Origin of the sequence: Nocardiopsis baichengensis YIM 90130 (assembly GCF_000341205.1) — a bacterium.
GTDB classification, from domain to species: domain Bacteria; phylum Actinomycetota; class Actinomycetes; order Streptosporangiales; family Streptosporangiaceae; genus Nocardiopsis_A; species Nocardiopsis_A halophila.
In genome coordinates this window covers 56,557-114,227 of record NZ_ANAS01000034.1, presented here as the reverse complement: position 1 = coordinate 114,227, position 57,671 = coordinate 56,557, and the positions used below count along the sequence as shown (strand labels likewise).

Here is a 57,671-nt window from a genome sequence, read left to right as displayed (position 1 = left end):
ACCCTTGGTGACAGACTGGGAGGCGGGCACCGGGGGCGATCGGTGCCCATCGGGGAAGAAGGGAGCACTGGTGGTACACCCGGGTCAGAACGCCCACGGGGCGCCGTCGCAGCTGGTCACCGGGGACGCCGTGGTGCTCGACCTGCGCCCGGCGGGGTTCGCCACGCGCGCCCTGGCGCTGGCCCTCGACATCGTGGTGCAGGGCGTGTCGCTGCTCCTGCTCATGCTGCTCATCACGGCCGTCGCCGACGGGGTGGACCCCGCCGCGACCATGGCCGCCTACCTGGGGCTCACGGTGCTGATCCTGGTCGGCTACCCGGTGGCCTTCGAGACCGCCACGCGGGGGCGCTCCCTGGGCAAGATGGCGCTGGGCCTGCGCGTGGTGGGCGCGGACGGCTCCCCCGAGCGGTTCCGCCAGGCGCTGGTGCGCGCCCTGGTGGCCGTGGTGGAGATCTGGACGCTGTCGGGGATGATCGCGCTGATCACCTCGCTGGTGGACCGCGACGGCCGGCGGGTCGGCGACTTCGCCGCAGGGACGCTGGTCGTCTCCGAGCGGACCCGGCGCACCGGGACCGGCGAGATCCCCATGCCGCCGCACCTGGCCGAGTGGGCGGCCGCCGCCGAGCTGAGCGGCCTGTCCCCGGACACCGCCGCCATGGCCCGCCAGTACGTGCTGCGCTTCGCCGAACTCACCCCCGAGGCCCGGCACGAGATGGGGGTGCGCATCGCCGACATGGTCGCCTCCCAGGTCGGGCCGCCCCCGCCGCCCGGCACCACCCCGCCCGACTACCTGGCCGCGGTGCTCGCCGAGCGCCGCCGCCGGGAGGCCGAGCGCCTCATGCACGCCAGGAACGCAGGTACTCCTCCTGCTCAGGGGTGAGCGCGTCGGTGCGCACGCCCAGCGCCTCCAGCTCCAGGCGGGCCACCTCGGTGTCGATGCCGTCGGGGACGTCGTGCACCCCGGGCGCCAGTGACGCCCCCTCGGCGGCGATCCAGGCCGCGGTGAGCGCCTGCCCGGAGAAGGACATGTCCATCACCGCCGCCGGGTGCCCCTCGGCCGCGCCCAGGTTGACCAGGCGGCCCTCGGCCAGCAGCACCACCCGGCGCCCGTCGGCCAGCACGTACTCGTCGGCCTCGGGCCGCACCCCGCGGCGCACCTCGACCGCCATGGCCTCCAGGGCGTCCAGGTCGATCTCGACGTCGAAGTGGCCGGAGTTGGCCAGCACCGCGCCGTCCTTGAGGGCCGCCAGGTGCTCCGGGCGCACCACGTCCCGGTTGCCGGTGACGGTGACGATGACGTCGCCGACGGGGGCGGCCTCGTCCATCGGCAGCACGGTGTAGCCCTGCATGGCCGCGTCCAGCGCCTTGACCGGGTCGACCTCGGTGACCACCACGCGCGCGCCCATGCCGCGGGCGCGTTCGGCCAGGCCCCGCCCGCAGTAGCCGAACCCGGCCACCACGAAGGTGCGCCCGGCGAGCATGGCGTTGGTGGCGCGCAGGATGCCGTCGATCGTGGACTGGCCGGTGCCGTAGCGGTTGTCGAACATCCGCTTGGTGGCGGTGTCGTTGACCGCGACCATGGGCAGCTTGAGCGCCCCCTCGGCGCTCATCCCGCGCAGCCGGATCACCCCGGTGGTGGTCTGCTCGCAGCCCCCGGCGGCCTCGGCGATCAGGTCGGGGCGCTCGGTGTGCGCGATGTTGACCAGGTCGCACCCGTCGTCGAAGAGCAGGTGCGGGCGGTGCTCAAGGACGGTGAGCAGGTTGCGGTCGTAGGCGTCCTCGTCCATGCCGGTGCGGGCGTGCACGGCGATGCCGTACTCGGCGACCAGCGCGGCCGCGGTGTCGTCCTGGGTGGACAGCGGGTTGGAGGCGGCCAGGGCGATGTCGGCGCCCCCGGCGCGCAGGGCCCGCAGCAGGTTGGCCGTCTCGGCCGTGACGTGCATGCAGGCCGAGACGCGGACGCCCGCCAACGGGCGCTCCGCGGCGAAGCGCTCGCGGATGCGCCCGAGGACGGGCATGGCGCGTTCGGCCCACTCCACGCGGCGGACCCCGGCCTGCGCCAGGCCGAGGTCCGCCACGTCGTGCTCAGGCAGTGCCATCGCGTGTGTGCCGTGCGGAGGAGTCGCTGCTCGAGGCGGCGCCTCAGTAGCGGTAGTGGTCCGGCTTGTACGGCCCGGCCACGTCCACGCCGATGTAGGCGGCCTGCTCCTTGGTCAGCTCGGTCAGCTTGACGCCCAGGGCGTCCAGGTGCAGCCGGGCGACCTTCTCGTCGAGGTGCTTGGGCAGCATGTGCACCCCGATCGGGTACTCCTCGGTCTTGGCGTAGAGCTCGATCTGCGCCAGCACCTGGTTGGTGAAGCTGTTGGACATCACGAAGCTCGGGTGCCCGGTGGCGTTGCCCAGGTTCATCAGGCGGCCCTCGCTCAGCACGATGATCGAGTGCCCGTCCTTGAAGACGAACTCGTGGACCTGGGGCTTGATCTCCTGCTTCTTGATGCCCGGGATCTTCTCCAGGCCGGCCATGTCGATCTCGTTGTCGAAGTGGCCGACGTTGCAGACGATCGCCTGGTGCTTCATCCGCTCCATGTGGTCGGCGCGGATGATGTCGAAGTTGCCGGTGGTGGTGACGAAGATGTCGGCCGTCTCCACCACGTCCTCGACGGTGGTGACCTGGTAGCCGTCCATCGCCGCCTGCAGGGCGTTGATCGGGTCGATCTCGGTGACGATGACCCGGGCGCCCTGGCCGCGCAGCGCCTCGGCCGAGCCCTTGCCGACGTCGCCGTAGCCGCAGACGACGGCGACCTTGCCGCCGATCATCACGTCGGTGGCGCGCATGATGCCGTCCGGCAGCGAGTGGCGGATGCCGTACTTGTTGTCGAACTTGCTCTTGGTGACCGAGTCGTTGACGTTGATCGCCGGGAAGAGCAGCTTGTCCTCGCGCGCCATCTCGTAGAGGCGGTGCACGCCGGTGGTGGTCTCCTCCGAGACGCCCTTGATCCGCTTGCCGATCTCGGTCCACTTCTTGGCGTCGGCCTTCAGGCTCTTCTGCAGGAGCGTGAGGACGACCCGGAACTCCTCGGTGTCGGCCGTGGAGGGGTCGGGGACCGCGCCGGCCGCCTCGTACTCGGTGCCCTTGTGCACGAGCATGGTGGCGTCGCCGCCGTCGTCGAGGATCATGTTGGGGCCGTCACCGCCCGGCCAGGTGAGCGCCTGCTCGGTGCACCACCAGTACTCCTCCAGGGTCTCGCCCTTCCAGGCGAAGACCGGGACGCCCTTGGGGTCCTCCGGAGTACCGTTCGGGCCGACGACGACCGCGGCGGCCGCCTCGTCCTGGGTGGAGAAGATGTTGCAGCTGACCCACCGCACCTCGGCGCCCAGGGCGACCAGGGTCTCGATCAGGACGGCGGTCTGCACGGTCATGTGCAGGGAGCCCATGATCTTGGCGCCCGCAAGGGGCTTGGAGTCACCGAACTCGGCGCGGGTCGCCATGAGCCCGGGCATCTCGTGCTCGGCGAGGCTGATCTCCTTGCGCCCGTAGCCGGCGAGGGACAGGTCCGCGACCTTGAAGTCGAATGACATGCGTGTCTTCACTCCTTGTGGTGGATGCGCACCGAGTCTAGACGCGGACCCCGCCGCAGGGCACGGGCTCGGCGGCGAATTTGACGCGGGTTTGTCAGATTCGCCCGGTCGGTCCCGGTGGGCGGGGCCGCGGTCGGTTAGGGTCGGGGCCATGTCCACTCCCCGCCCGGGCCGCGACCGTGCGGACGCGGTGCCCATCTCCGAGGCCGCCGAGGCGCTCGGCACCAGTCCGCGCAGCCTGCGCTACCGGGAGGCGCTGGGGCTGCTGCCGGCCACCAAGGAGCAGCCGACCGGGCGCGGTCACCGGCACCGCCGGTTCTCCCCCGAGGACCTGCGCACCATCGCCGCGGGGCTGGAGCTGGAGCGCGGCTACGACGTCTCCCCGGCGGCGCTGGCGTTCGCGCTGCGGATGCTGGCCGAGCCCGAGACGCTGGCCCGGGTGCGGGCCTACGGCGAGCGGCTGGGGCGGCTGGCGCCGCCGCGGGCGCGGGCGATGGACTTCGAGAAGCGCAAGGCGCTGCGGCTGCTGCAGTCCCGGGGCCGCACCGCCGACGGGCGCGGGAGCGAGCGGCGCTGACCGGCGGCCCCGCGCCTCACCGGCCGCGCCTCACCAGCCGGTCGCGGCGAGCATGCGCTCTTCGAGCACGGGCGCCATGGTGCGCATGTAGGTGGCGGCGATGTGGCTGCCGTCCCAGTAGACGAGCACGTTGCCGATGACGGAGGGGCATTCGCCGCCGCTGCACAGCAGGTCGTTGAGGTCGAGGACCTCCACGTTGCCGGGCAGGCCCGCCGCCCCGTCCAGGGGCGAGACCGGGGCCAGGGACTCCTCGGCGGGGGCGGTGCACTCCCCGGGCGCGCCCGAGGCCAGGCACTCCACCGCGTCGAACCCCAGCCGGGGGGTGTCGCGCACCGCCACGACCCGCACGCCCATGGCGTCGAGCTCGCGCCAGCGGTCGACGTAGCCGTCCACGACCTGCTCGCCGCCGAACCCGGCCGTGGCGTCCCGGCTGGTGGTGGTGCCGGTGGTGAACACCGCGTCCGGCCGCAGCTCCGCGAGCTCGTCCATGACGCCGCGGTTCCACTCGGCGCAGGAGGGGTAGGGCTCGCCCTTGTAGGTCTGCGGGGCGTCGGTGAACAGGCAGGCGCCCTTGACGATGTTGACGATGCGCCAGTCGTGCTCGGCGGCGATCGCCTCCAGGGCGGGGAACCAGTGCGTCGCGTGGGAGCCGCCGACGAGCGCGACCGTGCGCTCGGGGCGGTCCGAGCCGTAGACGCAGGTGATGACCTCGGAGGCCTTGGTGGTCTGGTTGCAGCCGTCGTCGTAGGTGACCGGGATGTCCTCGGCCGCCTCGGACGGGTCGGGGTAGACGGGGGCCTCGGGAACGGGGGCGCCGTCGGCCAGGGCGGCCGCGCCCGGGTACACCTCGGGGTCGGAGGCCAGGGCCTCGCGGGCGCGCTGCTCGGCGTCCATCCGCGCGGCCCAGCCGCCGGCCGCGAGCACCACCGGGAGCAGGCAGGCCAGCCCGACCGCCGCGGCCCGCGCGGGCGCGGGGAGCCGGCGCGGCCGACGGCGCCGGCCCTCCTGCGGCTCCCCCTCCTTCGGCCTGCGCTTGGCGAAGGCGGCGACCCGGTCGGCCAGCGGGGTGGTGGCCGCGGCCAGGAGCAGCGACAGGACGAGCACCGCCAGCCCGCCGTGCCAGCTGGCCAGGGTGCGCCCGGTGGCGTGCAGGTAGAACACCAGCACCGGCCAGTGCCACAGGTAGAGGGCGTAGGAGAGCGAGCCCAGGTAGCGCATCGGCCGCAGGGTGAGCAGCCGGTCGGCGCCCCAGGGCGAGCCGCTGGTCCCGGCCACGATGACCGCCGCCGCGGCGAGGGTGGGCCACAGCGCGATGTAGCCGGGGAACTCGGTCGAGACCTGGAGCAGCACACCGCAGCCGACCAGCGCGGCCAGGCCCAGCCACCCCAGGACGACGCGCACCGCCCGCGGCGGGTCCAGGCGCGGCAGGACGAGGAACAGCAGGCCGCCCAGGGCGAGCTCCCAGAGCCGGGCGCCGGTGTCGAAGTAGGCCCAGGGCTGGTCGGTGCGGGTCATGTACACCGAATAGGCCAGCGAGGCGGCGAACACCGCGAGCACGGCGACGGCCGCGCCGGTGCGCACCCCGCGCCCGGCACGGGCGGCGGCCCAGGCCGCCGCGGCCACCAGCAGCAGCCACAGCGGATAGAACTGGCCCTGGACCGACAGCGACCAGAAGTGCTGGAGCGGGCTGACCGCGCCGCTGCGGGACAGGTAGTCGACCGAGTCCAGGGCCAGGTGCCAGTTGAGGTGGTAGCCGGCGGCGGCGACCGTTTCGGCGAGGGTGTCGCGCCACCGGTCCTCGGGCAGGAGGAGCCGGGTGGCGGCCAGGACCGCGGCGAGCACGAGGGCGGCGGCGGGCATCAGCCGGGCGCAGAGCCGGCCGAGGAAGGCCGCGGCCCCCACCCCGCCGGTGCGCTCCACCGAGCGGACCAGCGAACCGGTGATGAGGAAGCCGCTGACCAGCAGGAACACGTCCACGCCGCCGGAGACCCGGCCGAACCAGACGTGGTAGGCGGCCACCAGCAGGACGGCGACGGCGCGCAGGCCGTCGATCTCGGGGCGGTGCCCACCGGAAGGGGGCGCGGACGCTGCTGCGGACCGCGGGGAGGAGGAGGGCCTCCCCCGAACGTCCGCGAGGAGGGACTGCACGGCGACGCTGCTCGCTTTCCGGTGCGCGGTCAGGGGGCTCAAGGGCGAGGCCACATCCTGCCCTCCCCCGGTTACCGGAGGGCGTACACGGCCTGAACCCCGCCGCTCCCGCCGGCGAACCCGCCCGCCCCAGAAGTCCGCGGCGCCCCGTGGGCACCCCGCCCGCGAACCCGGCGCTCTGCCCGGCCGACGGACACCGGCCCCTCCGGGCCCGGGCGGAATCGGCCTCAGCGCCCGTGTCCGTGTCCCGGCAGGCAGGCCGACCGGTGCCGCGCACCGCCCACCCCGGTCTCCCAGGAGTTCCACCGCTCCGGCGGACGTGACCGCCTCTCATCGGTCGGCGGCCCCGGCGGTCCGGGCAGTCCGGGCAGTCCGGGCAGTCCGGGCGGTACGGGCGAGAGGCGGTGAGAGGCGGCGACGACGAAGCAGGGGCGGTTCCCCGGCGCCTCCGGTCGGCCGCCAGGCTTCTCGCGGTCCCGGCGATGAGCAGCGGCGACGGCGCAGCAGTTACCCCGCTCACGCCCGCTTACCGGGCGGCAGGCCAACTGCGGTGCAGGGTGGGGGCGGCAACGATGAGGCAGGGGAGGTTCCCCGGGGCACCCGCCCGGCAGGCGCCCCGGTCGTGTCCGCTGGAGTGGTGGAACTTTCGGCCGCGTCCTTGTGAGCGGTGCGGCCGCTACGGCGCGATCGGGGCCCCGCCCCGGTTGCGCGCCCCTCCTCGCCGTTGATCTCGGGAAAGTCGGGGTAATACTCGCCGGTATTACCCCGACTCTCCCGAGATCAACAAGGGTGTCGGTGCGGGCGGCGGCCAGTGCCCCCGGGGGGGGGCGGCCGGGGCCCGCAGAGTTCCACCACGCCGGCGGACACGACCCGCCGCCGTCGCTGCTCACCGCAGGTACCGCAGAAGCCCGGCGGCCGACCGGCGACGCCGGAGAATCGCCGCGCTTCGTCGTCGCCGCCCTCCCCCTTTCGCCCCGGCGGCCCGCCGCCCGGCGAGCAGGCGTGAGCGAGGCACCAGCCGTCCCGTCGCCGCTGCTCCCTTGGCCATCCGCACGCCCGCCACCCGACAGCGCTGCCCGGCGTACCCGCGCGATCCGGCGCCACGCGTCCGTGCCGGCGCCACGCATCCGCAGCGGGGACCGCAGGGATCGCGGGGACCGTCTTCAGGGGCTCCATCCCCTTCCTCCGTGCGAATCCGCGGATTCCGGTTTCCGGCGCGGCCGTCACGGTTACGGTTGCAACCGTGGATTCCCTTGCCGACCGGACCCACTCGGGTGAGGACCTCCCTGCGCCGCTCCGCCGTTCCCTCGGGCGGCTCGACCGGTTGCACGAACTCTGCCAGCAGCGGTGCCGCAGCGGCCCGCGCGAGGGCCCCGACGGGCTGCGCGACACGGTGGAACGGCACGTCCGGGAGCTGCGCGCGCTGGCCGGGCAGCCCGGCTCCCCCGCCCGGTCCGGCCTGGACGCCGACGCGCTGTGCGCCGTCGCCGCCGAGCCGCCCTCGGGCGCCCCCCTGACCGCGGACCGGCTGGCCGCGCTCGCCCGGCGGATCCCCGACTTCGACCCGCCCGCCCCCGCGCCTCCGATCGGCGACGCGGCCGGGGTCGCACGGGCGGCCGCCGCCGAGACCCACCCCGTGGTGCGGGCGGCCCTGGTGTTCCGGCACACCACCGAGGCCCTCGGCCGGCGCCTGGAGGAGACCGGCACCGTCTCCACCGGGCCGCCGCCCCACCTGCGCCCGCTGCCGTGGGCACTCGCCTCGCTGTCGCTGCTGCGCTCGGACCACCTGCCGATCGCCGCCGACCGGCGGATCGGCACGCGGCTCGGCGCCGCGGTGGGCGCCCCCTCCCCCGAGGCGCGCACCGCCGCACTGGCCGCGCTCTTCGCCGACCTGCAGACCGCCGCCATCCGCGCCCGGCTGAGCTCCCCCCTGCACGGCCGCGCCGAGGCGCAGCCCTCGGCGCTGCTCGCCTCGGCGCTGCACCGGCGCGTCCTGGTGCACCTGCGCCGCCGCACCGGTCCGCTCTCCCAGGTGCTGCGCCAGGTCGACCCGGAGGCGGCCGCGCATGTGGAGGCCGCCGACGTCGCCGAGGGGGCCCGCCTGGAGCACTGCGCGGCGGCCGCCGAACGGGCGCTGTTCGTCACCGGCCCCGGGTGCCGCTGGGTCGCCCTGGACCTGCGGGCGGCGGGCGCCTCCCTGGAGCTGCTGGTGGCCGTGCACGACGTGGGCGGCCCGCCGACCGGGGCGCTGGCGGTGACGGCCTCGGCGGTGATGGACACCCCGGACGGCCCCGAGGAGGTCCTCGACCCGGCCTGCACCGACTGCGTCACCCTGGTCCCGGGCGACTCCGCCGGGGACCGGTGGCCCTGCGTGGAGGAGTTCGTCGACGACGCCGTGTCCCGGGCGGTCGACCGCCTGGCCCGGACCATGGCCTGAGAACGCGTCGGGGGAGCGGACATGCGCGGCGCGCCGAGCCCACGGGCACGTCATCGCCCGGGACCGGCCGGGCGTTCGGCGGGGCCGTCCCAGCGCTGAGCGGCGGATGCAGTAATCGCCCACCCCATGGCGGGGGTCGGTGCGGGGGCGTCGGCGTCACGGCCCTGGACCGGCCTCGCTCCCCTTGGCGGCCGACACGTCCGGGAAGAGCGCACCGCCCCCCCCGGGAGACCACCGCCGGGGCGGGGGCGCGTCAGCCGGAGAGGGCCACCAGCACCAGGATCAGGACCAGGATGACGATCGTGACCAGCACGGCCGGGATCACCCAGCCCTGGGACAGCACCGGGTCCTCCTGGGCCGGCGGCTGCTGGGGCATGCCCCCGGGGTAGGTACCCGGCCCCATCGTGGTGTTGGGGCCGCCCATCGTGGTGTTGGGCCCCATCGCCTGCGGCCCCATGGGTCCGCCGGGTCCGCCGGGGCCCGGGCCCATGTTCGGCGGGGGCGGCGGACCCATCCCCATCTGGCCGGGGTGCCCCATGTTCGGGGGCGGCGTCTGCGGCCCCATGGGTGTGGGCCCCTGCGGGTGCCCCATGGGCGGCGGGGTCGGCGGGCCGACCGGGGGCGGCGTCTGGGGGCCGCTGTTCGGCGGGTAGGGCGGCTGCGGTCCGGTGACCGGGCGGCCCGGCCCCGACGGCATCGGGGTCTGCGGCCCGCTGGGCGCCGCGGGCCCCTGCGGCGGGGCGATCACCCCGGTCTCGGCGGCGCGCTCCCCCTCCCGCACGACCTCCTCGGTCGAGGCGCCGTCGGCGGGGTCGTGCCCCAGCAGCCGCATCAGCAGCTCCTTGGCGGCGGGCCGCCGGGACGGGTCCTTGTCCAGGCAGGCCTGCACCACCGGGAGCAGCTCCTCGGGCACCCCGTCCAGCGACGGCGGCGCGCTCACCACCCGGTGCACCACGGCCGGCACGCTGTCGGCGCCGAACGGCGCGTTGCCGGTGGAGGCGAACGCCATCACGCACCCCCAGGCGAACACGTCCACCTTGTCGGTGATGCCGCGCCCCTCGATCTGCTCGGGGGCCATGTAGGAGGGGGTGCCGACGATGGAGTTGGTGAGCGTGGCGGTGCCGTCGTCGACCCGGGCGATGCCGAAGTCGATCACCCGCGGGCCGTCCGGGCCCAGCAGCACGTTGCCGGGCTTGAAGTCGCGGTGCACGATCCCGGCCTTGTGGATGGCCACCAGCGCGGTCGCGGTGTTCACCGCCAGGCGCTGCAGCGACGCGCCGCGGCGCGGCCCGCTCTTGGCCACCGCCGCCTGCAGCGACGGGCCGTCGACGTACTCGCTGACCACGAACGGCGGGTCCACGTCCAGGCAGGCCTCGTGGATGGCGGCGGTGCAGAACGAGGCCACCTTCTGGGCCGCGCGCACCTCCTTCTCGAAGCGCGCGCGCAGCTCGTCGTTCTCGGCCCACTGGTCGTTGAGGACCTTGATGGCGACCTCTTCGCCGTCCCGGTCGCGGCCCAGGTAGACCACGCCCTGGCCGCCCTTGCCGAGGCGCCCCTCGACGCTGTAGTCGCCAATCGACGTGGGGTCGCTCGACGACAGCGATTCGGGACCGGGCATGGAGCTCCTCCAGAGGGGGTTCGGTGTCGGCGTCAGCCCTGGATCGGTTCGTCGGCCGCAGTTTCCACCTGATACGCCGCAGCCAAGTACACAGTGGCGTAATCGGTTAGAGCGATCAAACCGGCCAGGCGTTCCATCCGATCCCCCGGCTCCGTGGAGACCCTGCTCACCCGGGTCCCCGCGGCGTGCGCCGCGTCCTGCACCGCGGCCAGGTCGCCGTCGGCGTCCGGGCCGCCCTCGGGGTCCTCCAGCACCACCGGGTGCACCCGCACCCCGGCGTCCTCCACGGGGTCGTCGAAGATCGACCGCGGGCCCTGCCCGCCCAACGGCCCCGACAGCGCGGCGAGCGAGGTGCCCAGCCCCTCGGGCAGGGCCGCGGCCAGCACGGGGTACCCGGCCACGGCGCCGGCGCGGGCGGCGAAGCAGCGTGCCGCGGCCACCGCCTCGGGGGTGGACCCGCAGGCCAGCGGCAGGGTCCCGGCCAGGTCGGCGGCGAGCGTCTTGGCCTCGTTCTCCCAGCTCTCCACGGAGGGTGCGCACCGTCCGGCGACCTGCTCCATCCGCACGGCCGCCGCCTCCACGGCCTCCGCGGACGGCGCGGGCACACCGGCGGCGGCGACCAGCGCCAGCGCCGCCCCCACCGGCCCCCACAGGGTGGCGGGGCCGCGCAGCACCGCGTAGGGCGCGTGGGCCTGCTCGGCCAGGGGCCGCAGCGGGCCGTCCGGCGGGCCGGCGGCCGCGAGCGCACAGCCCCGGCGCACCGCCTCGGCCGCGCACGCCGCCACCGGGTCGGCGGCGGGCCCGGCGGGGCCGGAGACCGCCACCACCAGGTCGGCGGCGCCCACCCATCCGGGCAGCCCGCGGCCCCGCACCACCTGGACGGGGACCGGGCACCCGGGGCCCAGCGCGGCGGCGGCGACGTCGGCGGCCACCGCGGCGGCGCCCGACCCGGCCAGCACCAGGGCACGGGCGCGGCCCAGCGCCTGGAGCAGGTCCGGGTCCACCTCCAGGGCCGCCGAGCGGCCGGCGCGCAGGTGCGCCCCGGCCGACGCGGCGGCGCGCGCCGCCGCTCCCCCGGCGTCGGGGGAGTCCAGCAGGGACTCGTCGAACTCCCGGGCCACCACGGCGTCAGCCGACCTCTCGCGCCTCGTCGACGAGCAGCACCGGGATGCCGTCGCGGATGGGATAGGCCAGCCCGCTCTCATCGCAGACCAGCTCGCCGGCCTCGGCGTCCAGCCGCAGCGGCTTCTTGCTCTTGGGGCAGGCCAGGATCTCCAGCAGCCACTCGTCGATCTTCGCGCTCATCGCTTCTCTCGCGCTTCTCTCGGTCGGTCGTTCGTCGTCGCGGCCGGCTCAGGCCCGCACGATGGCCAGTACCTCGTCGCGCAGCCGCTCCATGCCCGCGGTGTCCGGCGCCTCCACATTGAGCCGGAGGAGCGGCTCGGTGTTGGAGGCGCGCAGGTTGAACCAGCTTCCGTCGACGAAGGAGACGGTGAGCCCGTCGAGCCGGTCCACGCTCGCCCCGTCGCGCCCGGCGAAGGCCCGCTCCACCGCGGCGGTGCGCCCCTCCTGGTCCTCGACCTGGGAGTTGAGCTCCCCGGAGGCCGCGTAGCGAGTGTATTGGGCGGTCAGGTCCGACAGCGCCTCGTCTCCGCCGCCGAGCGCCGCCAGCACGTGCATCGCCGCCAGCATCCCGGTGTCGGCCCGCCAGAAGTCGCGGAAGTAGTAGTGGGCGGAGTGCTCGCCGCCGAACACCGCGCCCGTTTGGGCCATGGTCTCCTTGATGAAGGAGTGGCCGACCCGGGTGCGCACCGGCTCCCCGCCGTGCTCGCGCACGATGTCGGGCACGGCCGCCGAGGTGATCAGGTTGTGGATGATCGGCGCCCCCGGCTCCTTGGCCAGCTCGCGCACGGCCACCATGGCGGTGATCGCCGAGGGCGGCACCGGCTCGCCGCGCTCGTCGATCACGAAGCACCGGTCGGCGTCGCCGTCGAAGGCCAGGCCCGCGTCGGCGCCGGTGCGCCGCACGGCGGCCTGCAGGTCCACCAGGTTGTCCGGGTCGAGCGGGTTGGCCGGGTGGTTGGGGAAGGTCCCGTCCAGCTCGAAGTAGAGCGGCACGATCTCCAGCGGCAGCGCGTCGAGCAGCTGGTCGCCCAGGACGGCGGGGACGGTGTGGCCGCCCATCCCGTTCCCGGCGTCCACCACCACCTTCAGCGGCCGCATCCCGCTCAGGTCGACCAGCGACCGCAGGTAGGCGGCGTAGTCGGCGAGCAGGTCGCGCTCGGTGACCGTGCCGGGGGCGCCGGTGTCGGCCAGGCCCTCCTCGGCCAGGCGGCGGATCTCGGCGAGCCCGGTCTCGGAGCTGATCGGGGCGGCGCCGGCGCGGCACATCTTGATGCCGTTGTACTGGGCGGGGTTGTGGCTGGCGGTGAACATCGCCCCGGGCATCTCCAGCCGCCCGGAGGCGAAGTAGAGCATGTCGGTGGAGCCCAGCCCGGCCATGACCACGTCGGTCCCCTGGCCGGTGGCGCCCTCGGCGAAGGCCGTGGCCAGCGCCGGGGACGAGGGGCGCATGTCGTGCGCCACCACGATGGAGGGGGCCGCGTTCACCCGGGCGAAGGCGGCCCCGACGGCGCGGGCCACCCCCTCGTCGAGCGTGTCGGGGACGATGCCGCGGACGTCGTACGCCTTGAAGATCTGACCGAGATCACCCACTGCTGCTCCGCATCCGAGTCGTCGTTGCCGCACGGTCACCGCAGGGCGGTCGCCGGGCCCGCCGGGGGCGGGGTTCCAACGTACCGGAACGCGGGGGCGGGGCCCCGGGCCGCGTGGGAGGGGGTCAGCCCTCCCCGGACGGGCGGGCGGGCGGGGTCCGGTCCGGGTTGTCGGACTTGACCACGCGCAGGTGGCCCTTGCGCTGGCCCTCGGGTCCCGAGGGCGCGGGGGGCTCGGCGCGGCCCCCGGGCGCGCGGGGGCGGGCGGCCTCGCGCACCGCGTTGGCCAGGGCCTCCAGGTCGTCGCTTCCGGGTCCGCCGGAGCTGTCCGCGGGCAGCCGCACGACCTCCCAGCCGCGCGGGGCGGTCAGGCGCTCGGCGTGCATGGCGCACAGGTCGTAGCAGTGGGGCTCGACGTAGGCCGCGAGCGGGCCGAGCACGGCGGTGGAGTCGGCGTAGACATAGGTGAGCGTGAAGACTGCTGGCTGTCTGCACGCGGTTCGCGAGCAGCGTCGGACAACGCTCACGAGAGCCGACCCTAATCCCTTCCTCCTTTGGGCGCCAGTACGGGGACCCAGGTGTGTCCGGGCCCGGCCCCGGGGGACCGGGGCTGCGCTCCGGCCCCCGATGGCATACTCTCGAATCGTGCGACGAGTGCGCCTACAGAGGGCTCAGGCCGACCGCTTCCGACGCCGGGACCGCCGGGGCCGCGGGATCCGCGGTCCGCTGGCGCCGCCGGAGGTCCCCATCTCCCGCAGCCGGGCTCAGGTCTTCGACGACCTCGTGCTCGACGCGGTGGAGCGCTTGGAGCGCGTCTGGTCCCGTGAGCTCGCGAACGTGGAGTTCCTGGTCGAGGACGTCCCCCGGGTCCCCCGCGGGATCACCGCCGAGGACGGCATCCCCTACTCCCGCCTGGAGGCCGGCCGCGACGGACGCGCCCGCATCACCATCTACCGCCGCCCCGTGGAGATCCGCACCCGGGAGCAGGAGGAGATGGCCCTGATGGTGCACGAGACCGTGGTCGAAGAGGTCGCCAACCTGCTCGGCCTGGAACCCGAGACCGTCGACCCGGAGGCCTGACCCGCCGGGCGGCCGCACGCCTGCCGCCCGCCCCCGGGTCTACGCCGCCCGGGACTCTGCCCTGCGCCGCACGCCCCGGGATCCCGGTGATCCAACGGCCACGCTCAGACTCGCGCCGCTTCCCCGATCGTGTCGTGTCCACGAGGCCCCCGGTGGCAGAGGAAATGGGCGGCGACGGCACAGCAGGTACCCCGCTCACGGGCCCCGGCCGGGCGACAGGCCATCGGGGCGCAAGGGGCGAGGCGGCGACGACAGGGCCAGGCGGTTCCCCTGGCCTGCCGGTCGGCCGCCGGGCCGCTCGCGGTCCGGGAACAGCAGCAACGACGGGACGGCTGGTTCCCCGCTCGGGGCTGCCTGCCGGGCGGCGGGCCCCTGCGGTACCAGCGGTAAGCAGCGACGACGGCGCAGGCTGGTACCCCGCTCATGGGCCCCGGCCGGGCACCGGGCCGCCGGAATGCGAGGAGATGGGCGGCGACGACGGAGCGGGGCAGTTCCCCGGGGCCTCCGGACGGCTGCCGGTTGGTCGGTGGTGCGGGATGGAGGCGGCGACGGCCCAGCGGATACCCCGCTCACGCCTGTCGGCCGGGCGGCGGGCCGCCGGGGTGCAGGGAGATGGGCAGCGACGAATGGGCGCGGCGGTTCCCCGGCCTTACCTGTCGGCCGCCAGGCCTCTCGCAGTCCGGGGACAGCCGCAGCGACGGGACGGCAGGTACCCCGCTCCGGGCCCCGGCCGGGCGGCGGGCCGTGGGGGTGCAGAGGGGAAGCGGCGACGAGAAGGGGCCCGTTCCTCAGGGGCGGCGGTCGGCCGCCGGGCCTCTGGCGGTCCGGGCCGGGCTCGCGGTCGGGGCCGGTCGCTTCCCGCCCGTGCTCGCGGCGCCCCGCCCGGCCCGCGCCGGGCGCCCCCTGACCAGTGGCCCCCTTGTGACCTGGGGGAATACGAACCGTCACGGCTCGGGGTGAGCGGAGGCGCGCTGATCGACGCCCTATGGCGGCCCCTGGGTGCGATCCCGGCCAGACCAGAACGGGGTTCGGTACTACGGTGCCCGTATTGCCCCTGTTCGTCCGCCCGCCGGTGGGGCGGGGGTGGCGGAGGAGGAGCGGGGCGCCCGGTCGTGCCAGGCCTGGTGCCGGTGTCGCCCCCTTCCCGGCTACCCGGAGTGACCGAGGGTGCTGTAATCGGGTCCGGTGTGCCGGTAGAGGGGGTGTCGGGTACCGAATCCCGTTCTGGTCTGGCCGCCACCGCACGCCTGCCCGGTCCTGGGCGGCGCTCCGGGGGCGCGCAAGGCCCGCACCCCCTTTGGATCCGGGCAAACGGGGCGCCCGGCGGGCCGTGTCCGCCGGAGAGCGGCCCGGAAGGGCGTGTTGTCCATCGTGAGTGGTGGTATCGCCACGCGATTGCACATTTCGTGGCGATACCACCACTCACGATGGCCTGCTGCCGCCTGGTGCGCCCGGTATGCCCGGAACGCGAAAAGGAAGGGGCCCGCCAGGGCCGAAGACGGCAGACCCCCGGCGGCCGACCGGCAGCGCCGGGGACCCGCCTCACCGTCGCCGCCTTGCCCCTTTCGCCCCGGCGGCCCGGCACCCGGCCGACAGGCGTGAGCGGGGTACCTGCCGTTCCGCCGCCGCTGTTCATCGCCGGTACCGCCGGGGCCCCGCCGCCCGGCAGGCAGGCCGGAGCGGTGGAACCTGCCGTCCCGTCGCCGCCCATCTCCCCGCACTCCGGCGGCCCGATGCCCGGCCGGGGCCCATGAGCGGGGTACCAGCCTGCGCCGTCGCCGCCGTACCTCCCGGACCGCCAGGGACCCGGCGGTCGAGCGGAACGGCCGGGGAACCACCCCGCTTCCTCGTCGCTGCTCATCTCCGGTACCGGAGGAGGACCGCCGCCCGGCCGGGGCCCGCGAGCGGGGCACCAGCCGAGCCGTCGCCGTGCTCCGTCTGAGCCGCCGGGCCCCTGAACCGCTGAACCGCCGGGCCGCCAGCCTCGGGAAGGCCTCGGGCTCGGGTCAGCGGTCCTCGGATTCTTCTTCTGTACCCGAGATCGCGGTCAGACCCCCGGTCACGGCCGGGAGGCGGACCTCGGACGGCGCCGGGTGCACCGGAAGGACCGCGGTGTGCCGGTCCTTGCCCGACCCCTCGGTCAGCACCGCCCCGACGTACGCCGACCCCGAGCCGTCGCCCAGCTCCAGCGCGAGCGCGTAGTCCCCGTCCGGCCCCTCGACCTCCTGCTCGGCGGTGGTCCCGGCGCCCGCCTCCACCTGGACCGGGTCGCCGGTCGTTCCGTCCGGGGACACCGGGGTCGCGACCACCACGGCGTCCTCCTCCGTCGCCCCTACCAGCAGATCCAGCGACACCCCCTCCGGGACGGCGGGGACCGATGCGGTGCCGTTCGGCCCCGGCGCCAGGGCCGGCACCGCCGCCGTGTAAGCGGCGTCGTCCCCGCCCTCGCGCTCCGCAGCGACCCCGGCCACCACCGGCTCGTCGGACTCGACCACCACCGTGGCCGGCTGCTCCCCCAGCGGCATGTCCAGGCTCGCGGTCGTCGTCGACGCCGGCGGAACGTCCACCGTCTCCAGCGCCTCGACCTCCACCTCCCCTTCGGCGGTCACCAGCCGCACCTGCACCTCGGCCGGCTCGTCGCCGGGCGCGGCCACCATCAGGGTGCGCGCCCCGCCCCCGCCGGGCACGCCCGGGACCGCCTGGGCGTGCGCCGGGCGCGCGGTCGCCGGCGCCCACTCCGTGCCCGGCCCGGAGCGCTCCACCAGCAACGACGGGGAGACCCGCCCGGCGGACGTGCGCACGTGCACCGTTGCGGCGTCGCCGGAGGAGGCCTCGGTGAGCTCGCCCAGCTCCAACACCTCCTCGGTGTGCGGCTCCACCCGGACCCCGCGTACCGAGGAGTCGGAGACCGGGCCGTCCGAGGCGTACACGTCCACGGTGGCGACCGCCGCGGAGTCGTCCGGGTTGGCCAGGCGCAGGCGCAGCTCCCGCACGTCCTCCCCGGAGGGCGCGGTGAACCAGGTGCTCCACCCCGGCTCGGCGCAGCCGACCGCCGCCAGCCCGGGGGCGCCGTCGTCCTCGGCGTCGCCGTCGTCGGCGCGCGCGGTCACCGCAGCGTCCAGCCCGGCGGCGAACGCCCCGGACGCGCGCAGCACCGAGGCGCCCTCGGCATCGTCGACGTCCTCGGCCAGCAGCTGCCCGGGCAGGTCGCCCTCGGCGAGCGGGGCGCGGGGGTCCTCCTCGTTGGGCTCCAGCACCAGCTCGCCCTCCTCGTCCCCTTCGAACGGGGAGAACACGGCCGCCTCGGTCCCGGTGTCCTCCGGCGGGGACGGGCAGACCCGCACCGCCGACTCCACCCGGACCCGCTCACCGCCGCCGGAGGCCTCCGGCGGGCCCGCCGGGCGGGTGCCCGCGGCCACGGCGAACAGCGCCGCCAGCGCCACCGCGACAAGGCCCAGCAGCGCGAACCGGTTCTGCACGATCAGCTTCACGCCTGGTCCTCCCCCGTGCCGTCCTGCTCGCCGGCCTCCGGCTTCCGGTCGGTGCCCTTGCGCCTCCAGCCGGCCCTCCGGCGGCCGCGGGAACGGCGGCCCGGGTCCGTGTCCGTCGCCGACGGGCCCTGGTCGTCGGCGTCGGACCCGACGACGCCCATCGAACCGGTGTCCGCACGGCCATCGGCCCTACGGCGACCACGACGGCGACCGCCCCCGCTCCCGGACGCTTCTCCCGGCGACACCACGGGGACCGACCCGGTATCCCTGCCATCGGGGCCCGAGCCGTCGCCCTGCTCCACCACCGGCTGCGCACCGGTGTCGGCACGCCCACCGGACCTGCGACGGCCGCGGCGGTGGCCGCCGCCCTTCCCGGACGCTTCGCCCGACGGCACGACCGGGACCGACCCGGTGTCCCCACCGTCAGCCCCCGAGCCGTCGCCCTGCTCCACCACCGGCTGCGCACCGGTGTCCGCACGGCCACCGGACCTGCGACGGCCGCCTGCGCGGCGGCCCGATGTGCGGCCGCTCGGCGGCGTGGCCTCCTGGTCGTCGGCGTCGGACCCGACGACGCCCATCGAACCGGTGTCCGCACGGCGATCGGCCCTACGGCGACCACGACGGCGACCGCCCCCGCTCCCGGACGCTTCGCCCGACGGCACGACCGGGACCGACCCGGTGTCCCCACCGTCAGCGCCCGGGCCATCGCCGTGATCCACCACCGGCTGCCCGCCGGTGTCCGTCGTGGCGGTGTCCGTCGCTGCGCTCTCCGTCCCGGTGGTGCGGCGGTGGCCGCGGGCCCGGCGTCCGCGCGGGCGCCGGGGGCGGGCCTCGGCACGGGTCCGCTCCTCGGCGGCGTCCTCCGCGGTGCGCGCCCCGGGCGAGGCCAGGACCAGGGCCAGCGCCAGCAGCACCCCCTGCACCACCAGCCAGGCGTCGCGCACCGCCGCGCCCCGTTCGACCACCACGTCCCCGCCGGAGGCGGGCACCGTGAAGGCGGCCGTTCCCGCCTCCGTGGTCTCGGCGGCCAGTTCGCGCCCGTCCACCGACGCGGTCCATCCGGCCCCCGCCGGCTCGGCCAGCAGCAGGGCGCGCCCCTCCGACCCGGCGGGCACGCTCACCCGCCCGTCGGCCTCGGGGGTCAGGACCTGCGCGTCCCCGGCGGCGCCCGCCCCGCCGTCACCGTCTCCGCCCGCGGCGCCGGTACCGGCACCGGCCCCGTCCTCGGCCGGGGGCGCCAGGCGCATCCGCCCGGTGGGCGCGTCCAGCCGCCAGAGCGCGAACTCCTCGCCGTGCATCTGCCGGATCAGCCCGGGGGTGCCGTCCAGGGTGTCGACGACGGTCGGGGCCTCCTCCCCGCCGTCCGGCGGGTCGGGCACCAGCACGTGCCCCACCCCGAAGTCGGCCAGCGCCGCGACCTCGTCCCCGGCCCGGCCCGCCGCCAGCGCCGCCACCTCGGTCTCCAGGGCCTGCCGGGCGTCGTCGTCGGGCTGCACCTGCTCGGTGCCCAGCCGGGGCTCCCCCGGCCGCAGCACCGCGTACCGCAGCGGCCCCTCCCCGGCCGGGGAGAGCACGAGGGTGCGCACCCCCTCGGCGCCGCCGGTGGTGGCGGTGAGGAAGGCGGGCACCGGGTCCGGGGCGTCCCCGCTGAGCGGCCCGTCGACGCCCTGCCACATCCAGGCCGCCGCGGCGCCGACGGGGGTGGTCAGTGCCAGGGCCGCCGCGCCCGCGGCGAGGAGCCGGCGCAGCCCGCCGTCGCGCCACATCCGGCCGAGCGACTGGGCCGCCAGCCCCGCGCTGAGCAGCATCGCGGTGGCGGCGAAGGCGAGCGCCACCCCGGGCCAGGCGTGTGCGGGCGGCCCGCCGTAGTACGGCGCCACCGCGGCCCGGCTGATGAGGATGGCCGCCAGGATCCCGAAGAGGGCCATGCACCAGCCCACCGCCACCAGCATCCGGCGGCGCAGCAGGAGCAGGGCGCTCAGCGACGCGGCGACGAACCCGGCCGTCACCCACCACGGGGGCGCCCCCGCGCCGCCCGGGGAGAGCATGAGCAGCTCGTGGGCGGCGGCCGGCGGGGAGGACAGGGCCGGGTCGTGCAGGCCCGCCTCCAGCAGCCACTGGGAGGGGTGCAGCACGAGCTGCGCCGACCAGGGCAACAGCAGGAGCAGCGGCACCCCCAGTGCGATCGCAAGGCTGACGTACAGCCGGCGCCCCAGGTGGCCGAAGGCCACCGCCACCACGCCGCCGCCGACCAGCGCCAGCAGCCACAGCAGCGGCACGAACGCGGTGCCCGCGGCCAGCAGCAGCGCGATCCCCCAGGCGGCGCGCCGGGAGCGCTTGGGGGGCAGGGTGAGCATGCGCGAGGCGAGCAGCCCCAGCACCGGCAGCAGCGCGTGCACCAGCGCGGTGCCGATCCGCCCCTGGGCCACGGCGCCGGTGGCCACCGGGAGCAGGGCGTAGGACCCGGCCATCCACAGCCGCGCCGGGCGGTAGGCGAGCACTTCGCGGGCGAGCAGGTAGGCGGTGGCCCCCGCCAGCGGCACGCACCCCAGGAGCAGCACGGTGACGGCCAGCCACGGCTTGCCCAGGGCAAGGGTGGACAGCAGCGCCAGGACGCCCACGTAGGGCGGCACGGCCGCGTCCGACCCGATCCCGGTCTCGTGCGCGCCGGACAGGTAGAGCGCCCACAGGTCCGCGGCGCCTCCGGCGGCCGGCGGGAGCGCGCCCCCGGCCAGGGTGCCGCCGCTGAACAGCGACCGCTCGGCGACCAGCGCCACCGCCGTCAGGGCCAGCACCAGCAGCACGCCCGGGTGGGTGAGCACGCGCCGCAGGACGCCGTGCTCGTCGGCCAGCAGGCTCTCCTCGTCCTCGGCCGGCCCGGCGGCCACCGCCTGGTGGCGCCCGGAGGACGGGGCCCCGCCGCCGCCCGTGAGCAGTCCCACCACGGTCTCGGTGAACTGGCGCAGGGCCACCCCGTGCGCCAGGTAGGGGCGGATGGCGCTGTAGGTGCGGCGCCGGTTGCGGCGCCTGCGGAAGCGGGCCCGGACCAGCCGCCCCGGCATCAGGTACACCGAGGTGATCGCCACCGCCTCGTCGTAGGCGTCGGCGGGCCGCTTGGCGATGACGTACATCAGCACCCGCAGCAGCGATCCCAGCGAGTTGCGCAGCAGGGCGCCGACCATCCCCCCGAAGGGCAGGTTGGCCAGCAGCACGAACATCGCGTTGCGCCGGTCCAGGCGGCGGGGGTGGTCCCCGGCGGCGCCGATGCGCCTGCGGCGGCGGGCGGCGGCCTCGGCGTGGTAGGCCACGGCGCCGGTGACCAGCAGGACCCGGTGCCCGGCGGCCCCGGCGCGCCAGCAGAAGTCGATGTCGTCGCGGAACAGCGGCAGCGACGCGTCGAACCCGCCCAGGGCCTCCCACACGTCCCGGCGCACCAGCATCCCGGCGCTGGAGACGGCCAGCACCTGGCGGTCGCCGTCGTGCTGGCCGTGGTCGAACTCGCGCGGCTCCAGCCCGGTCTCCCGTCGGCCGGCGCCGTCGATGGTCACCCCGGCCTCCACCAGGAGCCGCCGGTCGTACCAGTCGCGCAGCTTGGGGCCCAGGACGGCGGCGCGCGGGTCGTCGGCGGCGGCCGCCAGCAGGCGCTCCAGCGCGTCGGGGGCGGGGGCGCAGTCGTCGTGGACCAGCCAGATCCACTCGGTGGCGCCGGGGCCCGCACCCGGGAAGGGGGCGCTGAGCCGGGGCAGCTCCAGGCCGGCCCGGACCGCGCCGCCGAACCCGGAGCCGCGCGGGGCGGCGGCGATGGCGTCCGGGGCCAGGAACTCGGCGAGCACGTCGCCGCTGCGGTCGCGGCTGCCCGCGTCCACGCCGACGACGCGCTGCACCGGGCGGTTCTGGTCGCGCACGGCCTGCAGTGACTCCGCGAGCCAGCGTTCGCCGTCGTGGGCGACGATCACGGCCGTGACGATGTGGAGGGCGGGGTCGGGATCCTGGGCAAGCACGCTGCGGGTCTCTCGAGGGTCGCGGGTCGGGATGTAACGCGGGATACGGTCCGACTCATTCGGCAGCTCACCTTACGGCACACGGCGGGCGGCCGTGGGCGGAACGGTCGGACCGGGGCGGAGGCGGCCGGAAGGGGGCGGACCGGGACGCCCTACCGGTAGGGGCGTAAATAGGGGATAAAAAAACGTGCGCTCCGGGGCAAAGATCCCGGAGCGCACGCATCGGCGCAGACGGCCGGTCCTAGAGCATGTCGGCCAGGAAATCGAAATCCTGCCCGGCGGCTTTCTTCAGCCGGCGGCGCTCGCGCTCGGAGAGTCCCCCCCAGATGCCGAAACGCTCGTCGTGCTCCAGCGCGTATTCCAGGCACTCGGCCCGGACCTCGCAGGACTGGCAGACCTTCTTGGCCTCCCGCGTCGAGCCGCCCTTCTCGGGGAAGAACGCCTCCGGATCGGTCTGCGCGCACAGTGCGCGCTCCTGCCAGCCCAGATCTTCGTCTGCGCCGTGCGCCAGCGGGATCACCTCGCTCATGCGCACCTCCTATTGCCCCCCTAGATGTCCCCTCCCCTTCGACCCCCGGGAGGGGTGAAACACACCCTGAAATTACACGCGTGATGCTTGTGATACGTCAAGCGCGTTGCGTGGCAATCCCTTGAATACCACGTTGCGCACCGCTCTCGGCGGGCGCTGGGCCGGTATCCGTGGGATTGCCACGCAATTCCCTGGGGCCGGGCGGGCCGGACGGGGGCCGGAGGCGGCGTCAGCGGCGGTCGTCGTCCCGGTACCAGGCCTGGTCCTGACGGGCCTGGCCCTCGCCCTGGTCGGCCGGCTGGTCGCCGGTCTCCGCGGCGCCGGGGACGGCCCCCTGGGCGTCGCCGGCCGCGCCCGCCTCGGGCTGGGGCGCGTACTGGGACGGGTCGTAGGCCTGCTGGGCCTGCTGCGGGTCCTGGGCGTAAGCCTGCTGCTGGGCGTACGGGTCGTAGCCCTGCTGCTGGTACGCGTCGCCGTAGGCGGGCTGGCCTCCGGTGCCGTAGGCCTGCGCCGGGTCCTGCGCATAGGCCTGCTGGTACGGGTCCTGCTGCTGGTACGCGTCCCCGTAAGCCGGCTGACCACCCGTGCCGTAGGCCTGCGCCGGGTCCTGCGCATAGGCCTGCTGGTACGGGTCCTGCTGCTGGTACGCGTCACCGTAAGCCGGCTGACCACCCGTGCCGTAGGCCTGCGCCGGGTCCTGCGCATAGGCCTGCTGGTACGGGTCCTGCTGCTGGTACGCGTCCCCGTAAGCCGGCTGACCACCCGTGCCGTACGCCTGGGCCGGGTCCTGGCCGTACGCCTGCTGGTAGGCGTCACCGTAAGCGGGCTGGCCTCCGGTGCCGTAGGCCTGCGCCGGGTCCTGGCCGTACGCCTGCTGGTAGGCGTCACCGTAAGCGGGCTGGCCTCCGGTGCCGTAGGCCTGCGCCGGGTCCTGCGCGTACGCCTGCTGCTGGGCGTACGGGTCGTAGCCCTGCTGCTGGTAGGCGTCCCCGTACGCCGGCTGACCACCCGTGCCGTACGCCTGGGCCGGGTCCTGGCCGTACATCTGCTGCGCCTGCTGCGGGTCCTGCGCCTGCGGGGCGTAGGGGTCGTAGCCCGCCTGCGGCTGAGCGGAGAAGGTCTCCGTCGGGTTCGGCGCGCCGAAGGCGGGCTGCCCGCCGGTCGGCGGCGCGTACCCCTGCGGCTGGCCCGGCTGGCCCATCGGCCCCATCTGCGGGGCCGGCTGCGAGCGCACCACCAGGGTCGGGTCGCCGAAGACCTTGATCAGGTAGATGAAGGCGAAGGCGAGGATCGCGGCGCTCCCCGCGATCTCGAACAGGGAGGCGAACCCGTTCGCCATCATGCCGAGCTCGGAGGCGCTCACGAAGGACATGATCAGCGTGAGCAGGGCCATCAGCGCCCCGAGCCCGAGCATGATCATGCCGGTGAGCACGATCGGGAAGTTCGCGGCCGTCCTGTTCGGCGCCGTGACGACCAGCACGGCCGCCAGGGCGACCAGCCCGACCGTGATCGGGTCGAAGAAGACCGTGCCGGCACCGGCGAAGCTGTGGACGACGTCCTCTCCGCCGAAGAGCCTGATGAAGCCCCCGAGCATCCGCGCTGCCACGGCGCCGAGCAGCGCCCAGGCGGCGGGTACCCGCAAGCCGTTGATTGCGTCGTTGTTCAAGAGAGGTTCCCCTCCGCTGCTTCGCTGTCGCGACGGTGGAAGCTTTGCATATGGACAGTCTGTCAAGCCCACCGGCCGTCTCCCCGGCGAGAGGAGCCCCAAGGGGTGATCCGGACCGCGGCCCCGGAAAGGTGCGGGGACGGGGCGGCGGCGTCCGGTGCGCCCCCGCCGTCGCAGGCGTCACAGGGGTCCGCCGCGCACATGCGGGCCACAGCCTGCCAGACTTGGCCCCATGCGGATAGTCGTGCCGGCCGGCGGCATCGGAGGCGCGCGGTTCCTCCGCGGCCTCAAGGCGACGCTGGGGATCGTATCGGGCCGAGAGAGCGAATCGGCAATCACCGTCATCGGGAACACCGGTGACGACATCACCCTGTTCGGACTCCGGGTCTGTCCGGATCTGGACACCGTGATGTACACCCTCGGGGGCGGGATCGACGAGGAGCGCGGCTGGGGCCGCGCCGAGGAGTCGTTCACCGTCAAGGAGGAGCTCGCCGCCTACGGGATGAAGCCCACCTGGTTCGGGCTGGGCGACCGGGACACCGCCACGCACATCGTGCGCTCGCAGATGCTCGCCGCGGGGTTCCCCCTCTCGGCGGTCACCGAGGCGCTGTGCGAGCGGTGGCGGCCGGGCGTGCGCCTGCTGCCGATGACCGACGACCAGGTGGAGACGCACGTGGTCGTCGAGGACGGCGAGGGGCGCCGGGCGATCCACTTCCAGGAGTGGTGGATCCGGCACCGGGCGCAGCTCCCGGCGCAGAAGATCGTGTCGGTGGGCGCCGAGGAGTCCCGGCCCGCCCCCGGGGTGCTGGAGGCGGTGCGCGAGGCCGACCTGGTGGTGCTGCCCCCGTCCAACCCCGTGGTCAGCGTGGGCTCGGTCCTCGGTGTGCCGGGGATCCGCGAGGCCCTGGAGGAGGCCGTCGTCGTCGGCGTCTCCCCCATCATCGGCGGCGCGCCCGTGCGGGGCATGGCCGACGCCTGCCTGGACGCGATCGGGGTGGAGACCTCGGCGCGCGCCGTGGCCGAGCACTACGGCCCCGGCCTGCTGGACGGCTGGCTCGTGGACGAGGCCGACGCCGGGGTGGAGGCCGCCGGCATCGAGGTGGAGTCCCGCCCCCTGTACATGACAGACGCGGACGCGACCGCCGGGATCGCCCGCGCCGCCCTCGACCTGGGTCTGCGGATCAAGGAGCGGCGCGGATGAGCGCCCCCGGGCCGGTCGGGGTCCGCCCCGTGGCCGGGCTGCCCGAGGTGGCGCCCGGCGACGACGTGGCCGCGCTCATCGCGGGCGCGGCCGAGCTGCGCGACGGCGACGTGCTGGTGGTGACCTCCAAGATCCTCAGCAAGGCCGAGGGGCGGATCCGGCGCCAGGAGCGCGACGCGGCCGTCGCCGAGGAGACCGAGCGGGTGGTGGCGCGCCGCGGGGACACCCGCATCGTGCAGACCCGCACCGGGCTGGTGATGGCGGCGGCCGGGGTGGACTCCTCCAACGTCGCCCCCGGCCACGTGCTGCTGCTGCCCGAGGACCCCGACGCATCGGCGCGGCGGCTGCGGGCCGGCCTGCGCGCGCGCACCGGCGCGCGGGTGGGCGTGGTCGTCAGCGACACTTTCGGCCGCCCCTGGCGCAACGGCCAGACCGACGTGGCGATCGGCGCCGCCGGACTGGTGCCGCTGCTGGACCTGCGCGGCGGCCGGGACGGCCACGGCAACCTGCTGGAGGCCACGGTGAACGCGGTGGCCGACGAGGTCGCCGCCGCCGGCGAGCTGGTCAAGGGCAAGGCCTCCGGGGTGCCGGTGGCGCTGGTGCGCGGCCTGGAGGGGCTGGTCACCGAGGAGGACGGCCCCGGCGCGGCGGCGCTGGTGCGCCCCGCCGACGAGGACCTGTTCCGCTACGGCTCGCGCGACGTGGTCCCCGCGCGGCGCACGGTCCGCGCCTTCACCGGGGAGCCGGTGGACCCGGCCGCGGTGCGCCGGGCGGTGGCGGCCGCGATCACCGCGCCGGCGCCGCACCACACCGCCCCGTGGCGGTTCGTGCTGGTGGAGGACGCCGGGACGCGCAAGCGCCTGCTGGAGGCGATGCACGCCGACTGGACGGCCGACCTGCGGGCCGACGGATTCTCCGAGGAGGCGATCGCCCGCCGGACCCGGCGCGGGGACGTGCTGCGCAACGCCCCCTACCTGGTGGTGCCCTGCCTGGTCGCGGACGGCGCCCACCCCTACCCGGACGAGCGGCGGGCCTCGGCCGAGCGGTCGATGTTCCTGGTGGCGATGGGCGCGGGCGTGCAGAACCTGCTGGTGGGGCTGGCGATGGAGGGCCTGGGGTCGGCCTGGGTCTCCTCCACGATGTTCTGCCCGGACACCGTGCGCGCCGTGCTCGACCTGCCCGGGGACTGGCAGCCGATGGGCTCGGTCGCGGTCGGCCGCGCCGCCGAGCCTCCCAAGGACCGCCCGCCGAGGGACCCGGAGGCGTTCATCGCGGTGCGCTAGGCGTGTTCATCGGGTCGGGGCCGTAGCGGGCGGAGTTCCCGGAGGCGGAGGGGGAGCCGCGGCCCGGTGTGATCCGCGCCCGTTCCGCCCGGTCGCCGCCGTGGCGCCGGGCGCCGGGCGCGCCCCGGTGCCACCCTGGGCCTGCGGGGCGAGCACAGGGGGGACGCGCGGGTGAGTGACGATCTGCTGATCCTCGCCGCGGTGCTGATCGGGGTGACCGTCTTCGCCGGGCGGCTGCTGGCCGGGCGGCTGGGCATCCCCGAGGCGATCGTGCTGGTCGCGCTGGGCGCCGCGGCCGGGTTCGTGCCCGGCCTGTCCGACGTGCGGCTGTCCCCCGACGTCATCCTGCTGGTGTTCCTGCCGCCGCTGATCTACAGCGCCGCCTTCTTCTCCTCTCCCCGCGACATCCGCGCCGAGGCGCGCCCCATCATCGCACTGGCGGTGGTGATGACGCTGGTCACGGCGTTCGCCATCGCCGGGGTGGTGTGGCTGGTGCTGCCCGAGACCGGCTGGCCCGCCGCGATCGCGCTGGGCGCGGCGGTGGCCCCGACCGACGCGGTCGCCTCGGCGGCGGTGCTCAAGCGGGTCGGCGCCCCCAAGCGGGTGGTCACCCTGCTGGAGGGGGAGAGCCTGATCAACGACGGGGTGGCGCTGACCCTGTTCTCCCTGGCGGTGGCGGCCATGTCCACCCCGCTCACGGTGGCCGCGGGGACGGTGGAGCTGGCCAAGGTGGTGGTCGGCGGGGTGGTGTGGGGCGCGGGGGTCGCGGTGGGCACCGCCTGGTTCCGGCGCCGCCTGCGGGACCCCAACAGCCAGCTGGTGCTCTCCCTCATGGTCCCGTTCGTGGCCTACATCCCGGCCGACATCGCCGGGTTCTCCGGAGTGCTGGCGGCCGTGGTCGCCGGGTTCTACCTGGGCACCCGGGTGGAGGGGATGCTGCCGGCCAAGGTGCGGGTCACCGGCCAGACGGTGTGGCGGGGCCTGGTGATGGTGCTGGAGTCGGTGCTGTTCGTGCTGCTGGGCCTGCAGCTGCACGCGGTGTTCGAGGCGGTGGCCGGGCTGTCGTGGGTGCGGCTGGCGCTGGGCGGCGCGGCGGTGCTGGGCACGGCGGTGGCGGTCCGGCTGGCCTGGGAGATGCTGGTGCCGCCGCTGGTGCGGCGGGTGCGGCCGGGCGGCGCGGACGCCGCCGGCGCGCTCGCGCCGCGCGAGCGGTTCGTCATCGGGTGGTGCGGGATGCGCGGGGCGATCTCGCTGGCGATCGCGCTGTCGCTGCCGCAGACCCTGGACGGCGACTACTTCGTCGACCGCAACGTGCTGCTGTACTTCGCGGCGGTAGTCGTGCTGGGCACGCTGGTGGGCCAGGGGGCGACGCTGCCGCTGGTGCTGCGCTGGACCGGGCTGGCGGGCGGGGAGGACACCCGGCGCGAGTACGCGGTGGCCGAGGAGGCGATGGGGCGGGCGGCGCTGTCCCGGCTGGACGAGCTGACCGCACAGGGCCGGGTGGACGAGCGCGCGGCCGAGCGGCACCGCCAGGTGCACAAGGTCCAGGTGCGCCAGGCCCGCGCGGTCCTGGGCGAGGACGAGCAGGCCCGCTCACGGGTGAGCAGGCACGTGCGGGGCGACCTGTTCCTGCGGCACGAGCTGGCGCGGGCCCAGCGGGAGGCGTTGAACCGGCTCTACCGGGACGGGGCCATCGGGCACGAGACGCTGCAGGCGGTGCGCCGGCAGATCGACCTGCGCGAGCCCCCCGGGCACACCGGCGGGGCGTGAAAGGGAAGGGCCCGCCCCCTTTTAATGGAAAACTTTCTTTTCTGTTCCATTGACGGCCACCCCGCGCGCCGCTTACGTTTCTTGCGGTTCACCGGCGTCCCACATCCCCCCGGCGCCGGGGGGGAGTGCCGGTGAAGGCACCGCTGCGCAGCACAGAACCGCTTGTCACGGCCGTATCCCGCTCACGGAAAACGGACAAGGGAGTATCCCCCATGCGTCCCCTCCGCACGCGCGGCGCCGCAGCCGCCACCGCCCTGGCGGCCGCCGCCGCAGGCATCGCAGCCGCCGTCTCGCTCCTACCGGCCCCGGCCCCGGCCACCGACGCCGCGCTGGCCTCCGAGACCTCCACCGAGGCCGCCGCCGGCCCCTGGCTCACCGGCTACTGGCACAACTTCGACAACGGGTCGACGACCCTGCCGCTGTCGGAGGTGCCGTCCGAATACACCATGGTGGCCGTCGCCTTCGCCGACAACCTCGCCGGGACTCCCGGCGGGATCACCTTCGACCTCGCCTCCGACGAGCTCGGCGGCTACACCGAGCAGCAGTTCAAGGACGACATCGCCGGCATCCAGGCCGAGGGCCGCAAGGTGATCATCTCGGTGGGCGGCCAGAAGGGCCACGTCGACGTCACCAACGCCGAGCAGGCCGCCGGGTTCGCCCGGAGCGCCCACGACCTGATGCAGGAGTACGGGTTCGACGGGATCGACATCGACCTGGAGCACGGCATCAACGCCCGGTACATGGAGGACGCCCTGCGCGACCTGCACTCCCGGGCCGGCGGCGACACGATCATCACGATGGCGCCGCAGACCATCGACTTCCAGGCGCCCAGCTACGACTACTACAAGCTGGCCCAGGCCATCCCGGACATCCTGACCATCGTCAACATGCAGTACTACAACTCCGGGTCGATGATGGGCTGCGACGACCAGGTCCACAGCCAGGGCACGGTCGACTTCCTGACCGCCCAGGCCTGCATCCAGCTGGAGCTGGGACTGCGCCCGGACCAGGTCGGGCTCGGCCTGCCGGCCACGCCGCAGGCGGCCGGCGGCGGGCACCAGCCCACCTCCAACGTCATCGCCGCCCTGGACTGCCTGGAGACCGGGAGCGACTGCGGCTCCTTCACGCCCGCCGAGCCCTACGGCCCCATCGGCGGGGTGATGACCTGGTCCATCAACTGGGACGCGACCAACGACTACCGGTTCGCCCGGGACATCTCCGCCCGGCTGGGCGGCGGCCCGTCCCCCTCGCCCACCCCCACGACGAGTCCGTCGCCGTCGCCGACCCCCACGACCGACCCGCCCGGTGACTGCGAGGAGCCCGCCTGGGACTCCGGCACCGTCTACACCGGCGGCGACCGCGTCTCCTACGAGGGCACCGTGTACGAAGCGCGCCACTGGACCCGGGGCGACACGCCCCAGGACTCCGAGTGGGGCCCCTGGAAGGCCGTCGGAGCGTGCTAGCCCTCCTCCCGGCGCGTTGACGGCCGGGCGCCCCTGCCCCGGGTGTGCGGGGGCAGGGGCGCCCCCGTGCTCAGGCCGTCCTGCTCAGGCCATCGACTCTCAGGCCATCGGCAGCCGCGGCCGGCGCACGCTGGCGGCCACCCCGTCGGCGGCCTCGGCGGCCCGGCGCCGCTCCTCGGGGACGTCCCCGTAGAGCGTGGTGCGCATCCGCAGCGGGCGCCCCGTCGGCTCCACCAGCGCGCGGATGTCGCCGATCGTCTTGTAGGAGCCCTGGTCCGACCCGGCCATCCTGGAGATGGTCTCCTCCATCAGGGTGCCGCCCACGTCGTTGACACCGCCGCGGAGCAGGTCCCGGCAGGTGTCCTCGGCCAGCTTCACCCACGAGCACTGGATGTTGTCGACCGCGCCGTGCAGCAGGATCCGCGCCAGCGCGTGCACCGCCCGGTTCTCCCGCGCGGTCGGCCCGGTGCGGGCCAGCCCGGCCAGGTACACCGGCGCGTTGGTGTGCACGAACGGCAGCGCCACGAACTCGGTGAACCCCGGGCGCCCGTTGCGCTCCAGCGAGCGCTCCTGGAGCCGGCGCAGCAGCCGCAGGTGCGCCACCCAGTGGTCGGGCCGGTCCACGTGCCCGTACATCATCGTGGAGGTGGTGGGCATCCCCAGGTCGTGCGCGGTGGTCACCACCTCGATCCACTGCGCCGCCGGGAGCTTTCCCTTGGTCAGCACCCAGCGCACGTCGTCGTCGAGGATCTCCGCGGCGGTGCCGGGCAGCGAGTCCACGCCGGCCTCGCGCGCCCGCTCCAGCCACGCCCGCACCGGCAGGTCGCAGCGGGCCGCCCCGTTGGCCACCTCCATCGGGCTGAAGGCGTGCAGGTGCAGGCCGGGGACCCGCTCCTTGACCGCCCGCGCCAGGTCGAAGTAGGCGGTGCCGGGCAGGTCCGGGTGGATGCCGCCCTGCATGCACACCTCGCCGGCGCCGGCCTCCCAGGCCTCGGCGGCCCGGTCGGCGACCTGCTCCAGCGACAGGGTGAAGGCGTCGGCGTCGGTGCGGCGCTGGGCGAAGGCGCAGAAGCGGCAGCCGGTGTAGCAGACGTTGGTGAAGTTGATGTTGCGGGTGACCACGAAGCTGACGGCGTCGCCGACCGCCTCGCGGCGCAGGTGGTCGGCGAGCCGCGCGAGCTCCTCCAGCTCCGGGCCGTCCGCGCGCAGCAGCGCCAGCGCCTCGTCGTCGGTGATGCCCGCCGGGTCCCGCTCGGCCGAGCGCAGCGCCCGGCGCACCTGCGCGTCGCCGGCGGCGGCGGGCGCCGCGGCGCCCGAGGCCCGGCCGCGCAGCGCCTCCCAGTCCCCGTAGACCGCGTCGAAGTCGCCGCGCCGGTCGGCGGTGCGGCCCTCGGCGTCGATGCCGGTGTGCAGGTCGGTGCGGCCGGCCGCGGCCAGCGCGGGGTCGGGGGCCTGCCAGGGCAGGCCGTGCGGGACGGCACCGGGCCGGGCCAGCCCGGTGTCCGGGTCGGCCAGCGCCGCCACGTGCGCCGAGAGCCGCGGGTCCAGCCAGGGCTCGCCGGCCCGCACGTACTCGGGGTAGGCGGTGAGCCGCTCGGCCAGGGCGAACCCGTGCTCGGCGGTGCGCCGCTCCAGCTCCTCCACCTGGGGCCAGGGGCGCTCGGGGCTGACGTGGTCGGGGGTGACCGGGGAGACGCCGCCCCAGTCGTCGATCCCGGCCCGCAGCATCAGCCCGTAGTCGTCGCCGATGAGGTTGGGCGGGGCCTGCACCCGCGCCCGGGCCCCCAGCACCAGCCGGGTGACGGCCACCGTGGCCGCCAGGTCCTGCAGGTCGGCGTCGGGGCGGTGCATCATCGCGGTGCCGGGCTTGGCGCGGAAGTTCTGCACGATCACCTCCTGCACCGCCCCGTGCTCGCGGTGCGCCCGGCGCAGCGCGAACACCGAGTCGGCCCGCTCGGCCGGGGTCTCCCCGATGCCGATGAGGATGCCGGAGGTGAAGGGGACCGAGCAGCGCCCGGCGTCCTGCAGGACCCGCAGGCGCACCGCCGGGTCCTTGTCCGGGCTGCCGTAGTGCGGCTGCCCGCGCTCGGTGAAGAGCCGCTCGGAGGTGGTCTCCAGCATCATGCCCATGGACCCGGCGACCGGCTTGAGCCGCTGGAAGTCGGCCCAGGACAGCACGCCCGGGTTGAGGTGGGGCAGCAGGCCGGTCTCCTCCAGCACCGCGATCGCCATGGCGCGGACGTAGGAGAGGGTGTCGTCGTAGCCGCGCTCGTCCAGCCAGTCCCGGGCGGCCTCCCACCGGTCCTCGGGGCGGTCGCCGAGGGTGAACAGCGCCTCCTTGCAGCCGGCGGCGGCGCCGCGGCGGGCGATCTCCAGGACCTCGTCGGGCTCCAGGAAGGGCGCCTCCAGCCGCCCGGGGACGGTGGCGAAGGTGCAGTAGTGGCAGCGGTCCCGGCACAGGCGGCTGAGCGGGACGAACACGTTGCGGCTGTAGGTGACGGTCCCGGGCCGGCCGACGGCCTCCAGGCCGGCGTCGCGGACCCGGCCGGCGGCCTCCAGGAGCCGGTCCAGGTCCGCGCCGCGGGCGTGCAGCAGCACTTCGGCCTCGGAGGGGTCGAGGGCCTTGCCGTCGCGGGCGCGGGCCAGGGCGCGTCGCATCGCGGATGGGGTCGGCGGCGTGCTCGTGGGTGTACCCGTCGTCATGGGGGCACGATACGCCGCGGCCCCGGCGGGCTCAGGCCCGGCCCGCCGCGGCCAGGCGCCGCCGCAGGAAGTCCTCCCACCGCTCCACGACGCCCTCCAGCGCGTAGTGCTCGGCGGAGAGCAGGGCCCGGCCGCCCATCCGCACCCGGGCCTCGCGGTCCTCCACCAGGCGCAGCAGCGCCCCGCCGAGGGCGTCGGTGTCCTGGGCGGGCACCAGCAGCCCGTTCCGCTCGTGGTCGATGATCTCGCGGGGGCCGTAGGGGCAGTCGAAGCTCACCGCGGGCACCCCCACCGAGAACCCCTCGATGATGGTCATCCCGAACCCCTCGACCCGGGAGCTGACCGCCAGCAGGGAGGCCTTGGCCAGCTCGCCGGTGATGTCCTTGGTGCGTCCCATCAGGTGCACCTGGTTGCTCAGCCCCCGGCGCACGATCTCCGAGCGCAGCCGGTTCTCGGCCTTGCCGCCCCCGTAGATGCGCAGCCGCCACTCGGGGTGCTTCCCGGCCACGAAGGAGAAGGCCTCGAGCAGCTTGGGGTACTGCTTGATCGGGGAGAGCCGGCCAGCGGCCGCGATGATCGGGTTGTCCAGGGTGGAGCGGGGCAGGCGGCGGGGAGGCAGCGGGTTGGGCATGACCTCCAGCCAGTCGCCGCCGGCCCCGAGCAGCTCCCGGTAGGCGGTGCGGTCGGCCGAGGTCAGCACGGTCATCCCGCCCAGGCGCGGGTACCGGCGGGTGATCGCCGCCCGGACCTCGGGGGCGTGCTCGTCGAGGTTGATGTGCTCCTGGCCGACGGCCAGCACCCGGGCGGGCGCCCAGGCCGAGAGCAGCAGGTTCACCCCGGGCCGGGTACCCACCACCACGTCGGCGCGGGTGGAGGCCAGGTAGCGGCGCAGCCCGGCCACGGCCTCGGGCGAGTAGCTCTTGTTCCGCTCGCGCTCGGCCTCGGGCACCACGGCCCGGGCCCGCCGGTGCCACCAGGCCGCCATCGGGCCGGGCCGGTCCGCCCCCTCCTCCTCTGCGGCGGCGCCGGTGGCCGACAGCGCGCGCAGCCGCACCCCCTCGGGGACGGCGAAGAACGGCGCGGCCTTGTGCCGGGTGAGGCTGACGATCTCCACCTCGTGGTGCCGGGCCAGCCCTTCGGCCAGGTTGAAGACCGTGCGGACGGTGCCCCCCATGCCGTAGGCGTTGGCGATGACGAAGGCGATTCTCACCGGGCGCCCCCACCGGCCGGCCCGGCGGCGGTGGCCAGCAGCGACAGCTCGTCGGCGGCGGTGAAGTAGGGGCGCACCCGGACCGGGCCGGCGCCCCGCGCCAGCACCGTGCCGGGGAAGACGACCTTGCGCTTCTTGCCGACGACGTCGTCGGCGTGGGCGGCCAGGCGCAGCTCGGCCCCGCCGGGCAGGCGCAGCCACAGGTCCCACTCGTTGTGCGGGCGCTCAGGGCGGAAGAGCAGCGCCGCCGGCTCCAGGGGGACCGCGCAGGAGAACGCGCGCCCGTTCAGCTCGGCCGGGGCCTCCAGCACGCCGTCCAGGCCCCGCTGGCGGGCGGTGACCATCGGCGCCCCTGCGCCGTCGGGGTCGGGGGCGTAGGCCAGCACGCCGCGGACCGTCACCGTGTCGCCGCCGGGGGCGGGGACCTCCACCCAGTCCACCTCGGCGTAGGGCTCGACGGTGGTCGCCCGCAGCAGCAGGCGCCCCTCGGCGTCGCGGATCGCGCGCAGCTCGCGGCTGCGCGGCCGGCGCAGGTAGTCGGCGCGGTCGGACAGGTGCACCCCGGGGTCGGTGGTGTCCACCGGGTCGGCGCGCCCGTCGCGGCCCACCCACAGCACGTCCCACTCCCCGTCCTCGAGGGGCAGCCCGCCCAGCGGCGCCCGCAGGCTGCGTCCGGACCGCACCACCCGCTCGACCGGCAGCAGCCCGCCGCAGCCCCCGTGCCGGCGCAGCGCGAGTCCCCCTTCGCCCACCTCGGAGGTCCGCAGCTCCAGCACGTCGGCAGCGTCGATTCTGGTCAGATCGGCCTGCACGTCCACCCCCCATGTCCACGCGCGCCCGGCGCCGCGGTGCCCCCACACCGCAGGCCGCACGCTACCCGTCGACGGTTAAAGAACTTTTAATCTGACAACCACGACGAAACCGACATTCGTCACGATCGACACCGGTCTCGCCTGGTGGGGAACGCGCCGCGGGCGGGCGAAGGTTCGCCGCGGGCGCCGCCCCGGCCGGATGCGGACGATCGCGTGACGCATGTGAACCCGGAGCGGGGTCTGCGCGACGCCCGCCGGAGGCGGGCGGTCTCAGGCCTCCTTGACCGCACGCAGCAGCACGATGCTGCCGCGGGTGTTGGGGGCGGCCCGGTCGGCCAGGGCCACCAGCGGGACCAGCGGCGCGGCCGCGTTGAACCCGTAGCGGCCGCCGTGGGCCGACAGCGACAGGTAGGCGCGCTCGGCGGCGCGGGTGCGGAACTGGTAGGAGTGCCCGCGCACGCGCAGCCCGCGCTCGGCGAGCAGCCCGCCCAGCTCCCGGTGGGTGTAGGTGCGCCGCACGTGGAACCGGCGCCGGTGGGCCGCGAACAGCCGCGGCCAGGCCTCGCGCCGGGACAGGCAGTCGGCCGACATCACCAGGCGCCCGCCCGGTTTGAGCACCCGCGCCATCTCGTCCAGGGCGGCGGGGCCGTCCGCGAAGTGCTCGATGGCGCACACCGACATCACCGCGTCCACCGAGCCGTCGCGCAGGGGCAGCCGCAGGGCGTCGCCCTCGACCAGCCCGGGGGCGTGCCGGAGCCGCGCGCCGCGCAGCATCTTGCCGCGCGCCAGGTCCACCGAGACCGCCCGGGCGCCCCGCCTGCGCGCCTGGCCGGCCCAGTAGCCGTCCCCGCCGGCGACGTCGAGCACCACCCGGCCGTCCAGGTCGCGGCCGAGCCAGTCGAGCAGCGTGCCGGCCTCGCGGAGCCGGCACACGTGCACGCGGTGTCCGGCGAAGGCGACGAGGTCATCGAGAGCGGGAAGGGCCACGGGCGCCGACCTTACCTCAGTCCGGCGTCAGCGATCCGTCAGCGCGGCGGCCGGGCGCGGCCGTAGCGTGTCCGGGCACAGGAGGGACGGTCCATGGCGGAGACGACACCGGCGGAGGCGGCACCGGCGGACGCGGCGGCGCGCACGCGCGAGCTGCGGACCCCGGGGGCGCCGGCGCTGGCCGTGCGCGAGTACGGTCGGCACCGGCGCCCCCGGCCCCGGGCCGGCGGGGAGGCGCCGCCCACGCCGGTGGTGCTGCTGCACGGGATCGGCGGCACGCTGGAGGAGTGGGACCCGGTGGCCCGGCTGCTGGCCGAGCACCGCCCGGTCCACTCCGTCGACCTGCGCGGACACGGCCTGTCGGGAGACGCGCCGTGGTCGCTGGACGGGTTCGTGGACGACCTGATCCGCCTGATCGGCCACCTGGACGCCGACCGGCCGCTGGTGGCCGGGTACGGCCTGGGCGGCGCTGCGGCCGCCTGCGCCGCGGCCCGCCGCTCGGACCTGGCCGGGGCGGTGAACGTGGACGGCCTCGCCTGGCCGACGGCCGAGCACGCCGCCGGCGCCCTGGGGCTGGGGCCGCAGGAGGCGGGCGTCCAGGTCGACCTGGCGCGGGCCTACTCCGCCGAGCAGGCGGCCGCGTTCCGGACCCCGCTGGGCGCCGAGGAGTTCACGGCCGTGCTGGAGGGCCTGCGCGCCATGGGGACGGCGGGGTCGGCCCTGGCGGCCTCGGCGGCGCGGTCCGCGGTGGCGGCGGACGGGCTGCGCGCGCCCCGGCCCGGGCCGCGCGCCGTGCGGGCGGCCCTGGAGGCCTTCGAGGAGTTCGCACCGGACCGCGTCTACGCCCGGCTCCTGGTACCGGTGCTGGCGCTGGTGAGCACCGGTCCGGCGCCCCGCCCCCCAGGGGCGCCCGCCCGGTATCCGGAGGTGGTGCGCGCGGCCGCGGCCGCCGAGCTGTCCCGGACCGCGCCGCTGCTGCGGGCCCGCCCCCTCGAACGGGCGGCGCACGGCCCCCACGTCGCCCGTCCGGAGGACGTCGCCGGGGCGATCACGTCCTTCCTGGAGGAGGTCGGCGCCTGAGCCCCCGGCCGGGCTCAGTCCGGGCTCAGTCCGGGCTCAGTCCTCCTCGGCGCGCTCCACGCGGACGCGCTCGCCCGCCCGGACCGACTCCAGGACCCGCGGGTCGCCGTCGAGGGCGCCCATGACGTTGGCGGCGCTCGCCAGGCGGCACTCGCCGTCCGCGGAGACCGGCGTGGGGCCGAACGGCAGGGCCAGGGCGGAGCCGGCGAGCCAGTAGCAGACCGCCCCCGGCTCGACCACCTCGGCGGCGCCCGGCTCCGGGTCGGCCTCCACCGGGATCGGGAAGTACACCTCGTCACCCCAGGTCGCGGCCGTTCCCGAGAACGGCAGGGCGTCCCAGAGGAGCTCGGCGGTCGGGGTCGGCTTCAGGGCGGCACTCACGTCGCCGCCGTTCCAGGAGATTCGGATGCGCATGGGGCGTGTGTACCGCACCACGCCGCACAATGTCCATAATGCGATTTTCTGTTTTCGCATCTCGAAATATACCGGCCGCTGGGGGAACCGCGACCCGGACCGGGGAACGCCCCCGGCATGAGCGAGGGCCCCGACTCCGGCGGCGGCTCCGGCGCCCTCTGGTCCACCGGGACCACGGCGGCCGGGGCCGCGTTCATGTTCATCCTGCTGCGCCTGATGGCGGTCGCCCACTACGACTGGGGCACCGCCTTCGGCCTGGCCGACGCGGTCGACTTCGGCGACGCGGTGACCATCGCGGTCGGCACCTTCCTGGGGGCCGGCCCGGTGACCGCCTGGCTGCTGGCGGCCCTGGTGCCGCTGACCGCCGCCGGGCACCTGCGCCACCTGCGCGAAGGCCGCCCCTCCCCCTCCTCGCTGCTGGTGGTGGCGGCGCTGGCCGCGGTCTTCGCGGCGGCGGTCGCGGCCTTCGCCGCCTGGGCCGCGCTGGCCGCCGCCCTGGTCTGGCTCGCCGTGCTGGTCGCCGTCGACCTGCGGGACGGCCCCTCCCGCGACCTGTTCCGCCCGCTCGTGGCCCGCGTGGGGCTGCTGTCCCTGGCCGCGGTGCTGGCCGCCTCGGCGATCAGCGACGAGGTGTGGGTGCCCCGGGAGCGGATCGCGCTGGGCGACCGGGAGGTCGAGGGGTACGTGATCAAGAACGGCAGCCAGTTCCTCACCGTGCTCACCGCCGCCGAGCGGGAGAAGGTCATCCTGCTCTCGCGCGAGGTGACGTCGCGGACCGAGCTGGAGTGAGCCGCCCACTACGCTGGCCCCGTGCCCAGCCTCCTCGCCCGCGTGCGCTCCGACCGCAGGGTGCGCCTGGCCGTCCTCGCCGCCGCGCTGGTGTTCGCCGCCCTCGCACTGGCCGACCGGTGGGACGAGGCGCGCGGCGCACTCGCCGCGCTGCCCCCGTGGACGCTGCCGGCCTCCCTGGCCGGCGCCCTGGCCGCGCTCGGCGGCCAGATGATGGCCTGGCGGTCGCTGCTGGCCGGGCTCGGGTCGCCGCTGCCGGCGGCCACGGCGGCACGGGCGATGTTCGTCGGCCAGCTCGGCAAGTACCTTCCGGGGTCGGTGTGGGCGTTCGCCGCCCAGGTGGAGCTGGCCCGCGACCACGATGTGCCCCGCCACCGCGGGGCGGCGGCCACCGGTCAGGCGGTGGCGGTGACCCTGGCCGCCAACCTGGCGGTGGCGGCGGCCACCCTGCCGTTCGCCTCCGAGGAGGCGACCCGGCGCTGGTGGTGGGCGGTCCTGCTGGCCCCGGTGCTGCTGGCGGCGCTGCACCCGCGCGTGGTGGAGGCGGTGCTGGGCACGGCGATGCGGCTGCTGAAGCGCCCCTTGGAGGTGCACGTCGACGGCCGCGCCACCGCCGCCGCGCTCGGCTGGACCCTGGCCGCGTGGATCCCGCTGTCCCTGCACATCGGCGCCCTGGCGGCGGGGGCGGACGGGGCCGGATGGCGCGCCCTGCCGGTCGCGGCCGGGGCCTACGCGCTCGCCTGGACGCTCGGCGTGCTGTTCGTCATCGCCCCGGCGGGCGTCGGCGTGCGCGAGCTGGTGCTGGTGGTGGCGCTGTCCCCGGTCCTCACCCCGGGCGCGGCCCTGGTGGTCGCGGCCCTGTCCCGATTGGTGATGACGGCGGCGGACCTGATGGCGGCAGGCCTTGCGGGGTGGGCGGGACGAGCGGCCACCACAATTTGACTGCACTTTGCAGGCACTGAATGGACAATGCAGGCATGACTGCGCTCACCATCCGCGATATGCCCGAAGAGACCGTGAGGGAGCTCAAGACCCGAGCGGCTCGGGACGGCAAGTCCCTGCAGGCCTACGTCCGCAGCATCCTCACACGCGAAGCCGCGAAGCCGACGCTCGCCGAGGCCGTCGAGAGGGCGCGCTGGACCGCCGATGCCGATCTCAGTGTCAAGGACGTCCTCGACGTCATCGATGAAGCACGAGGCCGGCGGTGATCGTTCTCGACAATTCGCCCCTCGTGGAGATGCTGGCGATCAAGGGCCCCGTGGGCGAGGGGGTGAAGTCCCGAGCGGCACAGGAAGAGGAGGTGGCCGCGCCCTACCTGGTGGACACCGAAGTCATGTCGGCACTTCTCGGCCTGGTCCGGGGACGGAAGCTCTCCGAACCACAGGCGGAGGCCGCGATGGCGCATTACCGGGCACTCCCCATCGACCGGTACGAGACCGCTCCATTGTGGCCGCGGATCAAGGTGCTCCACGCGAACCTGTCCGCTTACGACGCCACTTACGTCGCGCTGGCTGAGGTCCTCGGCGCAACTTTAATCACCAGCGACGCTCGGATCGCTCGAAGCGGCGCGGCGCGATGCGCGATCGAGGTGTTCGAATAGTCCTGCCTCAAGGACCTCGTCCATCTCGCTCCTGAGGCAGTCGAGATCGATGCTCGGCACTCGGGCGGAAGAACGCCTCAGCTCCCCCTTGGGAACGAACTCCCTCCGCCGGGCATGCGCATCTTCCATGCGGCGATACTAGTAGTACTTCGTTAGGTTCCTGGTTTCTCTTTTCCCTGCCCGGTTCCGCCGTCCACGCGGCGTGCCCCACAGCGCTGCCGTCCGCCAAGCCCCTCGCGGTCCGCCGGCAGCGGCAACGACCACGCGGCCGGTACCCCGCCCACCGGCCCCGGCCGGCCCGCAGGCCGCCGGGCGCTCCGCGTTGATCTCGGGAAAAACGACCCTAAAAACGGGCGGGAAGGGTCGTTTTTCCCGAGATCAACGAGAGAACCAGGCAAACTGGGCGGACGGCGGAACCGGGCAGGGAAAAGAGAAACCAGGAACTTAACGAAGTACTACTAGCCGTCCCCGCTCACGTTCTCCCGGGAACCGGTCAGCTGCTCTGTGTAGACCTTCCATAGCGCGTCCGTGTCGGCCGGGCGGACGCCCTTGCGGAGCTGCTCGGCCCTGCCCGGAGACGCGAAGGCCGCCAGCGCCCGCGCCAGGTCGTCCGGATCGTCCGGCGCGCACAGGAGGCCGTCGACGCCGTCGCGGACCTGCCCGGCCATCGCCCCGGCGCGGGTCGCCACCACCGGCAGGCCGCGCTCGTGGGCCAGCCGCACGTTCTGCGTGGAGGTCGCCGACCGGTACGGCAGCACCAGCACGTCGGCCGCGTCCAGCAGCACCGGGACCTCCCCCGCCGGGACGTACCCCTCGCGCAGCTCCACCCGGTCGGCCACCCCCAGCTCGGCCGCCAGGGCGCGGTAGGCGTCCGCGCCGGTCCAGAACTCGCCGGCCACCGTCAGGCGCGCGGACGGCGGCGCCCCCTTCGCGAACGCCCGGAGCAGCACGTCCACCCCCTTGTAGGGACGCACCAGGCCGAAGAAGAGGTAGTGGGGGAAGCCCTCCGGGCGGGAGGGGGCCGGGACCCGACCGGCCGGGGCGCGGGCATCGGGGAAGTGCGGCGGCAGGTCGGCCACGCGCACGTCCGCCCCCGGCGCCAGGCGCCGCGCCAGCGCCGCCTGCTCCGCGGAGTGCACCAGCACCGTGTCCGCCCGGCGCAGCAGCGCCCGCATCAGCAACCGGTCCCCCGGACGCGGCTCGTGCGGGAGCACGTTGTGCGCGACCACCGCGGTGCGCACCCGGCGCCCCGCCGCCGCCAGCAGCACCAGGTAGGCCGGGACCTGCACCGGGGAGAGCACCGCCACCGCGAGCAGCCCGCCGCGCGCCGCGGCCCGCCGCCCCGCCGCCCACCAGGTGTCCGGCCGGTACCAGGCCATCGCGCGCACCGTGGGCGCGAACGGCTCCCCCTCGGCCTGCTCCACCGTCTGCCGCCCCGGGTAGAGCAGCGCCGGGTACTGGGCCCGCCACGACTCCAGCACCACCCGGCGCCCGGCGGCCGCGAGCCGGCGGGCCAGCTCGGTGGTATGCCGGGCACCGCCGCCCTTGTAGGGGTGGGCCGGGCCCACCAGCGTCACCTGCACGCGCCCCTCCCCCTACACGCCGTTGCGCGAGCGCACGATCAGGTCGGCCAGCAGCGCCATGGCCCCCACGATCAGCCCCGTCATCAGCAGCATCACCGTGTTGTTGGGGATGTAGAGGGGGCTGCGCACCTGGTCGAAGACGAACTTGGCGGTGCCGATCCCCAGCAGCCACAGCGCCGGGGGCATCAGTACCTTGAGCGGGTTGAAGTACATGACCATCCGCAGCACCTGCAGGATGTACCGGTAGGCGTCGCGCACGAAGTGGAACTTGGAGTCCCCCGACCGCTTGGCGTAGTCGATCGGCACGTAGACGATCCGGTGCTGGTTGGACAGGAACGCCAGGGTGATGGTGGTGACGCAGGAGAACCCCGGCGGCAGCAGCCGCAGGTAGGGCAGCGCCACCTTCCGGCGGAACGCCCGCAGCCCGGAGTTCAGGTCGGGGATGCGGGTGTTGGTCAGGCGCTCGGCGATCTTGCGGATGGCCCACTTGGCGGGGATCCGCAGCAGCCGGTGCGAGCCCGCCTCCTGCCGCCGCGCCCCCACCGCCTGGTCGACCGCCGGGTCCTCCAGCACCGTCCGGACCAGCTCGGGGATGCGCTCGTTCGGGTAGGTCATGTCGGCGTCGGTCCACACCACGATCTCGCCGCGGGCGCGCCGGCTGCCGATCCGGCGCACCGTCCCGGCCCCGCCGTTGTGCCCGAAGGCGATCACCTCCAGGCAGGGCAGGCGCCGCTCGGCCTCGCGCAGCCGCGCGAGCGTGCCGTCGCCGGAGGCGTCGTCGAAGGCCAGCAGCTCGTAGGTGTAGCCCGAGGCGTCCATGGCGGCGCAGATGCGCTCCACCTCCGCCACCACATGGGTCTCCTCGTTGTAGCAGGGCAGCACGATGCTCACGTCGGGGGCCGGGGCCCCCTGGTCCTGGGCCCCCTGCTCCGCGGGCCGCTGTTCCACTGGTTCCACCGGGCTCTTTCCGTCCTCGTTCACCGGCCCTCCCCTCGGGCGGGCGGCAGTTCGTCGGGGAGCACCGCCACCCACACGTCGCCGTGGAAGGCCCACGGCCCCGACGGCGGCTCCATCAGGGTGCTCGGGTCCTGGTCGGCGCGCACATGGAAGGGGTGCTCGATCCGCGCCCCGGGCGGCGCGTGGGCGCGCAGCGGCCCCTCCTTCTCCGCCGCGAGCACGGGGGTGCGCCCGCGCGCGTCGATGCCCTCGGCGGCCCGCACCACGGCCGCCCCGTCGGCCGCCGCGGCCACCGGCACGTCGCACATCCCCCGGATCAGCTGCCCGTAGTAGTGGCCGACCCCGTCGACCAGGACCACACTGGCGTCGTCGGGGATCGCGGCGCACAACCGCTCGGCCGCCCGGACCGTGCCGGAGTCGGAGCGGTAGTCCAGGCCGCGCACGGCGGTGGCGGCGGTCGGGACGAGCATGGCCGCCGCGCCCGCCGCGGCCACCACGGGCACCACCGCCCGCCCGCCGGGGCCCGCCCCCGTCCGGGACAGCTCCTCCACCCGGCGCCCGGCCCAGGCCAGGAACCACACGGCCAGCAGCACGAACGCCGGGAGCACGAGCACCACCAGCCGCCGGGACGCCCACGGGTGGTCGGGGGTGATCGCCGGCCGGGCCAGCGTGGCCGCCACCGACCAGGCCGCCACCGCCAGCGGCAGCACCCAGTGCGGCTCGCGCCGCTGGAGCACCCTGCGGGTGAGCAGGCAGGCCCCGAGCACCCCGAACAGCACCGTGCCCAGCCCCAGGTACCAGCCCACCCAGTACAGGCTCATGTCCTCGTAGTTGCGGTCCGGGTCGTACTCCAGGCCCTCCAACCGCTGCAGCTGGCCGACGAAGGAGGCGGTGGCCTCGTCCCCGTGCCCGTACTCGGGCCACAGCAGCGGGCGCAGCGCCAGCCCGACCGCCACCAGGCCCACCAGCACCGCGGCGGCGGCCGGCAGCCACGGCGGCCGGTCGGTGCGCGGCACCCCGTGCCTCCACAGCAGGGCCGCGGCCACCGCGGTGGCGGCCGCCACCGCCGCGCAGATCAGCAGCAGCGGGTCCAGCGAGGCCGACAGGTGGTCCAGGTAGGGGCGGGACAGCCCGAACCCGGCCACCAGGCCGTACCCGGTGCCCACCGCCAGCCCGAGCGCCAGCGGGACCGCCTGCCCGCGCCGGGCGAGCAGCAGCAGGCCGGCCACGGCCACCACCGGCAGGGCGTCGCGCAGCATGTCGATGCGCACGACCAGGCCCAGCCCGAACATCAGCCCGGCGGCGCCCGCCAGCAGGTGCGGCCGCCCCCACCGGCCGCGCAGCGGCACCCGCTCGGCCAGGGCGTCCACCGCCACCGCCAGCGCCCCCAGCATCAGCAGCTGGGCCACCGGTTCGCTGTAGGTGGAGCGGCTCGCCCACTGCTCGGGCAGCGCCAGGGCCAGCACCAGCGCGGCCAGGGGCGCCCAGCGCGCGCCCACCAGGCGGGCCGCCAGCCCGCCGAAGGCCAGCACGGCCAGCCCGCCGACGACCGGCGGGACCAGCACCATGCCGGCCGGGCCGGCGATCCAGAGACCGACCGCGTACAGCAGCGGCGCCCCGGCCAGGAACTGCGGCCAGATCTCGTCGCCCACCTCGTAGTAGGCGAGGCTGCCGTAGCTCAGCCCGGGGTCGTCCCCGGCGATGAGCTCACGGCCCTGCGGGATCGGCAGCGATCCGTGCTGCGCGATCCAGATCGCGTACTGGGCGTAGGAGGCGGGGTCGCGGCGGATCACCAGCGCCTCGGCGTGGTAGGCGAGCTGCACGGCCGTGAAGGCCGCCGCCACGAGCACCGTGGCGGCCAGGGGCCACCAGGGCGGCGGCTCCCCCTGCGGGGCCGGCGTCCACCGCACGGCCGCGTAGGAGGCCAGGGCGACGGCGGGGACCCCGGCGGCCAGCCCCGCGAGAGGGGTGAACCATCCGATCAGCAGCAGCGGGAAGGCCACCAGCAACCACCCCGCCAGGGCGAAGGCGGGCAGCACCGTGGCACGGGCGAGCAGGCGGCCGGGATTGCGGGGCATGGAGGTTACTGTGCCACTGAAGGCCGCACAGGCCGATTCCGCCCCGCTGGGCGGCACGAGGGAGAGGGACTACTCCTCACGGCGCATGAGCAGGTCGCCCTCGGTCGAGTCGGGGTCGTCGGTGTCGACCGTGAGGACCCCGTCCTCCACGGCGAGGTGGGCCTCCGCGCCGATGTCGGCGGTGCACTCCCCCTCCTCGCCCTCTCCGACTTCGGTGACCTGGGACACGAACCCCTCGGCCGGATCCTGCCACCCGCGCACCAGGGTCAGTTCCAGGTAGCAGTCATCGATCTCGACGCTCTCCAGCACCGCCGTGCGCTCGCCCTCGTCGATCTGCATCTCCCACAGGTGCACGCCGAGGTTGCCCTGCCAGTCGCCCTCGAAGTCCGCGGTGAACACCGGGGCCGGCACCGGTGCCGACGACGGTCCGGTCGGCGTGGGGGACGGTTCCGCACTGGGCTCCGGCGACGGCTCCGGCGAGGCCTCCGGGGAGCCTTCCGGCGTGCCCGACCCGGCGGCGTCGGGGGTCTCCTCGGACGCGCTCGGGGCCCCGCCGGGCAGCGGCAGCAGGCCGGCGGCCATGGCCGACACCAGGGCCAGCGCGGCCAGGGCGAGGACGCCCCCGGCCGCCGCGGCGATCCACGGGCCGGTGCGCCGCCGGCCCCGGCGCTCATCCTGCGGCCCTTCCCGGGGCTCCTCGGGAAGCAGTGCGGTGGTCCCGGCGCCCCCGGCGGGCCTGCGGCCCAGCAGCGCCATCAGCAGGTCCTCGGAGCCCGGGCGCCGCTCCGGCTCCTTGGCCAGGGCCGCCTCCACCAGGGGCCGCAGCCGCTCGGGGACCCCCTCCACGTCGGGCGCGCCGTGCAGCACCCGGTGGAGCACCTCGGGCACGGTGTCCCCCCGGAAGGGCGCCCTGCCGGTCGCGGCGAAGGCGGTGACCGCGCCCCAGGCGTACACGTCGGCGGCCGGCCCCACCACGGCCCCGGAGACCTGCTCGGGGGCCATGAACGCCGGGGTGCCGATCGCGGTGGCGGTGCGCCGCCCGTCGGCCAGCGGCACCTGCGCCACCCCGAAGTCGATGACCCGCGCCCCGCCCTGCCCCAGCAGGACGTTCTCGGGCTTGAGGTCCCGGTGGACGATCCCCGCCTCGTGCACCGCCACCAGCGCGGTCGCGGTGTTGACCGCCAGCCGCTCCAGGTCGCCGCCGGACAGCGGCCCGCCGCCGCGCACCGCCTGGGCCAGCGACGGCCCGTCCACGTACTCGCTGGCGATGTAGGGCGGCTCGGCGGCGAAGTCGGCGTCGAGCACCGCCGCGGTGCAGAACGACGCCACCCGGCGGGCCGCCTCGGCCTCGCGGGTGAAGCGCTCGCGCATCGAGGGGTCCTCCAGGGAGCGGGCGCTCAGCGTCTTGACCGCCGCGCGGGCGCCGTCGGGCGCCTCGCCCAGGTAGACGGTGCCCTGGCCGCCCTCTCCGAGGCGGCCGATGATCCGGTAGCGCCCGATCCGGCGCGGATCGGCGTCGCTCAGGGGGCGGGGCTCGGGCACGGCTGCGGTCCTCCCGGGGGTCGTCGGTGCACCACTGCGACGGTAGCCCACGTCCGCGCGCGCCCCGGCGTGATCATGGGCCGACGGGCCAGTAGCATGTGTCCGGCCCCGCCCTCCCCCAGCCCGTCCCGGCGGGGACGCCGAACCAGCGGAGGACCCTCCTGTGCCCGCGGACACCCCTGCCCAGCTGTGGCGCGACGCCCTCGCCGGCGACCCGGCGCGCCCCTTCGTGACCGCCTACGACGGCCCCGCCGGCGGGCGTGTGGAGCTGTCCGGCGCCACCTTCGGCAACTGGGTCGCCAAGACCGCCAACATGCTGGCCGACGGGTTCGGCACGGTCCCCGGCGAGCGCGTGGCCCTGGCCCTGCCGGTGCACTGGCAGAGCCTGGCCTGGCTGGTGGCGTGCTGGTCGGTGGGGGCCGTCCCGGTACTGCCCGCCGACGCCGGCACGGTCCCGGACGCCGACATCGCGGTGGCCGACGCCGACCGGATCGGGGCCGCACTGGACGGCGGCGCGCGGGAGGCGGTCGCCGCCTCCCTGCACCCCCTGGGGGCGCCGCTGCCGGACTGCCCCCCGGCCGCCCTGGACTACGCCGACGAGGTGCGCGGGTACGGTGACCACCACACGCCGGTCCCCGCCGCGGCCGATCCCGGCCGCCCGGCCCTGGAGTCCGGCGGCCGGACGTTCACCGCGGCCGAGCTGACCGGGGCCGCCCGCGCGCTGGCGCGGACCTGGGAGCTGACCGACGGCGACCGTGTGGCTATCATCACCTCAGCGCGGGAGCCCCTGGGGGCACTGGGGGCCGACCTGTCGCGGCTCCTCGCCCCCCTCTCCCGCGCCGTGCCGCTCGTCCTCACCCCGAGTATCGATTCGGCTAACCTGCAATCACGGCTTGATATGGAGCGCGCCACGGCCCTCGTCGGCGCACCGCCCGGCACCCCCGCGCCCTCGGGCGGCATCAGGCCACTGTCCTGACGTCTAGTCATTGGTTCCCGATGCCGAGAAAACGCCCCTCCTCACGCGGCTCCACGCGGGGTCACGCCGCGGCCCGGCGGGCCGCCTCGCCCGCCCGCATCATCGCCATGGTCTCCACCGGGCTGGTCATCTGCAGTCTGCTGGCCGGCTACGGCGTCTACTTCAACATCTACAACAAGATCAGCCAGGAGGAGATCGACTTCGACGAGTGGGGCGACCGCCCCACCCGCGTCGACGGGGTCATGAACATCATGATCATCGGCTCCGACGTGCGCAGCGGTGACAACGCCGACTACGGCGACGCCGAGGGGGAGCGCCCGGACGTGCTCGCCGTCGCGCACATCTCCCCGGAGAAGGAGACCGCCACGCTGGTCAACATCCCGCGGGACTCCATCGTCGACATGCCCGCCTGCGACCCCAAGGGCGACAAGCCCGGCCAGCAGGCGCACACGGCCATGATCGGCGAGGCCATGAACAGCGGCGGCGTCCAGTGCCTGTGGAAGACCGTCGAGGACCTGACCGACGTGCACATCGACCACTTCGTCAGCCTCGACTTCGTCGGCTTCAAGGACATGGTGAACGCCGTGGGCGGGGTCACCATGTGCATCCCCGAGCCGGTCCGGGACAAGAAGGCCGGGAACCTGAACCTCGAGGCCGGCGAGCAGACGCTCGACGGCGAGGAGGCGCTGGGCTACGTGCGCTCCCGCAAGGGCCAGGGCGACGGCAGCGACCTGGCGCGCATCGACCGCCAGCAGGACTTCATGGGCGCCATGCTCAAAGAGGTGATGAGCGGTGACACGCTCTCCAGCCCGACCACCGTCAACAGCTTCATGGGGTCGGTCGCCGAGTCGCTGACCACCGACGACGGTCTGACCGTGTCCACCATGGGCGACATCGCGGTGGCCATGCGCGAGGTGGACCTGGGCGACGTCCAGTTCATCACCGTGCCCAACGGCCCCCACCCGGCCGACCCCAACCGCGTCATCTGGTCCGAGCCCAAGGCCACCGAGCTGTGGAAGCAGGTCGCCGCCGACGAGATCAGCGGGGACCCCGACGAGGAGGAGGGCGGCTCCGGCGGGGGCGGCGAGAAGGAGGAGAAGGCCGACCCCTCCGAGGTCTCGGTGGAGGTGCTCAACGGCACCGGCATCCCCGGACTGGCCGACGAGGTCTCCACCGGGCTGACCACCCGCGGCTTCCAGCCCGCCGGCACGGGCAACCCCACCGGGCAGGTCCCCCCGCAGACCACCGTCTACTACGGCTCCGGCCAGAAGGCCGCCGCCGAGGCGGTCGCCGAGACGTTCACCAACGCCGCCACCGAGGAGAACCCCGCCCTCGGCGAGACGGTGCAGGTGATCGTCTCCCAGGACTGGGTCGGCTTCAAGGCCTCCTCCGGCGGGGGCGGGGGCGACGGCCCGGGCGGTGTCGACGTCGACTCCAAGAGCGCCGCCGACGCCAAGGTCGACTGCGGCTGACCCGGAACGCACCCGGAACGCCGAGGGCCCGCACCCCCCGGAAACCGCCCGGGGGGTGCGGGCCCTGTTCCGTCCGCACGGCGCCATCACCACGGCGCCGTCGTCGTCACGCCGGGACCGGGCGGTCCAGGACGACCGGCTCGGGGACCGCGCCCTTGACGATCAGGCCGGTCCACATCCGGCACACCTTGTCCAGCGCGTAGTTCTCCCGGATCTCGGCCCGGGCCGCGCGCCGCGCCGCGTCGAAGCGCCCCTCGGCCACGGTGGCGTGGATCGCCTCGGCCATCGCCGCCGGGTCCTCGTGCAGCCACCGGCGCGAGTAGATGGTGTCCGCGCCCGGCCAGGTCAGCACCGCCGGCACCCCGCCGGAGGCGGCGCACTCGGCCGGCGCCAGGTGGAAGCTCTCGTCGTCGCTGGTGGACAGCGTGAAGCCGATCCTGCGCAGCCAGGCGGCCACGTCCGGGCCGAACGGGTCGAACACCACCCCCTCGGCCAGCAGCGGGTCCCGGCGCAGCTCCCGGTAGGCGCGCTCGTAGTACTCGCGCTCCTCGGGCCGGTTCCAGATCCACCAGTAGTCCCAGGGCTGCTTGGACTTGACCGCCAGGGTGAACCGCCGGTCCCGGCGGCGCAGCTCGCGCAGCACCTCCAGGCCGCGGTCGATCCGCTTGCGGGAGGGCGCGATGCCGATCATGCCCAGCGTGTACTCGGCGCCGGGCAGTTTGGGCCGGTCCAGCTGCTCGGTGTCGACCCAGTTGGGCAGCACGACCACCTTGTCGGCCGGCCACCCGGCCAGCTCCCGCGTCAGCCGGGCGTAGTAGGGGCTGACGCAGATCACCGCGTCCACCTTCTCGATGTCCAGCTTGCGCGGCCACTCGGCGTAGAGCTCGAACCGGTGCAGCCGCACCAGCAGCCGCTGGCCCGGGCGCTTGTGCTCGGCGTAGAACAGCGCGTTGGGGCCGCACCACTCGCAGATCACCACGTCCGCCCAGGACGCCAGCTCCCGGCTGCGGTACTGGTCGTGGGCGCGCAGCGACTCCCACTCGTCCAGGCGCACGTCCAGGCCGGGCAGTGAGGTCAGGTGCTCGGCCAGCCGGGTGAAGAACTTCAGGTCGTGCCCGGCGATGACCACCTTGAGCGGGCGGCGCGGGTCGGTGCCCTCGGGGCCGCCCGGGCAGGCGGCCTCCAGGAGGGACCCGAGCCGCTCGGCGGCGCGCTCCAGGGTGAAGCGGGCGGCCGCGGCCCGGCACCGCTCGGCGGCCTCGGCGCGCAGCGCGGGGTCGGCGGCCAGGGCCAGGGCGTCGGCGACCTCCTCGGCGTCCGCGCCCGGCTCGGCGAACAGCGGGTAGTCCTCACCGAGCAGCGCCTCGTGCATCGGGGTGCGGTTGAGCACCACCGGGAGCCCGAGCGCCCCCATCTCCAGGACCTTGGTGGACAGCTCCAGGCTGGCGTCCATCTCCTCGTCGCGCCAGGACAGCCCGATGTGGCAGTCGGCGGCCAGGCGCAGCGCCTCGGCGCGGGGCACCCCGCCGTGCGCCACCAGCCCCTCGGTGCCCTCCAGCGCCTTGGACATGCGGCGGGCCCACTCCGGGGAGTCCCGGTGCACCTTGTCGCCGACCATGTGCAGCTCGGCGGGGACGCCGCGCTCGGCCAGCGCCGCGGGCAGCCCGGCCATCTCCAGCGTGTTCCAGCGCGGCGCGAACTTGCCGGTGTAGACCAGGCGGAGCGGCCCGTCCAGGGCGGCGGCCGGCCGCGCCCGGGGCGCGTCCTGCTCCAGCACCACCACCGGCGGGAAGAGCACGCTCTTGCCGCAGGCGGCCGGCACCGCGCCCTCCAGGAAGCCGCGCAGCTCCTCGGTCTGGCACAGCAGGAACCGGGAGGCCACGGCGATGTCGGTGAGCTCGGAGACCGCGCCGGCGGTGAGCTCGGGCACGCTCTGCGGCATATCGGTCAGGTAGGTCCACAGCCGCCCCGAGAGCCGCTCGCTCTGCGCGGCGAGCACCGCCAGCCGGCGCCCGCGCACCACCACCAGGTCGAAGCGCTCCCGGGCGTCCAGCCGCTCCATGAGCTCCACCGCCTGCTCGGGGGTGAGCCCGCGCGGCCCCAGGCCGTCCAGGAGCCGCTCCTCGTAGGGGCGGCGGAGGGCCACCGCCGGGTCGCGCTCCAGCGGCGCCGTCAGCCGGTCGGTGGAGACCTCGGCCTTGAGGAGCAGCGTGGGCGCGCACCCCGCGGCGGCCAGCGCCTGCACCATGGACTGCGCCCACACCGCGGAGCCGTCCATGATGTTCATGTCGACGTCGCCGTACACCAGGGCCCGCAGCCCGCGCCCCGGATCCTCGGGGCCTTGCCGATTGTCGTCCACGTCTTCCCTTTCACGGCCGCGGCGGCGGGCCCGCCGCCGCGGAACGTCCGATTCCACCCGGGGCGCGCTCAGGGCGCGCCGGGGGCGCTGCGGGCCTGTGGGGCCCCGGCCGCCTCCCCCGCCCGGCGGTGCGGCCCCAGTGCCAGCAGCCGGGCCCCGTGCCGGTTCCACAGCCCCGGGTCCAGGCCCCGTCCGGCCAGCTCGGTGCGGGCCAGGTCGGGCCGGACCGCGCCGACGAACACGTAGTCCTGGTCGGCGGTGGCCGCCTCCCATGCACCGTCCCCGCCCCCGGGGACGGTGGCCGCGCCCACCGCGTCGGCCCCCGAGCACTCGGCGGCGCACAGCAGGTCGGCCAGGAGCGCCGGCCCGCCGGCCTCCCGCCACAGCACCGCCCAGGGGGCCGAGGCGGCCCGGGCCAGCGCCGCCCAGCGCAGGTGCCCGGGGCCGTCGGCGGGCACCCCCTCGGCGGTGCGCACCGGCACCCCGAAGGAGCGCAGCCGCTCCACCCCGGCCAGGTGCGCCGCCTCGGCGGGCACCACCGCCTCGGCCGGGGCCAGGTCCTGGTTGAGCAGGTCGTCGGCGAGGGCCAGGGCGGCGGTGTCGTCGGCGGGCGCGGCCAGCACCGCGGCGCGGCGCCCGGCCAGCACCGCCGAGGCGCCCGCCGAGCCGGGGGCGAAGTCCAGCCGGCCGAACACCTCGGCCAGCCGGACCGGTACGGCGTCGGTGAGGAAGACCGAGCGCAGCACCGCCCGCACCTCCTCGGGCGGCAGGGGCCCGGCGGCGCGCAGCCGCTCCAGCTCGCGGGCGGCGGAATCGGCGCCGGCGGGGCCGGGCGGCACCGCGGCCGCCCGCTCCGGGCCGTCGCCGGGCCGGCCCACCAGCAGGGCCCGGGCCCCGCAGGCCAGCGCGCGGTCGGCGGCCCCGGCGTCCTCCACGACCACCAGCGAGCTGGAGCGCAGCACCTCGGGCAGGTCCTGCCAGGCCGCCTCGGCCGGGCGCAGCCCGTCCTCGGCCAGCGCGCCGAGCACCCGGCGGGCGGCCGCGCCGGCCGGGCGGGGCCCGGCCAGGCGCACCGGCTCGGCGGAGCGCTCGGGGTCGGCGGCGATCGGGTTGAACCGGTGCAGCGGCACCCCGGCGCCGCCCTCGTGCACCAGGTCGAAGCCGAGCCGGGCCAGGGCGGGCGGGGCGGGGGCGTCGGCCAGCAGCACGGTGGGCACGCCGCGCGCCGCGGCCGCCTCCAGCACCCAGGCCAGGGCGCGGGTGCGGTCGGCGGCGGCCGGGTCCCCGGTGTGCGCCCAGGGGCCGCACCCGCCGGGCGCCGCGGCCGAGGCGCTCACCAGCACCGCGTCCACGTCGACCGACTCGAAGACCGGCTGGGCGTCGTGCGGCAGCAGCGGGACCACCCGCACGTAGGGCCGCACCGCCTCGGCGGCCTCGGCGGAGAGCACCCCGGCCACCGCCAGGCGCCCGTCGGGCGCGCCGGGGGCGCCGCTGAGCAGCCGCGCCTCCTCGCGCTCGGTCTCATAGGAGCGCACCGGGTCGGGCCTGCGGCGGCCGGAGGCCTGGGTGGTGCGCCCGCTGCGCCGCCACAGCCGGAACAGGTCGCGGGGGAGCCGCACCAGGCCGCGGCCGGGGCGCTTGGCCGCGGAGGTCAGCGCCCGGCCCACCTGGAGCGAGGTGGAGCCCTCCAGCGCGGCCAGGCGGGCCTGGGCCTCCTGGAGCTGGGCCTCGCGCTCGCTCAGGGCGCGGCGCAGCTGTTCGGTCTGGGACTGTTCTCGCCGTTTCACGGGTTCTTCCTACCTTGCACGGTGGACAGCACGTCGGCGATGCGCTCCCCGGCCCGGCCGTCCCACAGCGGCGGGACGGCGCCGGCGGGGGCGCCGTTGACCGGCTCGCCGGCGACCGCCTTGGCGACCAGGGCCGGCAGCTCGGCGAACTCCTCCCGGGAGACCAGGCGGTTGGTGCCGTGGGTGATGGTGACCGGCCTCTCGGTGTTGGGGCGCAGCGTCAGGCAGGGCACTGAGAGGATAGTGGTCTCCTCCTGCACGCCCCCCGAGTCGGTGACCACGGCGCGGGCGCCGCGCACCAGCGCCACGAAGTCGATGTAGCCCAGCGGCTCCAGCAGGTGCACCCGGGGGTGGGAGCCGAGCCCGGCCGCGTCGAAGGCGGCCTTGCCGCGCGGGTGCACCGGCATCACCACGTCGACCCGGTCGGCGACCCCGTGCACGGCGGTGACCAGCCCGGCGACCGCCTCGGGGTCGTCGACGTTGGCGGGCCGGTGCAGGGTGGCCGCCACGTAGTCCTGCGGCAGGCCGTGGCGCGCGCGCAGCGCGTCGGCGTCGAACCGGTCGAGGTTGGCCGTCAGGGTGTCGATCATCGGGTTGCCCACCAGGTGGACGCTGTCCACCGGCAGCCCCTCGTCGGCGAGGTGGGCGACCGCGTCGGCGCTGGTGGCCAGGCACACGTCGGAGAGCCGGTCGGTCACCACCCGGTTGACCTCCTCGGGCATGGTCCGGTCGAAGGAGCGCAGGCCGGCCTCCACGTGCGCCACGGTGATGCCGAGCTTGGCCGCGGTGAGCGCGGCGGCCACGGTGGAGTTCACGTCCCCGTAGACGATGACCGTCTCGGGTGAACGGCGGATGAACTCCCGCTCCAGCCCGGTCATCAGCGCGGCGGTCTGCTCGGCGTGCGAGCCCGACCCCACCCCCAGGTCGGCGTCGGGGCGGGGCAGGCCCAGGTCGCGGAAGAACACCGCGGACATGCGCTCGTCGTAGTGCTGGCCGGTGTGCAGCACCTGCTGGGCCTGGCCGCGCCGGTCAAGGGCGGCCACCACCGGTGCCGCCTTCACGAAGTTCGGGCGCGCGCCCACGATGTGCAGGAATGCCATCGACCTCTTCCCTCGCTCCCCACCCGGTCCGCGCGGGACCGGCGTGTTTTCCTCCTGCGACGCGCGCGGGACGCCCGGGCGTCACCGCGCCGACACCGCCGCGTGGTTGCCTACCGATCGTGTTGCACACCCTCAGAGCGGCCTCCTATGCCGCCACCCTGGCCTGGCGCCACCTGCGCGAGGAGCCCGCCCGGGCCCCGCTGCTGGCGCTGCGTGTCCTCCCCTCCCCGCTCCGCCGGGCCGTCCGCGGAGCCGCCGCGCGGGGCGGACCGCTGGGCCGCGCCTACGCCCGCGCCGACGCCGGGGACGCCGCGGGCGCCGCCCGCACCGCCCGGCGCGCCTGCGCCGGTGCGCCGCCGCGCACCGCGGCGCGGATGGCCGCCTTCGCCCTGGCCGTGCGGGACACCGCACTCGCCGACGAGCTGGCCGCGGCGCTGCCGCCGGGCCGCCGCCGGGCGTCGCTGGAGCGCCGCTCGGCCCTGCTGTCGGGGCGCGCGGTGGCCGCCGGCCCCTCGGCGTCGGGGCCGTCGGGGCCGTCGGAGCCGGTCCGCCCGCCCTCGCTCACCGTAGCCCGGGGGCGGAGAACGGTGCGCGACGGCGCGGTGAACGGTGGGCGATCAGCACAGATCGGGGGGAGGGTGCTGCACCTGGTGACCAACGCCCTGCCGCACACCAACGCCGGCTACACCCAGCGGACGCACCGGATCGCGGTGGCGCAGCGGGGGGCGGGGTGGGAGCCGCACGTGGCGACCCGGGTGGGCCACCCGGTCTCGGCCGGGGTGCCCGACGCCCGGCCGCGGGTGCTGGTGGACGGGGTGGCCTACCACCGGCTGGTGCCCTGGCGGGCCCCGGCCGGCGCCGGCGCGGAGCTGCGGGCCGGGGTGCGCCTGGCCGGGGCGCTGGCGGACCGGCTGGACCCGCAGGTGCTGCACGCGGCCTCCAACCACCGCAACGGGCGGCTCGCCCTGGAGCTGGGGCGCGCCCGCGGCCTGCCGGTCGTCTACGAGGTGCGGGGCTTCCTGGAGGAGTCCTGGCTGTCCCGGGACCCCTCGCGCTCGCCCGCGGACGCCTTCTACCAGGCCGAGCGGGCCCAGGAGACGGCGTGCATGCTGGGGGCCGACCTGGTGGTGACCCTGGGCGCGGCGATGCGCGCCGACATCGCCGCCCGCGGTGTCCCCGAGGAGCGGATCCTGGTGGTGCCCAACGCGGTCGACGAGGCGTTCCTGGAGCCGCTGCCGGACGGCGGCCCGGTGCGCCGAGGCCTGGGCATCGCCCCGGACGCCTTCGTGGCCGGGACCACCACCAGCTGCTACGGGTACGAGGGGCTGGACACCCTGCTGGAGGCGGTGGCGGTGCTGCGCGGGCGCGGCACCGACGCGCACGCGCTCATCGTCGGCGACGGCCCCGAGCTGCCGGCGCTGCGCCGCAGGGCCGCCGAGGCGGGGTTGGAGGGCGCGGCGCACTTCACCGGCCGGGTCGGGGCCGACCGGGTGCGCGCCCACCACGCCGCGCTGGACGTGTTCGCGGTGCCCCGCCGCGACGAGCGGGTGTGCCGCCTGGTCACCCCGCTCAAGCCGGTGGAGGCGATGGCCGGGGGGCTGCCGGTGGTCGCCTCGGACCTGCCGGCGCTGCGCGAGCTGGTCGAGCCGGGCGGGGCCGGGGCGCTGGTGCCGCCGGACGACGCCGGGGCGCTGGCGGACCTGCTGGGGGCGCTGGCCGGCGACGCCGGCGAGCGCGCCCGGCTGGGCGCAAGGGCCCGCGCGGCGGTCGGCCGGGACCGGACATGGGCGGCGGCGGCCGAGCGGTATTCGACGGCCTACCGCTCGTTCACGGACCTTCGGCCCGTGTGAAACGTGGGCGGGAAAGGAATCCTGAGTGACGCCCGAGTTAATTCCTCCGGGCGGAACGGAATTCCGGCGGACCCACCAGGGAAAACCGCCGTACAGTCAGAAATCGGACACCGGTGACCGTCGTGGGACCTGGGGGACCTGCAGGGACGGACGCCTGCACCGGAGCGCCGGGACCGACGGAACGGCGCGCATATACCGCTCCGCGGGAGCGGATATGCACCCATCGGCGAGATGTCCGGAGCTGGCCGCCGCACCCGTGCGGCGTCCTCCCGGAACTACGCTCGGGCGTCTAGGGGGTGTTTCTTGGGTCTGGTCCGTAGCGAGCGGCGTCCAGGTGCGGTCATCGCAAGGCCGCTGTGCTCCCTGAGACGCGGAAGGAGTCGGCCCGGGTGCGCCGTCGACTGATGAGAACGCAGCGAGGGCCGTGCCTGGGCGTCGCGCAGTAGGGCCCGACCCAAGAAACACCCCCTAGTCCAAGCGAGCACCGTACCCCGACACACCGCCCGACCCATCGATTTTCCACCGCTGCTTTCGAGCACCGCTTCCAAGAAGGTGAGGGGCCCTGTGGACGCCGCTACCCCGACAACGGATCTGGCCGTCATCGGCCTCGGATACGTCGGCCTCCCGCTGGCCCAGGAGGCCGTCCGGGCCGGCATGGCGGTCACCGGCTTCGACGTCAGCCCCGCGGTCGTCGACGGTCTGAACTCCGGCACCTCGCACATCGACGACCTGTCCCCCGAGGACGTGGACGAGATGCTGCGCGCGGGCTTCACCGCCACCGCCGACCCCGACGTACTGGGCCGCGCCTCGACCATCGTGGTCTGCGTGCCCACCCCGCTCTCCGACGAGGGCGGCCCCGACCTGGGCGCCGTCGCCTCGGCCGGGCGCCTGATCGCCGAGCGGCTGCGCCCGGGCACCCTGGTGGTGCTGGAGTCCACCACCTACCCGGGCACCACCGAGGAGGTGCTGCGGCCGCTGCTGGAGGAGTCCGGCCTGGTCGCCGGCGCCGACTTCCACCTGGCCTTCTCGCCCGAGCGCATCGACCCCGGCAACCCGGCCTTCGGGGTGGCCAACACCCCCAAGGTGGTCGGCGGGATGACCGAGCGCTGCGGCGAGCTGGCCGCCCGGTTCTACGGCGCCTTCGTCTCCCAGGTGGTGCGCGCCCGCGGCACCCGCGAGGCCGAGATGGCCAAGCTGCTGGAGAACACCTACCGGCACGTCAACATCGCCCTGGTCAACGAGATGGCGGTGTTCTGCCAGGAGCTGGGCGTGGACCTGTGGGACTCCATCGCCTGCGCCGCCACCAAGCCGTTCGGCTTCCAGGCCTTCTACCCCGGCCCCGGCGTCGGCGGGCACTGCATCCCCATCGACCCCAACTACCTGTCCTACAAGGTCAAGACCCTGGGCTACCCGTTCCGGTTCGTGGAGCTGGCCCAGGAGATCAACGCCCGCATGCCCTCCTACGTCATGCAGCGCGCCCAGGAGCTGCTCAACGACGCCGGGCTGGCGCTGTCCCGCTCGCGCGTGCTGCTGCTCGGCGTCACCTACAAGGCCGGCATCGCCGACCAGCGCGAGTCGCCGGCCCGCCCGGTGGCGCGCAAGCTGGCCGAGAAGGGCGCCGCGCTCACCTACCACGACCCCTACGTGGAGGAGTGGACGGTGAACGGCTCCGCGGTGCCGCGCGCCCTGGACCTGGAGGGGGCGCTGCGCGAGGCCGACCTGACCGTGCTGCTGACCGACCACCCCGACTACCGGCCCAAGCTGCTCACCGAGCACGCCCGGCTGCTGCTGGACACCCGGGGCGTGCTGCGCCGGCTGGACCCGCAGGTGCCGACGCAGGGCCGCACCACCGCGCCGATCGAGCGCAAGGGCGTGCAGGTGCTCTAGGGCCCGCGCCCGCACGGCGGGGCCGTCCCCGGACCCGGGGGCGGCCCCGCTTCTTCATCGCCCCCACCCCCGGGCGTAACCGCGGGATTCACCCTCCGTTTCCCGCCCGCGCCTAGGTTGGCCCCACAAGGTCGGCCGCCCGCCCGGGCGGGTTCTCCTCCGGCCCGGGAAATGGAGCATCAGGCGGAGGCGCTCATGCACGCACTCGTGGCCACCGTGGTCCACCACCCGGAGGACGCGCGCATCCTGCACCGGCAGGTCCGCGCGCTGCTGGAGGCCGGCCACTCGGTCACCTACGCCGCTCCCTTCCGCGAGCGCGGGGTGACGCCCTGGCCCGAGCTGGAGGCGGTGGACCTGCCGCGCGCGGCGGGCCGGCGCCGGCTGCGCGCCCTGCGGGCCGCCCGGGCCGCCCTGGCCGAGCACGCGCCAAAGGCCGACCTGCTGCTCTTCCACGACCCCGAGCTGCTGCTGGCCCTGCCCCGCCGCCGCCCGGCCACCGTGTGGGACGTGCACGAGGACGCGGCCGCCGCGCTGCTCACCAAGCCGTGGGTGCCCCGGCCGCTGCGCCGGCCGCTGGCGCCGCTGGTGCGCTCCTTCGAGCGCCGCGCCGAGCGGCGCATGCACCTGGTGCTGGCCGAGGAGGGCTACCGGGGCCGGTTCGCCGCCGACCACCCGGTGGTGCCCAACACCACCTGGGTGCCCGAGCGCCCGGCCCGCCAGCCCGGCCACGACCGCATCGTCTACCTGGGCCACCTGTCCGAGGCGCGGGGCGCCCGCGAGCTGGTGGAGGCCGGACGCATGCTGCGCCCGCACGGGGTGCGGGTGGACGTGATCGGCGCCGCCGACCCCAAGGTGCGGCCGCTGCTGCGCGAGGCCCAGCAGGAGGGGGCGGTGCGCTGGTACGGGTTCGTGCCCAACGACCGGGCGC

Annotated in this window: 42 protein-coding genes (1 of these 42 running past the window's edge); 18 read left to right on the top strand and 24 right to left on the bottom strand. The window is 75.6% G+C overall.

Annotation, left to right across the window (positions count from 1 at the left end):
* The first annotated feature begins 70 nt into the window (after positions 1-70).
* Positions 71-880 (top strand): RDD family protein, encoded by an 810-nt coding sequence (locus C892_RS0123860; protein WP_017559249.1) that lies wholly within the window; start codon positions 71-73, stop codon positions 878-880.
* Here the strand turns inward: C892_RS0123860 and ahcY (C892_RS0123855) are convergent.
* Positions 837-2,099 (bottom strand): adenosylhomocysteinase, encoded by a 1,263-nt coding sequence (ahcY, locus tag C892_RS0123855; RefSeq protein WP_017538520.1) that lies wholly within the window; start codon positions 2,097-2,099, stop codon positions 837-839. The two genes, C892_RS0123860 and ahcY (C892_RS0123855), sit on opposite strands and share 44 nt — an antisense overlap.
* A 43-nt stretch (positions 2,100-2,142) precedes the next feature.
* Entirely contained in the window at positions 2,143-3,579 is a 1,437-nt protein-coding gene (gene ahcY / locus C892_RS0123850; RefSeq protein WP_017538521.1) for an adenosylhomocysteinase, read from the bottom strand.
* Positions 3,580-3,730: 151 nt separating this feature from the next.
* Between ahcY (C892_RS0123850) and C892_RS0123845 the strand changes: the two genes are divergently transcribed.
* Positions 3,731-4,156 carry a MerR family transcriptional regulator gene (locus C892_RS0123845; protein WP_017559248.1) on the top strand — a complete coding sequence of 142 codons (426 nt, stop codon included), beginning with the start codon at positions 3,731-3,733 and terminating at the stop codon, positions 4,154-4,156.
* 30 nt (positions 4,157-4,186) lie between these two features.
* Here C892_RS0123845 and C892_RS0123840 read toward each other — a convergent pair whose 3' ends face one another.
* Entirely contained in the window at positions 4,187-6,304 is a 2,118-nt protein-coding gene (locus C892_RS0123840) for an acyltransferase family protein (RefSeq protein ID WP_017559247.1), read from the bottom strand.
* Positions 6,305-7,547: 1,243 nt separating this feature from the next.
* On the opposite strand from C892_RS0123840, the gene C892_RS0123835 reads away from it, so the two are divergent.
* Complete coding sequence (locus C892_RS0123835; RefSeq protein ID WP_239647508.1) at positions 7,548-8,741, top strand: hypothetical protein; 1,194 nt, start codon at positions 7,548-7,550, stop codon at positions 8,739-8,741.
* Positions 8,742-8,994: 253 nt separating this feature from the next.
* Here C892_RS0123835 and C892_RS0123830 read toward each other — a convergent pair whose 3' ends face one another.
* From C892_RS0123830 to C892_RS0123810, 5 genes are all read right to left on the bottom strand, one after another.
* Positions 8,995-10,359 carry a serine/threonine-protein kinase gene (locus tag C892_RS0123830; protein WP_017559245.1) on the bottom strand — a complete coding sequence of 455 codons (1,365 nt, stop codon included), beginning with the start codon at positions 10,357-10,359 and terminating at the stop codon, positions 8,995-8,997.
* Positions 10,360-10,391: 32 nt separating this feature from the next.
* The gene (locus C892_RS0123825) at positions 10,392-11,483 is read right to left on the bottom strand and encodes an SIS domain-containing protein (protein WP_017559244.1); all 1,092 of its coding nucleotides are present in this window, start codon (positions 11,481-11,483) and stop codon (positions 10,392-10,394) included.
* A gap of 4 nt (positions 11,484-11,487) precedes the next feature.
* On the bottom strand, positions 11,488-11,664 hold the full coding sequence (locus C892_RS30905) for a Trm112 family protein (protein WP_017538528.1): 177 nt from the start codon (positions 11,662-11,664) through the stop codon (positions 11,488-11,490).
* A gap of 48 nt (positions 11,665-11,712) precedes the next feature.
* On the bottom strand, positions 11,713-13,074 hold the full coding sequence (locus C892_RS0123815; RefSeq protein WP_017559243.1) for a phosphomannomutase/phosphoglucomutase: 1,362 nt from the start codon (positions 13,072-13,074) through the stop codon (positions 11,713-11,715).
* A 124-nt stretch (positions 13,075-13,198) separates the two neighbouring features.
* Complete coding sequence (locus tag C892_RS0123810) at positions 13,199-13,600, bottom strand: DUF3499 domain-containing protein (RefSeq protein WP_026124590.1); 402 nt, start codon at positions 13,598-13,600, stop codon at positions 13,199-13,201.
* A gap of 127 nt (positions 13,601-13,727) precedes the next feature.
* On the opposite strand from C892_RS0123810, the gene C892_RS0123805 reads away from it, so the two are divergent.
* The gene (locus tag C892_RS0123805; RefSeq protein WP_017538531.1) at positions 13,728-14,153 is read left to right on the top strand and encodes a metallopeptidase family protein; all 426 of its coding nucleotides are present in this window, start codon (positions 13,728-13,730) and stop codon (positions 14,151-14,153) included.
* 2,006 nt (positions 14,154-16,159) lie between these two features.
* Here C892_RS0123805 and C892_RS0123800 read toward each other — a convergent pair.
* From C892_RS0123800 to C892_RS29475, 4 genes are all read right to left on the bottom strand, one after another.
* Positions 16,160-17,644, bottom strand: a complete 1,485-nt coding sequence (locus C892_RS0123800; protein WP_017559241.1) for a DUF5719 family protein — start codon at positions 17,642-17,644, stop codon at positions 16,160-16,162.
* Positions 17,641-21,645, bottom strand: a complete 4,005-nt coding sequence (locus tag C892_RS0123795; protein WP_017559240.1) for a glycosyltransferase — start codon at positions 21,643-21,645, stop codon at positions 17,641-17,643. Before C892_RS0123795 ends, C892_RS0123800 begins: the two co-directional genes overlap by 4 nt.
* Before the next feature lie 241 nt (positions 21,646-21,886).
* A complete protein-coding gene (locus C892_RS0123790; protein WP_017538535.1) occupies positions 21,887-22,174 on the bottom strand; it encodes a WhiB family transcriptional regulator in 288 nt (95 codons plus the stop codon).
* Between the two features lie 229 nt (positions 22,175-22,403).
* Positions 22,404-23,840, bottom strand: a complete 1,437-nt coding sequence (locus C892_RS29475; RefSeq protein WP_017559239.1) for a hypothetical protein — start codon at positions 23,838-23,840, stop codon at positions 22,404-22,406.
* 232 nt (positions 23,841-24,072) lie between these two features.
* Between C892_RS29475 and cofD the strand changes: the two genes are divergently transcribed.
* The 4 genes from cofD to C892_RS0123765 all read left to right on the top strand — a co-directional run bounded on the left by cofD (position 24,073) and on the right by C892_RS0123765 (position 29,557).
* Positions 24,073-25,041, top strand: coding sequence for a 2-phospho-L-lactate transferase (gene cofD / locus C892_RS0123780; protein WP_026124589.1), 969 nt, complete (start codon positions 24,073-24,075; stop codon positions 25,039-25,041).
* On the top strand, positions 25,038-26,324 hold the full coding sequence (locus C892_RS0123775) for a coenzyme F420-0:L-glutamate ligase (protein ID WP_017559237.1): 1,287 nt from the start codon (positions 25,038-25,040) through the stop codon (positions 26,322-26,324). The genes cofD and C892_RS0123775 overlap by 4 nt, the downstream gene beginning before the upstream one ends.
* Positions 26,325-26,495: 171 nt before the next feature.
* Positions 26,496-28,094 carry a Na+/H+ antiporter gene (locus C892_RS0123770; protein WP_017559236.1) on the top strand — a complete coding sequence of 533 codons (1,599 nt, stop codon included), beginning with the start codon at positions 26,496-26,498 and terminating at the stop codon, positions 28,092-28,094.
* A gap of 212 nt (positions 28,095-28,306) precedes the next feature.
* Complete coding sequence (locus tag C892_RS0123765) at positions 28,307-29,557, top strand: glycosyl hydrolase family 18 protein (RefSeq protein ID WP_017559235.1); 1,251 nt, start codon at positions 28,307-28,309, stop codon at positions 29,555-29,557.
* A 99-nt stretch (positions 29,558-29,656) separates the two neighbouring features.
* Here the strand turns inward: C892_RS0123765 and C892_RS0123760 are convergent, their stop codons facing one another.
* The 4 genes from C892_RS0123760 to C892_RS0123745 form a co-directional block, all read right to left on the bottom strand.
* Positions 29,657-32,260 (bottom strand): bifunctional FO biosynthesis protein CofGH, encoded by a 2,604-nt coding sequence (locus tag C892_RS0123760; protein ID WP_083934461.1) that lies wholly within the window; start codon positions 32,258-32,260, stop codon positions 29,657-29,659.
* Positions 32,261-32,291: 31 nt separating this feature from the next.
* Complete coding sequence (locus C892_RS0123755; protein ID WP_017559233.1) at positions 32,292-33,470, bottom strand: glycosyltransferase family 4 protein; 1,179 nt, start codon at positions 33,468-33,470, stop codon at positions 32,292-32,294.
* Positions 33,467-34,288: a hypothetical protein gene (locus C892_RS0123750; protein WP_017559232.1), complete on the bottom strand. Its 822-nt coding sequence runs from the start codon at positions 34,286-34,288 to the stop codon at positions 33,467-33,469. Before C892_RS0123750 ends, C892_RS0123755 begins: the two co-directional genes overlap by 4 nt.
* 264 nt (positions 34,289-34,552) lie before the next feature.
* Positions 34,553-35,269 carry a class I SAM-dependent methyltransferase gene (locus C892_RS0123745; protein WP_017538544.1) on the bottom strand — a complete coding sequence of 239 codons (717 nt, stop codon included), beginning with the start codon at positions 35,267-35,269 and terminating at the stop codon, positions 34,553-34,555.
* A 93-nt stretch (positions 35,270-35,362) separates the two neighbouring features.
* Here C892_RS0123745 and C892_RS0123740 point away from each other — a divergent pair, with 93 nt between their 5' ends.
* The gene (locus tag C892_RS0123740) at positions 35,363-36,349 is read left to right on the top strand and encodes an alpha/beta fold hydrolase (RefSeq protein ID WP_017559231.1); all 987 of its coding nucleotides are present in this window, start codon (positions 35,363-35,365) and stop codon (positions 36,347-36,349) included.
* 36 nt (positions 36,350-36,385) lie between these two features.
* On the opposite strand, the gene C892_RS0123735 is transcribed toward C892_RS0123740, so the two are convergent.
* Positions 36,386-36,763, bottom strand: a complete 378-nt coding sequence (locus C892_RS0123735) for a cyclophilin-like family protein (RefSeq protein WP_017559230.1) — start codon at positions 36,761-36,763, stop codon at positions 36,386-36,388.
* 117 nt (positions 36,764-36,880) lie between these two features.
* Here C892_RS0123735 and C892_RS0123730 point away from each other — a divergent pair, with 117 nt between their 5' ends.
* The 4 genes from C892_RS0123730 to C892_RS0123715 are packed head-to-tail and all read left to right on the top strand — an operon-like array spanning position 36,881 to position 39,152.
* Positions 36,881-37,552, top strand: a complete 672-nt coding sequence (locus C892_RS0123730; RefSeq protein ID WP_017538547.1) for a hypothetical protein — start codon at positions 36,881-36,883, stop codon at positions 37,550-37,552.
* A 21-nt stretch (positions 37,553-37,573) separates the two neighbouring features.
* Positions 37,574-38,494 carry a lysylphosphatidylglycerol synthase domain-containing protein gene (locus C892_RS0123725; protein WP_017559229.1) on the top strand — a complete coding sequence of 307 codons (921 nt, stop codon included), beginning with the start codon at positions 37,574-37,576 and terminating at the stop codon, positions 38,492-38,494.
* A 35-nt stretch (positions 38,495-38,529) separates the two neighbouring features.
* The gene (locus C892_RS0123720) at positions 38,530-38,760 is read left to right on the top strand and encodes a FitA-like ribbon-helix-helix domain-containing protein (RefSeq protein ID WP_017559228.1); all 231 of its coding nucleotides are present in this window, start codon (positions 38,530-38,532) and stop codon (positions 38,758-38,760) included.
* Positions 38,757-39,152, top strand: coding sequence for a type II toxin-antitoxin system VapC family toxin (locus C892_RS0123715; RefSeq protein ID WP_017559227.1), 396 nt, complete (start codon positions 38,757-38,759; stop codon positions 39,150-39,152). Before C892_RS0123720 ends, C892_RS0123715 begins: the two co-directional genes overlap by 4 nt.
* 458 nt (positions 39,153-39,610) lie before the next feature.
* On the opposite strand, the gene C892_RS0123710 is transcribed toward C892_RS0123715, so the two are convergent.
* The 4 genes from C892_RS0123710 to C892_RS31925 form a co-directional block, all read right to left on the bottom strand.
* Entirely contained in the window at positions 39,611-40,735 is a 1,125-nt protein-coding gene (locus tag C892_RS0123710; RefSeq protein WP_017559226.1) for a glycosyltransferase family 4 protein, read from the bottom strand.
* A 12-nt stretch (positions 40,736-40,747) separates the two neighbouring features.
* The gene (locus C892_RS0123705; protein WP_017559225.1) at positions 40,748-41,683 is read right to left on the bottom strand and encodes a glycosyltransferase family 2 protein; all 936 of its coding nucleotides are present in this window, start codon (positions 41,681-41,683) and stop codon (positions 40,748-40,750) included.
* A 29-nt stretch (positions 41,684-41,712) separates the two neighbouring features.
* Positions 41,713-43,770, bottom strand: coding sequence for a hypothetical protein (locus C892_RS0123700; RefSeq protein ID WP_017559224.1), 2,058 nt, complete (start codon positions 43,768-43,770; stop codon positions 41,713-41,715).
* A gap of 69 nt (positions 43,771-43,839) precedes the next feature.
* A complete protein-coding gene (locus tag C892_RS31925; RefSeq protein ID WP_051060595.1) occupies positions 43,840-45,312 on the bottom strand; it encodes a serine/threonine-protein kinase in 1,473 nt (490 codons plus the stop codon).
* 163 nt (positions 45,313-45,475) lie between these two features.
* On the opposite strand from C892_RS31925, the gene C892_RS0123690 reads away from it, so the two are divergent.
* Positions 45,476-46,288, top strand: a complete 813-nt coding sequence (locus tag C892_RS0123690; RefSeq protein WP_017559223.1) for a TIGR03089 family protein — start codon at positions 45,476-45,478, stop codon at positions 46,286-46,288.
* Between the two features lie 107 nt (positions 46,289-46,395).
* Positions 46,396-47,760 carry an LCP family protein gene (locus C892_RS0123685; protein WP_239647507.1) on the top strand — a complete coding sequence of 455 codons (1,365 nt, stop codon included), beginning with the start codon at positions 46,396-46,398 and terminating at the stop codon, positions 47,758-47,760.
* Positions 47,761-47,866: 106 nt separating this feature from the next.
* Here the strand turns inward: C892_RS0123685 and C892_RS0123680 are convergent, their stop codons facing one another.
* The 3 genes from C892_RS0123680 to wecB all read right to left on the bottom strand — a co-directional run bounded on the left by C892_RS0123680 (position 47,867) and on the right by wecB (position 53,006).
* Positions 47,867-50,119, bottom strand: coding sequence for a glycosyltransferase (locus tag C892_RS0123680; protein WP_017559221.1), 2,253 nt, complete (start codon positions 50,117-50,119; stop codon positions 47,867-47,869).
* Between the two features lie 68 nt (positions 50,120-50,187).
* Complete coding sequence (locus C892_RS0123675) at positions 50,188-51,906, bottom strand: hypothetical protein (protein WP_026124587.1); 1,719 nt, start codon at positions 51,904-51,906, stop codon at positions 50,188-50,190.
* A complete protein-coding gene (wecB, locus tag C892_RS0123670) occupies positions 51,903-53,006 on the bottom strand; it encodes a non-hydrolyzing UDP-N-acetylglucosamine 2-epimerase (protein WP_017538556.1) in 1,104 nt (367 codons plus the stop codon). The genes C892_RS0123675 and wecB overlap by 4 nt, the downstream gene beginning before the upstream one ends.
* Positions 53,007-53,128: 122 nt before the next feature.
* Here wecB and C892_RS0123665 point away from each other — a divergent pair, with 122 nt between their 5' ends.
* From C892_RS0123665 to C892_RS0123655, 3 genes are all read left to right on the top strand, one after another.
* A complete protein-coding gene (locus C892_RS0123665) occupies positions 53,129-54,856 on the top strand; it encodes a glycosyltransferase (protein WP_017559220.1) in 1,728 nt (575 codons plus the stop codon).
* Between the two features lie 564 nt (positions 54,857-55,420).
* Positions 55,421-56,743 carry a nucleotide sugar dehydrogenase gene (locus tag C892_RS0123660; RefSeq protein ID WP_017559219.1) on the top strand — a complete coding sequence of 441 codons (1,323 nt, stop codon included), beginning with the start codon at positions 55,421-55,423 and terminating at the stop codon, positions 56,741-56,743.
* Positions 56,744-56,938: 195 nt separating this feature from the next.
* Positions 56,939-57,671, top strand: the 5' portion of a protein-coding gene (locus tag C892_RS0123655; RefSeq protein ID WP_051060597.1) for a glycosyltransferase. It continues 401 nt past the right edge of the window; the window shows 733 of its 1,134 coding nt (coding positions 1-733); the start codon lies at positions 56,939-56,941; its stop codon lies off the right edge, out of view.

Excerpts from the sequence above, each read along its gene's own strand:
- ahcY (WP_017538520.1), bottom strand. The coding sequence starts at position 2,099 with ATGGCACTGCCTGAGCACGACGTGGCGGACCTCGGCCTGGCGCAGGCC.
- ahcY (WP_017538521.1), bottom strand. The coding sequence starts at position 3,579 with ATGTCATTCGACTTCAAGGTCGCGGACCTGTCCCTCGCCGGCTACGGG.
- C892_RS0123845 (WP_017559248.1), top strand. The coding sequence starts at position 3,731 with ATGTCCACTCCCCGCCCGGGCCGCGACCGTGCGGACGCGGTGCCCATC.
- C892_RS0123830 (WP_017559245.1), bottom strand. The coding sequence starts at position 10,359 with ATGCCCGGTCCCGAATCGCTGTCGTCGAGCGACCCCACGTCGATTGGC.
- C892_RS30905 (WP_017538528.1), bottom strand. The coding sequence starts at position 11,664 with ATGAGCGCGAAGATCGACGAGTGGCTGCTGGAGATCCTGGCCTGCCCC.
- C892_RS0123790 (WP_017538535.1), bottom strand. The coding sequence starts at position 22,174 with ATGAGCGAGGTGATCCCGCTGGCGCACGGCGCAGACGAAGATCTGGGC.
- cofD (WP_026124589.1), top strand. The coding sequence starts at position 24,073 with ATGCGGATAGTCGTGCCGGCCGGCGGCATCGGAGGCGCGCGGTTCCTC.
- C892_RS0123775 (WP_017559237.1), top strand. The coding sequence starts at position 25,038 with ATGAGCGCCCCCGGGCCGGTCGGGGTCCGCCCCGTGGCCGGGCTGCCC.
- C892_RS0123765 (WP_017559235.1), top strand. The coding sequence starts at position 28,307 with ATGCGTCCCCTCCGCACGCGCGGCGCCGCAGCCGCCACCGCCCTGGCG.
- C892_RS0123760 (WP_083934461.1), bottom strand. The coding sequence starts at position 32,260 with ATGACGACGGGTACACCCACGAGCACGCCGCCGACCCCATCCGCGATG.
- C892_RS0123740 (WP_017559231.1), top strand. The coding sequence starts at position 35,363 with ATGGCGGAGACGACACCGGCGGAGGCGGCACCGGCGGACGCGGCGGCG.
- C892_RS0123735 (WP_017559230.1), bottom strand. The coding sequence starts at position 36,763 with ATGCGCATCCGAATCTCCTGGAACGGCGGCGACGTGAGTGCCGCCCTG.
- C892_RS0123730 (WP_017538547.1), top strand. The coding sequence starts at position 36,881 with ATGAGCGAGGGCCCCGACTCCGGCGGCGGCTCCGGCGCCCTCTGGTCC.
- C892_RS0123720 (WP_017559228.1), top strand. The coding sequence starts at position 38,530 with ATGACTGCGCTCACCATCCGCGATATGCCCGAAGAGACCGTGAGGGAG.
- C892_RS0123700 (WP_017559224.1), bottom strand. The coding sequence starts at position 43,770 with ATGCCCCGCAATCCCGGCCGCCTGCTCGCCCGTGCCACGGTGCTGCCC.
- C892_RS0123685 (WP_239647507.1), top strand. The coding sequence starts at position 46,396 with ATGGTCTCCACCGGGCTGGTCATCTGCAGTCTGCTGGCCGGCTACGGC.
- wecB (WP_017538556.1), bottom strand. The coding sequence starts at position 53,006 with ATGGCATTCCTGCACATCGTGGGCGCGCGCCCGAACTTCGTGAAGGCG.